This window comes from Ochrobactrum sp. P6BSIII (genome assembly GCF_014138065.1).
In the GTDB taxonomy this organism is placed as follows: domain Bacteria; phylum Pseudomonadota; class Alphaproteobacteria; order Rhizobiales; family Rhizobiaceae; genus Brucella.
This window is the reverse complement of record NZ_JACGXB010000016.1, coordinates 57,672-114,921: the sequence shown is the minus strand read 5'-3', so window position 1 is coordinate 114,921 and position 57,250 is coordinate 57,672. Positions and strand designations below refer to the sequence as shown.

Below are 57,250 nucleotides of genomic sequence, written 5' to 3'. Positions count from 1 at the left end.
AGGGCGACGGCAATGGGCATATTCGGCACTTTGGCGCGAACGGCATCGATGATGAAGCGCTCGACATCTTCATATCCGGGTGCCCAGCAGGCACCGTGGAGGAACAGAATGATGCCGTCGATATCGCCGGATCGATCCAGCCCAGCCAGAATCTCGTTCTTATAGAATTCAATCGCCTCATCGGCAGCCGGTCCCAATGCGCCAAGCAATGTGTGGAACAACGGTATCAGTTCGACACCGTTATTCTCACAAATCTTGATGACGCCACCGGGAACGGTATTCGTGCCGCGAAACTGCTCGATCAGAGCTGACCCGCGAACGCATACGCGTTCGAAATCCTGCATTCCGACGATCTGCGGTACGGCCGTGACGGACTCAAGATTGAAACCGGCAAAGGCGATGCGGTGAGACATCCTTTAGCTCCGGAGCGCAGCGTCGATTGCCGCCGATACCCGGTCGACGATCAGGTCCACCTCTTCAGGCTGAACGATATAGGGTGGCGCCAGCAGAACATGGTCGCCGCGAATACCGTCAATCGTGCCGCCCATCGGGTAGCATAGCAGCCCACGCTCCATGGCCTCGCGCTTGATCTTCGCGTGCAACTTCCTGGCGGGGTCGAAAGGCTCCTTGGTTTCCCTGTCAGCCACAATCTCGATCCCGCGGAACAGCCCTCGTCCCCGAATGTCGCCTACATGAGCGTTCTGCCCAAGTGCGGCCTCAAGACCGGCCTGCAACCGGTCGCCCATACGGACGACATTGTCGATGATGTCGGTCTGCGACAGGATTTCGACGACCTTGTCAGCGGCAGCGACCGCGACAGGATGGCCGATATAGGTATGGCCGTGCTGGAACATGCCGGACCCGTCGGCAAAAGCGCGATAGATCCGCTCGGACAGAAGAACCGCGCCTATCGGCTGATAGCCGCCTCCCAGGCCTTTCGCGATCGTGACAAGATCGGGAACAATGCCTTCCTGCTCAAACGCGAAAAGCGTACCCGTGCGCCCCATGCCGCACATGACTTCGTCAAGGATAAGCAAGACACCGTATTTGTCGCAAACGGCGCGGATTTTCTTGAAATAATCGGCGACCGGGCCAACCGCACCCAGCGTTGCGCCCACAACCGGCTCGGCAACGAAAGCAATGACTTCATCTACGCCGAGTTCAATGATTTTGGCTTCGAGTTCCGCTGCCAGACGCGTCGCATAATCCGCCCCATCTTCCTGCGCGCCCTGATCGCGATAGGAATAACAGGGAGATACGTGGTGGGTCTCGGGCAGGATGGGCTGGAACTGCGCGCGACGCCACGCATTGCCGCCCGTCGCGAGCGCACCGATCGTGTTGCCGTGATAGCTCTGGCGCCGCGCGATGATATGGCGACGCTGGGGCTGTCCGGTTTCGACGAAAAACTGGCGGGCCATTTTCAAAGCAGCCTCGACCGCTTCGGACCCACCCGAGACAAAATAAACACGATCCAGCCCGCCCGGCGTTGCAGCGACAAGACGATCAGCAAGAGATTCAGCCGCATCGGTCGTGAAGAACGATGTATGCGCATAGCTGATGCGATCGATCTGCGCCTTCATGGCAGCAGCGACTTCCGCATTGCCGTGACCGAGACAACTGACGGCAGCTCCGCCCGACCCGTCGATGTAGCTGCGCCCTTCACTGTCCGTGATATAGATGCCCTGTCCGGCTACAGCCCTTGGCAAACTGGCGCTGATGGAACGGTGGAGAATTCTTGTCATGTATCGCTCGATTGTTCTTAAAAGACTTTCATCGGTCTGCGTTTCGACACATTTGTTGCAGGCTTTGCCCGGGATTGCAACAATTGTTTTATTGTCTGTTTTTTAGGCACAAACGTATTTTATATGCATTTATGAAACATTCAGTTCGTCCTGGCGGCCTCGAAAAAAGCGACATAACTTTCCGAAATTATTTGACTTTTTTCTCGACACCATTGAATTCTGTCGAACCCTATCGGACGAAAGACGATACAAATGTTGCAAGAAGACCCTCTGCGGGCACGCATCATTGCTCGCTTTGACGAAATGTCACATCAGCTCCAGCAGGCTGCACGATACATCCTGGAACATCCACAGGATGTTGCACTCGTGTCCATGCGAGAGCTGGCCCGCAATGCAGGCGTGCAGCCTTCGACGATCACGCGCCTGACCAAATTCCTAGGCCTGAACAGCTATGAGGAAATACGCTCCCACCATGCTCAAGTCATCCGCATCAGCGCAGACGGTTTCGCCGCCCGTGCGCTTCAAAACAACGTTGACGACTCAAGCGCGGGCACTAACGACCTTGCTCGCCGTATGCTTCATGGGCTGTCAGACCAGATCGCCCGGCTCTGTGAGCCGCAATCTCTCAGACAACTGAACGCCACAGCCGACTACCTTTTGAAGGCGCGTCGCGTCTATGTACTCGGACTGCGATCCTGCCATTCCGTCGCCTGGAACTTTCATTACGTGATGACATTGCTCGGCGACAAAACCATCCATCTGGACGGCCCCGCCGGAACTGGCGGCGACGCACTCATGCGCGCGACATCCGACGACGCCCTGTTTGTCATCTCGATCAATCCTTACGCCTTGCAGACCCTGGAACTTGCCGCAGTAGCCCGGCAAAAAGGCATGTCGATTGTGGCCATCACCGACAGCGAAGTTTCGCCGCTGGTCTCAATCGCGAATCAGAGCGTACTGATTTCCACCGAGAGCCAAACCTTCTTTCATACATTGACCCCTGCGCTGGCCGTTTCCGAAGTGCTATGTGGTCTTCTGGCCAACCGCAACCGCTCCCAATCTGTGGAAGCCCTGACAAATGCGGACCGCTATCTGCAGTCGTTGAACATCTATTCGAGCACGATTCCACGCCGAAAAATATAGAGCGTTTCCGGTTAAAACAGAAAGGTTGGAGCCGCTCTATCCCGTCGCCCAAACAGCAACATGTCGGATGACTAACCGGCAACTCGACAATCTGGTTAATAGCGCCTGATGGATCAAAACGGATGAGTTTCGGGGCACAATCCCGAGCTACTGGCCATTCTGACACCGGCATGATCCAGTGCGTTAAAGGAGATCGACGCGCAAAGCTCCTTGCCCGAACAGGTCAAGATCGTGCTCAAGCGTAGGCTGGCCAGCGGCAAGCCGGAACTGGCCGATGTGGCGGACGCGTTGGGGTTCAGCGAGCGAACTCTCCAAAGGCGTATTGCCGAGGCTGGCACCTCATTCCGGCACCTGCTGGAAGCCTCGCGGCAGGAACTGGGTCGTGACATGCTGGCCAGTGGTGTCAATGGTACTGAGGAAATCGCTTATCTGCTCGGTTATCAGGACACCAGCTCATTCTATCGCGCCTTCCGCGAATGGGAAGGCGTCACCCCAAGCCAATGGCGCGAGGACAATGTCGGTCGTGGAGATGGGTCATTTAAGTCACGAAGGTTATAGCATTTCGAGTGTCCGCTTACCCCTTCTCTGGCGTTAATCCAGGATAAGCGCTGCCTTAACCGAACGCCCCGCTTGATCGGCCCGGTTCGGCAGCGATGGACAATTAGAAAATCACGTTACAAAAGGCATGATATCAATGCCATCGCCTGGAAACACCGTAATATGCGGATGATCCTGAAATAGCATTGCCGCAGCGTCCGCAGTTTCAGCTTCCACCACCAGATAACCGCAAAAAGGATTTTTGGCTTCCGCTATCCCCTGCTTGGTCACACGCGTTGTCTTCCCCACCATGCCGCCGCGATCAAGGATAGCCGCAGCGTTGCGTTCTTCCCATGCCATCCATTGTGCTATTCCCTTCGCATCGACCGTATCCTGCTCTGCTTTTGACAGGCGTCGAAAGGATGCGAGGTCTTCAGAATTAATCGTATAAACAGCTAGAAATCTAGGCATCGACGTTTCTCCCTCAGCTTTTAAACACCGTCAGTTTAGCGTCACTGCGTCGAAAATCACATCTTATCGCTCGTCGAGACCATGCGGATGCGAGAGCGGCCCCGTCCCTCCTCCCAGCCATGGCGGTGCGATAATCTGTTCACAAGCAGACGTTGCCATTTCGCGCAATGACCGCCGTGATATTCTTTTTTTGGCAAGCGAGGACGCTCTGGTGCGGGAATTAAGACTTTGAGACCTTGTCAACGCAATTACGGCTCGGCAGAGCGCTTTTGGGGTTTATGACCCGATTTTCAGTAAACGGGGCAAATTCGGTGTCTGGGACCTTCTTTCTGATTCCAAGTCAAGAACACGCGCGTCCGGTTCCCAGCACATTTAACGGACTGCGATTGCAGATTGCCAGTCAAGAATCGTAACGCATTCTCCTGTTCGTTTAGCTGTGATGGGCGCGCAGTCATACTTCGACTGCAAAAATGTTACGATTCTCCAGCGACCGCCGATCGTCTAACAGCATGAGACGTCGCATTGCATTCTTCGCTTACAGACAGGTGTTGTGAGGCCGAAAATAGCCGCATCAGGAATTTGCTTTTCTTAAAGGAAAGCATTCGACCAATTGGCACGGATTTACCTTTTCATTCAACAAACTGACTAACAGCGCGAATGATGTCCGGCTTCCTGCCAATTTAAGAGACGGCTTGTTTGGCCTATCCCCGGATTGAAGGTGTTGGTGGGGTCTAGGTCCCGATAAAACTGCTTGAGGCATTCCTCAGCCTCATACATATGCCCCACATTATGTTCAGCGGGGTACTTCGCTCCGCGTTGCTCCAGCAGGGCAAGAATGTCCTTTTTCAAAGCCTGGCAATCCTGCCCCTTCTTGACCAGATATTCTTGATGCAGAACGTGGCAGAAGAAGTGGCCGCAGTACATGGTGACATCGATTTTCTTTTCGATTTCGGCAGGCAGACGTTCGAACCAGTCGAGCGCGTTGCGCGGCAAGGCAATGTCGAGGGCTACGATATCTTCCACTGTCTTTGCATGAACAGCGCGATACCGAACTACCGACCCGCCGACAGCAAACCGATTGAGGAAAGCCGCCTTGCCTTCTTCGTCGGTGCACTCAAAGTAATTTCCATGTGAGGTTGGAAAGCGTTCGGCCAGATAGCGGCGCGCTTCATCGATACCCTCGTTTCCCATTTTCAAAAGCAGGTGATGTTCGTAACCATCTCGGAAACTGTTGAGCCTGGTTGGCAGATGATCGGGTAACAGACCGGTTACGAATTGCAAGATGCGATCGCTGATTGCGCTGCCGAGACGAAGCTTTTCTGTTATGCCGTCAAAACGACTTTTGATGCCGAAAGCCAAGGGTATCTTGTCTGTACCAAAAGCTTGAAGGAATAGGAATAGGTCCTTGCCGTAGCGTCGTGACAGATCATAAGCTGAGCGATGCATATATTCGCCCGCGACGGGGAGATTTTCAAAGGTTGAAAGCATATCGCGACGAATGCTTTCCAATTCTCCTGGATCGTTGGAACCGATGTAGAAAACCTGTGTCTTGTCGTCAGCTTGGAATGTGTCGATCCGCAATGCGAATACTGCAAGCTTGCCTGCCGATCCCGAGGCCTCATAGAGCCTACGTGGATCGGCGTTGTAACGCGCCGGCGTGGTGGCCGAAATATCGCGCACATGATTGCAATATTCGTGATCCGAGGCACAAAGATTCGAGGATTGGTCTACGTTGGCAGCAGGAATATCACCTTTATCCAGTCTGCTCAGTATTTCCTCAGCTGTTTTCCCCAGATCGATGCCCAGATGATTGACCAGTTTTAAATCGCCATTGGCATCAATTCGGGCGAACAGGGCAAGTTGCGTATAGGCTGGTCCACGTCTTATCAGTGACCCGCCAGAATTATTGCATATTCCACCAGTAACTGAAGCACCGATACAACTAGAGCCGATCACCGAATGCGGCTCTCTTCCGACGGGACGCAGTGACTTTTCAAGCTGATCAAGAGTGACGCCGGGTTGCGAAATGACTTGCGCGCCCTCGGCGATAAGATCAAGGCGGCGTAGGCGCATCGTATTGATGATGACAACTTGCCGATCGTAGCCTTTCGGTACCGGCGTGGAACCGCCGGTCAGTCCGGTATTTGCGGCCTGACAAATGATAATCGTTCCCGCCTTGTGGCATGCTTCAAGCACATGCCACATCTCCAGAAGCGTGCCCGGACGCACGACTGCAAGAGCCTTGCCTCCACCATACCGATATCCCTGGCGAAAGCGCCGGGTTTGCGTATCGCCGATCAAGACATGGTGACGACCGACGATATGGCGGAGTTTTGCGACGAGATCAGGCATGTTTGTTTAGTTCCTGCAGGCAGTATTGAGGCCGGTCAAGCGAAGTAGCGCACCCTGATTGCATCGATGGCAACAGCGATAAAGATCATGAAGCCGCCAATCATGCCGACATAAAAGGAGGGTATATTGATGATCGCCAGTCCGACCTGAATGACGGTAAGAAGCAGAACGCCTCCAAGAATCCCAACCACGTTTCCCCGTCCGCCGAAAACGCTGACGCCACCGATGATCGGTGCTGCGATTGCATAAAGAAGATAGCTGGAGCCCTGGTTCGAAGTGATCGCCATCTGCCACGAGGCAAGTAGGAATCCAGCCACACCTGCTAGGAAGCCGGAGATCGTATAGGCAATAATCTTGATACGGTCCACGCGAATACCTGCGGAATTGGATGCCTGCGGGTTACCGCCAACTGCGTAGATGGAACGTCCAAGAATGGTCATGCGTAGCAGGACGCCGATCGCGATCAGAGCGACAACGAAAATCAACGGCATAACGGGCCATCCGGCAACCGATGCCTGACCGATCCAGACATATCCGTCGGACAGATTTGTCAGGGTCTTGCCTTGCGTCAGCGCCAGGAGCGCGCCTTGCAGGATGATCATCATCGATAGCGTCTGGATGAGCGAGACCATTCGCAGCTTGGTGATACAAAGGCCATTGAAGAAGCCAATGAGCGTTGCAACCGCGACACCAACCAGCATAGCGGGAAACCAGGGCATTCCGAGATTGGAATAGGCCAGTGCTCCAATTGCAGACGAAAATCCGAGATTAGCTGGGATCGACAGGTCAATCTCCGCCACGAGCAGCGGGAGGGCTACGGCCAGTCCCAGCATTCCGAGAACCGTCGCCTGCACCGTGATGTTTTGCATGTTCATCACGGTCAGAAAGAACTCATTGAACAGCCCGAAACCGAGGACTAGCGCCACCAGCCAGATCCACACCACATTGTGCAGAACCCAGCCGACGATTTTATGTGTCGCTTTTTCGTTAGGTTTGACCTCTTTGGCCGCGGTGGCTGTCATGACAGTGCTCATTTCTCTTATTCCTTTACCGATGTTGCGCTCACGCCTGTGAAAGGCGGCGCAGATTGTCGGTGGTGATGTCGTCGCCGGTCACGATCTCCTCGATGGAGCCTTGGCGGAATACGCAGACACGGTCGACTGCGCGCACCAATTCGTCCGTATCGGTCGAGACAATGATAACGCTGACGCCCTTGTTGCTGAGTTCATCGATGATGCGCAAAACGTCCTGCTTGACGCCGACATCGATACCACGTGTCGGCTCGTCGAGGATAAGAAGCCTTGGTTGTGTCGCAAGAACACGACCGAGGCATACTTTCTGCTGGTTACCACCGCTCAACGTATCCACTGCTGCGGCAGCGCTTTGCGCCTTTATACCCATACTGGAGAAATATCCGTCGCAAAGACGCGCTTCCTGGTCGCGTTTGACAAAACCCAGGAACGCACGCCGATCGAGTGAGGACAGTGCGATGTTTTCAGCGATCGATAAATGGCCAACAACGCCATCCTTGCGCCGATCGTCGGACAGATAGGCGACACCCTTGCTGAAAGCTGCCTTTGGATGCTGCGGTAGACTTTCCTGTGGTCCACCGTCAAAACTGATCGTTCCAGCCTTCGCACGGTTGAGGCCGAATATCGCCCGCGCAAGTTCTTTTGCGCCGGCACCTGGCAAGCCGGTAAAACCGACGATCTCGCCTGGCCGGATATCAAGTTCATCGAGATCGACATGATGGGCGATAACACCGCGCAGACTGATTGCCGACGTTTGAGAACCGAAGATTTTGCGCTCGCGCTGAAACAGGTCGAGGCCGCGCCCGAGCACCAGTTCGGATAGTTGCTCGGACGTCATCGCCTGCACATCCTGGCTGCCACCGGCAAGAAAGCCGTCGCGCAGGACGGAAACCGCATCGCAGATTTCGAGAATCTCGTCATTATAATGCGAGATGAAAATGAAGGTGACGCCTTCGCTCTTCAACTGACGCATGAAATCGAACAGTTGCCTGCGGTCGGGAACGGTAAGGGCGGCAGTCGGTTCATCGAGGATGATGACTTTACCGCCTGAGAACATGGCGCGCAGGATATTGAGCTTGCGCCTTGCAACGGCGTTGAGCCTGCCGGCATTGACGGTTGGATCAATTCCCGAATCTTTCAACATTCGTGCGGCATCTGTCTTCAGCTTCTTCCAACGCACAAAGCCGCCTCGGGAAGGCCAAATGCCTAGCATCAGATTCTCGGCGGCAGAGATGTGATCGATAATCATAGGCTCTTGCGTGACCAGAAACACGCCGGCTTCTTCCATGGCCTTAACGTCTGCGCCATGCACCGGTTTATCATCGAGATAGATCGTTCCGCTGCTGGGTGCGCGCTGCCCAGAGATGATACCAACTAGCGTGCTTTTGCCGGCGCCGTTTTCGCCGAGCAGTCCGTGGATACTGCCGCGATTAATATCGAGGCTAACGGAGCGCAACGCCGTAAAGGTTCCATATCGTTTGGTAACGTTGTCGACACGCAAGGCAATGTTGCTTTTGCCAGCATCCTTTTCGCGCCCATTTGTCTGGATATTTGTCATGATACTCCTCCGCCGCCTGCGACCGCACGCCAATCAAATGCGAAACGACGCCCACCCTTGTTGCGCGGGCGTCGTATGTCACGATCAGGTATAAGGAACGCCCCATTCCTTTTCTGCGACGTAGCCCCAGTGGCGCTTGTCGGCAGCATTGTCGCCATTGATGACGAAAGGTGGAATGATGAGGGTTGGACCGGTATCACCCTTGACGATCTCGCCCTTCTCCCAAAAATATTTCTTATTTTCATACGCGCCAAGCGGCACTTCCTCGCCCTTCATTGCGTGCTTTTCCAAGAGTTCCACGGCAATCTCACCATAGGCAATAGGGTCTTGTGACACGCAGGCGTCCATGTAACCGTCCTGAATGCCTCTGACTGCAACCGGCTCGCCATCGATGGTGACGAAAATCACGTGGCCTTCCTCACCGACCTTTTTCCAGCGATTCTTTTGCTGCAGGGCAGTTGTGATGCCGCGTGCGGGCGAGTCGCTGGGAGCATGAACGGCATCAAGATCGGGATGTTCGGAAAGCGTCGACAACGTTACGGAAAGCATTTGATCAAGCTGACCTTCGGTGGGTCGGCTGATATAGGTTATGTCAGGATACTTGGCGAATTCGGCGTCCATTCCTTCCTTGCGTTGACGCCAGGCGACGCTCGCAAGTGCTCCATAGCAATTGAGGACCTTGCCGCGCGGGCTACCGTGCTTTTTGGTCAACCGATCGATGATCTCGCGTGCGGCCATGACACCGCCCTGATAGTTGTCGAAGCTGACGGTGATAGCGACATCCCCGCCATCTGCAGGCGTATCGATGATGGCGACGGGTATCTTTTTCTGATTGTAGCGGCGGATCGCGCTCACGATCGCCTGGCTATCAATCGGATCGGCAACCAGACCGACAGGCTGGGACAGCATCAGGCTCTGCCATTGTTCGAGCTGCTTTGTATTGTCGAAATTGGCATTGGTTGCCTGGAACGACCATTTGCGGCTTTCGACAGCACGCTTTACCGCCTCTTCCTCGATAACGAAAAAATAGTAGTCAAGACTTTTGTTGCTGAACGGCAGAAAGACGCGGTCTTGCGCGAATGCCTCGCGGCCGGCAAATGCCGCCGCTCCAAGTGCGAGCCCCCCTACCAGAACGTGGCGCCGGTTGAGTTTAAGATCGATACCCATATTCACCTCCCAAAGTGCATTTATATAGTTTCACTACATGTGCAGCAAGCTTGTCAAGCTGATTCAGAAAAATTCAGGTTAAACGGCACCTCCCAGACCGAAGAATCGTCATCTTATGCCAATTTTCGGCGCAAATTAGGATTATCTGGAGCCCAGACAGGATCCAGCCACATCAGTCCATTTGAAGTTTTACTAGATTATCGCAACTTGACGTAGGATGTGCCGTCGAAACAACCGACCACCATACCGGCGGATTCTCTTGTAAACAGGCCATTTTCGACGACGCCGGGTATGCGGTTGAGTTCAGTTTCGAGGGGAGCCGGTTTGGTGATCGCGCCACATTTGCAATCAAGGATGAAATTGCCGCTATCGGTTACCACAGGCTGACCGTCACTCATGCGGCGGGCGATCTCGGCAGTAATTCCATGTTCGTGCAAAATGCGATCCACCATCCGCTCAGTCTGTTTCCACGCAAACTGCACAACCTCCACGGGGAGAGGAAAGCCCCCGAGCGTGTCGACGATTTTTGTTTCATCGCAAACCGTAATCATCTGCTTTGATGCATGTGCGATGATCTTTTCCCACAAGAGGCACGCACCGCCGCCCTTGATCATGTTGAACTGGCGGTCGATCTCGTCCGGCCCATCGATGGTGAGATCGATCTCGCCAATTTCGTTTGGATCCGTAATGGCGATACCCACTTCCCGCGCGACATCGATTGTCGAACGTGACGTTGTGGTGCAGGTCAGCTTCATGCCATCGGCCACATATTTCCCCAGCTCACGCACAAAGAAATGCGAGGTGGTTCCCGATCCAAGGCCAAGCTTCATGCCGTCTCGCACAAATTCTTCAATGACCCGGCGGCCTGCGACTTTCTTGGCTTCATTCTGCTCTGCGGACATTTGTCTTTCCTGCCGATTGGCCGGAGCCGTGATGGACGACTGCGGCGGTTGTTTAGATCATTAGTCCCGTATCTTGTCTGTCAGCCAGGAATCGAGGGCTGGCAGTTGATCGGGAAATTCGCTGCCGCTTGACACTGCAATTGCCGTGACGAGCATATTGACGACGAGATGATGATTGAGGCGCGATGCGAGCGGTGTCATCAACTCGGTCTGATCGTAGGGACGAACGGCAATCAGCGCGTCCGTGACACGGGCGAGCGGACTTTCGGCTGCGGTGATCGACACGACACGCGCGCCCCCTGCTCTTGCTGCAATGGCCAGCTCCACCATCTGCTTGGTGTGACCAGACTGCGAAAAGATCAGCGCGACTTCGTGCGGTCGCGAACCTTCGACATGCATCCACTGCTTCTTGCGCCCCATGACCGCCGCACACCGCATGCCGAGGCGCTGGAACTTGTGTTCGGCATCAATCGCTGTGACTTCAGAAATACCGCTGGCGTAGATACCGGTCCATGCGGCATCGCGCAAAAGCAGGGCAGCCTGTTCAACCTGCTGGGGAATGAGATCCTCGAGAGCACGCTGGATGGCGTTGAGGGAATTGCGACAGGTCTTGCGGACAATATTCTCTATGCCGTCATTGGGGATGATCTGTTCATAGGCGAAGGGTGCAGAAGGAACGAGGCTTTGTGCCAGATGCAGCTTGAAATCCTGATAGCCATCGAAACCGAATCGGCGGCAAAAGCGCATGATGGTCGGATCACTGACCGAACAGCGCTCGGACAATTTGGCCATGCTCATATGAATGACCTCGCCTGGAGACGTGCTCACAAATTCGGCGATACGCCGTTCGGCGGCCCCCATGCCGTCTGTTTCATGGAATATGCGCTGTAACAGGCTAACCGTCATGAAATTGGTTCCTTCGTCGTCCCACTATTTAATGTGAACGATACTCCATGAGATCGGCGATACGCGCAAGCCGTTGATGCGGCTCGACATTTACATCCGCTCCACCGCCCCACGGCACGACGAAGAAAGTGGCCCCCGCGCCCTCCGCCGTCGCCTTGTCGACATTGGTGTCGCCGACATAGGCCCAGTTGGCACCGTTAAGATTCATGCGCTCGACAACGGCGCGCAGATGGCCAGGATCGGGCTTGCAGGCTGGCACCGCGTCTGCACCAAGCGCCACCTCGATGAGGCGATCGAGCTCGAGGATTTTCAAAATTTCCTGAGTCAAGGCGTGGGGCTTGTTGGTGCAGATGCCCAACCTAAAACCGGCAGCATGCAGGCTTTGCAGATCTTCGCGAACGTGGCTGAAGAAACGTGTCTTCTCGGCTGGGTTGCGATGATAGTTTTCAATATAGCTTTGAACCGCAGCATCCACGGTTGCATCGTCAAAGGGCAGGCCCTGATCAATGAATATGTCCTTCAACAAGCGGCGTGGACCATTGCCGATAAAGGTTTCGACATATTCGACGGATAGTGCTGGCCAGCCCTTGGACACCATATAGACATTCACCGCTGCGGTGATGTCCGGCGCACTATCGATCAGCGTTCCATCCAGATCGAAGATCAAAGCTGAATATTGTTTCATAACTCGAAAAATCCTTTGGTTGGACCTGTTCGACGGTCAGCCAGCAAAAACGGGATCGCCGAGAGCGTGGAAGCTCCGGGAGAGTGCAGGATAAAGCCCTCGATAGATTTCATGTGCCCTGTGATAGACGGCACTATCAGCACGATCAGCCTTCTGACACGTCAATACGCGCAAGATGCCAGCTGCCTCAGTCGTGTCCTTCCATACGCCCACTCCCACTCCCGCCACCAGTGCCGCGCCAAAAGCCCCGCCTTCCGCAGCACCTTCTGTCGTCACCACATCACAACCGAACATGTCGGCCTGAATTTGTCGCCACAATAGTGATCGGGCGCCGCCGCCAGATGCCTTGATCACCCGGCCCACGATCCCCATAGATTTCATCAGCGCATGCATGTCATAAAAGGCGTGAACAACGCCTTCCATGACACTACGCGAGACATCGCCAAGTGTGTGGCGTGCTGTGAGACCGATGAGGGCACCGCGTGCTGCGGGATCTGGATGCGGACAACGTTCACCGTTGAGATAAGGCAGGAATAATAGTCCGCGCGCACCTGGAGTGCTGGAGGCAGCAGCTTTTGCTACCGCATCGAAGGTAAGATCGTCACCATGCCCGGTATCGGCAAGGATTGACCGGAACCAACCCATTGCTCCGCCCGCACTCAGGGATACGCCCATGGCATGCCATTTTGCAGGGGCGACATTGCAGAACATCTGGATGCGACCGTCCGCGCTTGGAACGGGCTTATCCAGGGCCGCTGCCAGAATACCAGCAGTACCGATTGTTGTTTGCAACTGACCGGGTTCGATCACGCCTGAACCAATGGTCTGAATGACACTGTCGCCGCCGCCGCCCGCTACAGGTACCCCTACCGGAAGCCCGAAGAGTGCTGCGCCAGATGCGTTGATGCGACCGGAAATCTCATGAGATTCATGGCAGTCCGGTAAGAAAGAAGGGTCAATATCGAGCGTCTCGATCAGCCCCGATGCCCATTTGCGCTGTTGCACATCGAAAAGCCCGGTGCCAGACGCATCCGATACTTCCGTTGCGAGTTCTCCCGTCAAAACCAGGCGCAGATAATCTTTGGGGTTGAGCACATGATGCAGTTTTGCAAAGAGATCCGGCTCATGATTTTTCATCCAGACGATTTTGCCCCCGGTATAACCGACCAGCATGCGATTGCCAGTCTGGCCGATCAGAGCATCCAGCCCGCCAGCCTTTGCTGTGATTTCCTCCACTTCAGCAGCGTTGCGCTGATCGTTCCACAAAATTGCCGGACGCAGAATTTTTCTATTTTCGTCAAGCGGTGTAAGGCCATGCATTTGACCCGAAAGGCCGACACAGAGAAGTTCAATCTCCGGGCACTGCGCCATCACGCTTGCCACTGCCTTGCGCGCACCCTCAATCCAAAGGGCGGGATCTTGTTCGGTCCAACCGGCACGAGGCTGCGACAGCGCGTAGGTGGCGGTGCTGGAGGCCAGAATATCGCCTTCGACGGACACTAGCAGCGCTTTGCAGCCCGAAGTTCCGATGTCGATACCTAGAAGTGCGGACGTCATGAAGTCAGGCTCCGACGCCGTGATGCAGGCGGATATGCTTGAAATTGAAATATTCCAGCAAGCCTTCCCGGCCATGCTCATAGCCGATGCCGCTTTGCTTACGACCTCCATAAGGCGCGTTCATGATACCCGCGTCGACATTGTTGATGGCGACATTACCGTAATCAAGGTCGCTTGATAGCCGATAGATCTCCTGCAAGTCGCGCGCATAGACATAAGATGCAAGCCCATAAGGCGTATCATTTGCTAGGGCCGCAGCCTCTTCCAGCCCGTCGAAAGGCGCCACACCGACAAGCGGACCAAAGGTTTCCTCACTCATGACCTTCATTTCATGAGTACAGTCGGCGACAATGGTTGGGCAAAAGAAGAACCCCCTGGCAAATTTTTCACCTTCCGGCGCCTTGCCGCCGGCGAGGAGCCTTGCACCTTTTTGCAATGCATCAGCCAGGTGCTCGCGCGTTTTTTCAAGGGGCGCAAGCGAAGCCATGGACCCAATATCGGCAGCCGGTTCGAGCAGACCGTCGCCGATGGTCAATGCGTTGGCGGCAACCGCGAATTTTTCGAGAAAAGTCTCGTACAGCGGGCGCGCCACATAGATACGATTAATTGCAATGCAAATCTGCCCCATATTGCGGAAGGAACGGCGCACGGCCCCCTTCACTGCCGCATCAATGTCGGCGCTGGCGGCTATGATGAGCGGACAATTGCCACCAAGCTCCAATGAAAGGCGCTTTACGGTTGGACAGGACTTCTGGATATGAAGGCCAACCGCGCTTGAGCCGGTAAAGGCGATCTTGTCAACGTCAGGATGCTCGACGAGTGCCTGGCCAACGAGCGAGCCCTTGCCGGTTAAGACATTGACGACGCCTGCTGGCATCCTGGCCTCCGTCACCTTTTCAGCAATGGCCAGGGCGGTAAAGGGTGTGATTTCTGCCGGCTTGATGATGATCGTGCAACCAGCAGCAAGGCTTGCGCAAAGTTTCCACCCAACAAGCTCAGCAGGATAATTCCAGGGTGTAATTGCACCGACCACGCCGATCGGTTCGCGGATGACCTGGCTTTGATAACCGTTCTGATCGTTGGGTACGATTTCGCCCAGGACGCGCACCGCCTCCTCGCCATAAAAGTGGCAGGCTTCGGCCAGTTTGAGGATTTCGCCTTTGGCTTCATTGAGCGGTTTGCCCTGTTCCAGCGTCATGATCTGGGCCATGCGCGGGGCATCGGCGGATATCAGGTCGCCGAGCCTGTGGAGAGCTTGTGACCGCTCCCTGGCCGGAACCTTGGACCAAGAACGAAATGCAACCCGCGCGCTGGCGACTGCCTGCTCGATTTCTTCGGGCGTCGTTGCCGCAATCTGCCCAATGACTTCGCCACGCGCCGGATTCTCGACGTCGATACGCGCGCCGCGTCCTTCTATGAATTTTCCGTCGATGAACAGCTTGCCATCAAGCCGCGATAGGATCGCATCGGTCATGATTTTCTCCACCCAATTCCGAGCCGTCAACGTTCACAAGGATCGTTGATATAGCATAACTACATATCGCGTTGTGTCTGGTTTGCCAATCCGAAAAAAGAGACCGGCGGCAGGAAAACATTTTAGGTGACAAAAACAGTTAAATATAGTGACTTTCCAACGATATTCGCTGTGGATTCCGGTCGAAGTCGGCAAGGATGTCCGCAGCAAAGGCTGATTACACCTTGACGAAACAGTAACAAACTAAATAGTTTTACTACATATAAGGAGGAGAAGCATGCTTCCCGATTCTCATGAAAAGGCCCGCCTGGTCGGGCGTGTATGGCGCGCCGATCTGTCAGCGCCCAGTGTCGTCATCATTCGCGATGGTGAAGTGATTGATGTCACAAACTCGGTGATCTCAGTTAGCGACTTCCTCGACAATGATCCCGCAGTACGCTTTGATGGTCTACAGGGCGAAAAGCTCGGCAAGCCTGATGATTTCGTTCTTTCTCCGTACGAAACTGGTTACGGATCACCTCGCCATTCATGGCTTGCCCCTTGTGATTTCCAGGCGCTTAAGGCATGTGGGGTCACTTTTGCGCAAAGCATGATCGAGCGCGTCATCGATGAGCGGACGTCAGGCGACCCGGCAAAAGCCGACGCGATCCGCAAGCGCATCGGTGAACTGATCGGCGGAAGCCTGTCCAACATACGCGCTGGCTCTGAGCAGGCAGTTGAGGTAAAGACTGCCTTGGAGAAAGAAGGGCTTTGGTCGCAATATCTTGAAGTGGGTATTGGACCTGACGCTGAGGTCTTCACCAAATCGCAGCCCATGTCTGCCGTTGGCCATGGCGCGCAAGTCGGCGTCAACCGGATTTCGAAGTGGAACAACCCCGAACCCGAAATCGTGCTCGCGGTAGACAAAAACGGCAATATACGTGGCGCTACACTTGGAAATGACGTCAATCTGCGCGACGTTGAAGGTCGATCAGCGCTCCTCCTCGGCAAGGCCAAGGATAATAATGCTTCCTGCGCCATCGGCCCGTTCATTCGCCTGTTTGACGCTGGATTTACGCTCGGTGACATTGAGATTGCAACACTTGAACTGTCCGTCAAAGGAGAAGACGGCTTTGAAATGTCAGGGCGCTCCAATATGGCCGAGATCAGCCGGAGACCTGCCGATCTGGTCGCACAGACCATCAATGCCAGCCATCAATATCCTGATGGATTCCTGCTATTTTTGGGAACCATGTTTGCTCCCACGCAGGATCGTGCGGAAAAAGGCAGCGGCTTCACCCACAAGGAAGGTGACGTCGTCGAGATTTCGACGCCAACGCTTGGAACCCTGCGCAATGTGGTCACGACGTCGGACAAGGCGCGTCCATGGGCTTACGGTATGCGCTCGCTGATGCGGGACATGGCCAAACGCGGTTTGATTTAGGAACGGCAGAACAAAATGTCCTATCGTGCAAGAATGGATTTGAGCGGTCGGCTGGCACTGGTAACAGGATCCGGTCAGGGAATAGGTGCAGCATGTGCGCAGGCACTGGCGCAAACCGGGGCGACGGTGGTCTGCACGGATATTGATCTGTCACGCGCCGAAACCACCGCGGGAGAAATCGGTGGGTCTGCAACCGCCCGGCAGCTCGATGTTACTGACAGCGTTCAGTTGAACGCGCTGGCGAATGACTTACCGCCGCTTGACGTGCTCGTCTGCAATGCAGGTATCGTCAACAATGTCGCTGCTGAAGACATGACCGATGATCAATGGGATCGTGTCATTGAGGTCAATCTCAGTGGCGTATTCCGCACCTGTCGGGCCTTTGGACGTCGAATGCTGGAAAATGGCAAGGGTTCGATCATCAATATCGGTTCGATGTCGGCACATATCGTCAATGTACCGCAGCCACAGTGTCACTACAACGCCTCGAAAGCCGGGGTACACCACCTCACACGCTCGCTCGCAGTCGAATGGGCCAAACGAGGTGTCAGGGTAAATGCGGTTGCGCCAACCTATATCGAAACGCCATTGTTGCATGGACTTGAAAATCAGCCGGGGCTGGTTGAGCGCTGGCTCGACCTGACCCCCACTGGTCGCATGGGCAAACCGGAGGAGATCGCCTCCATCGTCCAGTTCCTTGCCTCAGACGCCTCAAGCCTGATGACTGGCTCGATTGTCACTGCAGACGCTGGCTATACAAGTATCTAGGATTAACATGGCTCTCGCACTTGTTCTGGAAAAGACACGCGAACTGGCTTTGCGCGATATCGATATCGATTTGACGCTTGGCGATTGCGATGTGCGCATCGCGATGGATGTCGTTGGCATATGTGGCAGCGATGTTCACTATTATCGGCATGGCAGCATCGGTCCATTCATCGTTAAGAAACCGATGATCCTCGGCCATGAGGGAGCTGGCACTGTCATTGCCTGTGGTGCAAATGTTCACAATCTTACGGTGGGCGACCGGGTCTGCGTTGAGCCGGGCGTCCCTGATTTTGCGAGCCGGCCGAGCCGCATCGGACTTTATAATCTTGATCCGTCCCTCACTTTCTGGGCCACTCCGCCGGTTCACGGATGTCTGACACCAGACGTCGTGCACCCGGCAAACTTGACTTATAAACTGCCCGACAATGTCTCTTTCGCCGAAGGCGCAATGATCGAACCTTTGGCGGTGGGCCTGCAGGCGGTTCATAAGACGGGCGTGGCGGCTGGCGATGTCGCTCTTGTCCTCGGAGCGGGCCCGATCGGCATTCTTGTGGCGCTCAGCGCATTGTCCGCCGGGTGTTCGCGCGTCCTGATCTTCGATCCTGCGTCACAAAAGCTCGATATTGCTGCTTGCTATACAGGCATCCAGCCACTTCATGCAGGTGATGGTTCCATGAGGGACCAGGTTCGATGTCTGACCGATGGCTGGGGCGTCGATATTGTCTATGAATGCTCAGGCGCTGCCAAAGCATTTGATGGCATTGCCGATTGCATTCGTCCAGGGGGTACATTGGCTTGTGTGGGCATGCCTGAAAAAGCGGTACCTATCGATATCGTCTCATTGCAGGTCAAGGAAATCCGACTCGTCACAGTCTTTCGCTACGCAAATGTCTATGAACGCGCCATTGCGTTGTTGGGTGAAGGCAAGATTGATGTGAAGCCAATGATCTCTGCGACATATGACTTCAAGGATAGCGTTGCAGCATTCAAGCGGGCGGATATGGCTCATCCGACGGATGTGAAAATACAGATCGCAATGCGGTGATTGCTACGGAAAGGAATTGAGATGAGCTGGAAACCCCATGGACAACACCTGATAGCTGGCAAGTGGGTTGCGGGGGAGACAACGTTCGCTTCAACACCGGCAACAGGCCCATCGCATGAATTCGCGGTTGGTACGCCCGCTCTGGTAGCGCGCGCCTGCGAAGCAGCGGAAGACGCCTTCTGGACCTATGGTTATACAAGCCGCGAAGAACGCGCCCTCTTCCTCGAAGCTATTGCCGACGAAATTGAAGCCCGTGCTGCGGCCATCACAGAAATCGGCACGCAGGAAACCGGCCTGCCGACCGGCCGTCTTGAAGGCGAGCGCGGACGCACCACCGGCCAGTTGCGCCTTTTTGCCAATCATATTCGCAAGGCCGATTATCTCGACCGTCGCGTCGATGAGGCCCTGCCCGACCGCAAGCCTGCAGCGCGTCCGGAAATCCGCCTGATGCAGCGCCCGATCGGCCCGGTCGCCGTTTTCGGCGCCTCCAACTTTCCGCTCGCTTTCTCGACTGCGGGCGGTGACACCGCAGCCGCCCTTGCCGCGGGCTGCCCGGTGGTTGTGAAGGGCCATTCCGCCCATCCTGGCACCGGCGAAATCGTCGCTGACGCCATTCAGGCCGCCATTGCCAAGACCGGCATGCCGAAGGGCGTGTTCAGCCTCATTCAGGGCGGTGACCGCAAGGTCGGCGAAGCACTCGTCACGCATCCGCTCATCAAGGCAGTCGGCTTTACCGGTTCGCTCGGCGGTGGTCGCGCTCTGTTCAATCTGTGCGCACAGCGTCCGGAACCGATTCCTTTCTTCGGCGAGCTTGGCTCGGTCAATCCGATGTTCCTGCTGCCGGAAGCCATGAAGGCACGCGCCTCGTCGCTCGGCGAAGGCTGGGCTGGATCGTTGACCATGGGTGCCGGTCAGTTCTGCACCAATCCGGGCATCGCCGTGGTTATCGATGGTTCGGAAGCCGACAGCTTTGTGCAGTCAACCCGCAACGCTCTGGAAAAGGTTGCGCCGCAGGTCATGCTGACCGATGGTATCGCCAAGGCCTATCAGAACGGTAAGGCGCATTTCGACAGCCGCAACTCCGTCAAGCCGGTGCTGACCACCGAAAGCAAGGGCCGTGAAGCCTCACCCAATCTCTATGAGACGACCGGGGAAGCTTTCCTTGGCGACCATACCATCGGTGAGGAAGTGTTCGGTCCGCTGGGCGTTGTCGTTCGCGTCAAGTCGGTCGATGACATGGTGCATCTGGCCAAGGGCTTTGAAGGCCAGCTGACCGCTACCCTGCATATGGACAAGGACGACGCCGCAGACGCGCGCAAGCTTTTGCCGGTTCTTGAGCGCAAGGCCGGACGCGTTCTGGCCAACGGTTTCCCGACCGGCGTGGAAGTGGTTGATTCGATGGTTCATGGCGGCCCCTACCCGGCCAGCACCAATTTCGGTGCAACCAGCGTCGGAACCATGTCCATCCGTCGCTTCCTGCGCCCCGTCAGCTACCAGAACATCCCTGCCGATGTGCTGCCTGCTGACCTTGCCTAGGTGTTTGGTCCCAGCCTCTGGTGGATGAATTCTTCGCCTGGCTCACGGCCCAGGCAATGCGCGTCTCGCGCAAATCCGACTTGGGCCAGGCATTGAACTACATGCTCCGACGTTAAGACGGCTTCCGGCTGTTCCTGGACGACGGCAATGTCGACATAGATTCCAACCTGGTCGAAATTGCCATCCGCAGCCCGGCCATGAACCGTCGTAATGCGCTTTTTGCGGGTCACGATGAAGGTGGCCGCAATTGGGCCCGGTTCGCCAATCTCATCGGCACTTGCAAGATGAACGACGTCGAGCCCTATGCCTATCTGCGCGATCTCTTCACCAGCTTCGCCAACGGTCACCCCGTCAGAAACATCGACGCCCTGATGCCGTGGGCATATGCACGCCGATTGAATGAGAGCAAAATTTGCTCATTTGTGAGTAACATATACGCTCATTCATCGAATGATCGAAACCTCAAAAGTTCAAGCGCAAACCCAAAATCAATGGGGCAGAGACGGCGCATACTGATTAACGTAGATTTGAACGCTTAATATATCTTGCCTAACAAAGATAATTTATTTATTCACAAGGACACAGCGGCATACACATCTTTGTCATTATAACGCTTTTCGATCGACAATCTCACGTTGTCACCCGGTTTTGTTTTATTTGCCCCAAAACAGATCACAATCGGCCCACAATCGAGCTTCACAAGACAAGTGGTTATGGGCATTTTTGCTCTGAAATACTGCTCCGTGCTTACGTGTATAGATGTTTGTGCCAGAATGGTGCCTCTGTCACTCGTCTCGGTCCATTTAAGACTACCCGACAGACAATTGACGCAAGCGTCCCGCGCCGGATACTGAAATTCATAACATTCCAAGCACCTTTGCAGTTGGAAGCTTTTCTGTCTAACGCCTGCATCCTGCATCTCGGTTGTACTGCATGTGGTGGATACCGGATGTGTCATTGCCCCATCCCTTCAAGGATTGCGGCTCCCGAGCATAGCCCGCGATCATAGTTGATCATTCCAAAGCCAGATATCAGCGCGCGGCGCGCGCCCTTCACCTGATTGGTGAGAGCTGTACCGGTAAGCTGACGAAGAGCTTCAACAATGCCCATATGTCCTCCCGCAGCCCCAGCCTGGCCCACCGATAACTGTCCGCCCGATGTGTTGTGTGGAAAATCACCGCCAACAGTCATTACGTGAGATCGCACAAATTCCTTGGCTTCACCTTTTTGGCAAAAACCCAGATCTTCAAGCTGCATCATTACAATAACTGGATAGTCGTCGTAGGTCTGAACCAGATCCATATCCGATGGACTACAGGACGCCATTGCCCACAGTTCTTCACGGTCAAGGGCCCATCCTCCCCGCTCCTGGATAGGGTCTTCAGAAAAGGCATTGTGCCGTTCGATTGCGGAGCGAAGATGGACATACTCCAATCCTTGAGCCAACGCCGCCTCTTCACGCATAACCAGAAAAGCCTCAGCACCCGCACAGGGCATAACACAGTCGAAAAGGCAGATAGGGTCAGCTATCATACGAGAATTCAGATAATCATCCAGGCTTAATGGCTTTTTCATCAGCGCATGCGGATAGCGAAGCGCATTTTCCCGTTGAGACACACTGATCTTGCCGAAGTCCTCACGAGTTGCCCCGAACTTGCGCATGTAGTGGTCTGTAAGAAAAGCAAAACTGCCATTCGGCCCCGCCGCACCATAGGGATAAACCGCGTCTTGCGAAAACCGCGAGAAGTTTCGCACCAAGTCACGAAAACCATCGCGTGGATTGGTGTCACCAGCGACACAAGCGACAATATCAGCGTCACCAGATTGAACAGCACGTGCAGCCCTTCGCAAACTCACAACACCGCTCGCGCCGCCCATCGGCACATGATCAAGCCATCGCGTACAAAAGCCGAAGTGCTGGGTCAGCGCGACAGCACTGTCCGGTCCAAGTGAAAAACTTGCAACGGACAATCCATCGACAGCAGCTTTTGCGAAACTAGACTGTTCCAGAAGAAGGCGAAGAGCCCGTCCAATCCAGTAATGAGCCGTCCGGTCCGAAAAGCGTTCGTAAGGCACACTTACCGGCGTAGCCAGCACTACACCTTTATAATCCAGACGCCGCGACATCAGCCCGTAGTCCTCTCAACTGAGGCATTCTGCACCTCTATGGACCCAGAAGATGTTTCCTTCGAAAAGACAACAGCGATAACGGATATAAGTCCGAGCCCGACCAGGAAAAGCGAGACGGGCCAAGAGGCCTGAAAACTCGCAAGCAACGCAGTCGCGATCAGTGGCGACATTCCACCGGCGAATACTGACGCAATTTCATGTCCTAGAGCAACGCCTGTGTAACGAACTTCTGGATCGAACAATTCGGAAAAGAAGGCCGGCATGGTGCCCACCATCGCCGCGTGACAAATAGCATTCCCGATCAGAAAGGCGAGGAGAATCATCGGAGTTGAAAGTGTGTCGATAAGCCAGAAGAATGGAAATGCAACACAGATAATACCAATGGCACCGAACATGAACACGGGACGTCTTCCGATCTTGTCCGATAGATGTCCAAAGAAAACCATCGCACCAAGAGCAACTGTCATGGACAAAATGACACCCAACAACATCGTGCCCTGGTCTGCACCCACAAACTTTCCATAAGCCAGCGCGAACGCCAAAAAAATATAGGAACCCCCATTTTCGGCCACGCGTAACCCCATGGCGAGTAGCACTTCGCGCGGATGCCGACATAAGACTTCCTTGATTGGCAAATGAGTTTCGGCCTCTGTTTTCCTTTCCGTCTGCGCCTGCTCAAATTCCGCACTATCCGGTAGATTGGAGCGAATATAGATCCCAAGAGCGAATATGATGATGCTGGCCAGAAATGGAACGCGCCAGCCCCAGCTGAGGAACGCCTCCTGGGGAAGCAGTTGCGCGAAATAAATCGCACCCGCGGAAAGGACAAATCCCGCGGCAACGCCGACCTGGCTCCAGGCCGAGTAGAGGCCTCGTTGCTCGGGAGGAGCATTCTCGCTGATAATTAATACGCCTCCGCCCCATTCACCGCCCGCAGCGATTCCCTGCAAAAGGCGGAGGAAAACAAGAAGTGCCGGGGCCCAAATGCCGATCTGGTCGTAAGTTGGCAGCAATCCAATGCAGAACGTTGCAGCACCCATAATGCAAAGAGTAAGCACAAGAGCAAATTTGCGCCCCAACCGGTCCCCGATATGTCCAAAGACAATCCCGCCAAACGGGCGCGCGGCAAAACCGACCGCAAAGCCGGCAAATGCTGCAAGCGTGCCGGTAAGCGGATCTGTGCCGGCCGGGAAAAACAGTTTGCTAAAAACAAGAGCTGCGGCTGTGCCGTACAGGAAAAAATCGTACCATTCCAGCGCGTTCCCCGCGACTGAAGCGGCCACAATTTTACGCATCTGTGACTTCGACGGCCTCTTGTGTTGAATATTTTTATGCGTAGAGACAGACATTGTTGTTCCCCTTGTTAGGTTTTCTGTCCTGTTGTGATATGCGCTTCAACGCTTCACGAAGTACCCCGCAGCTTCGCGGTCCCAAGTGGTTTCTCCCACTCCCAAAGTCCGCAGTTTGAATTTTTGTACCTTGCCGTTTTCCGTTGTCGGCAACTCGGCAACGAAATCCACAAATCGCGGCACGGCAAAATAGGGCATACGCGGCTGGCAATAATCCAGCAGTTGCTCAGGAGTTAACTGCGCTCCATCACACAGGACCACCGAGACCATGACTTCATCTTCGGCCAGATCCGAATTCACCGGGAAGACGGCCGCATTGGCGATAGCCGGATGGCTCGTAACCACCTGCTCGACCTCAAATGATGAAATGTTCTCTCCGCGGCGCCGGATGGCGTCCTTCATCCTGTCCAGAAAACGGAACCTTCCGCATGTCTCGCGGATAACCCTATCGCCAGAATGAAACCAAAGATTGCGCCAGGCTTCCACGGTCTTGTCAGACATCCCAAAATAGCCTGTAGCGAAAGCAAACGGTTCTGATGCGCGCAGCACAAGCTCGCCAGGCACACCATCCTCCACCTCATTGTCGAACTCGTCGACTACCCTTGCCTGAAATCCCGGTCTTACTCTCCCCATAAAACCGGGCTGCTGATCCGGGAGTTTATCACCGATAGCGAAATTGGTTTCGGTTGAGCCATATCCGTCAATCAGACCTATTCCAAACCGCTTTTCGAAAGCTGCGTGAAACTGCGCTGGAACGCCTGGCGCCAGCGCAATTCGGGTGTTATGGGCACGTTCGTCATCATTTGGATCACGCGACAGAAGCATCGGCACCATCGCGCCCAGGAGGTAGGTTATTGTCGCCCCGTGGCGCCGCAGCGCCTCAACATAGCCCGATACGGAAAAACGTCGGCCTACGACAAGCGTAGAGCCAGTGAGTAGGGCCTGGTAAAAGCTGTTAAGCGCATTTGTGTGGAACAGAGGCAAGCAACTGTAAAGAACATCGTCTTCCTGCATTTCTAGCAAGGAAGCGGTATGAACGCCCCACCAGAAATATTGCGCCTGTGGGCAGCAAACACCTTTGGAAGCACCAGTGGTTCCAGAGGTGTACAGGATTGCCACGGTATCACCTGGCCCGCTTGCATGGGCGATTTCCATATCGTCACCCAATTCGAAAGCTGTGACGGGAATATTTCCCTGAAATACTGCTTCCCTATCACCTATAGTCCATATCTTCGCGACGTCCAGGTTAGTCCAGTCAAGCGCATTTAACACATGCACGAGCGAGCTCTCCACCGCGATCAGTTTCGCGCCACAATTGCCCAGAATATGCTGGAGCTGCATACCTCGTGAAGCGATGTTAATCGGCACGGCAACAGCGCCCGACCAGGCGCAGCCGAGATAGAGCTGCATAAACTCGACGCGATTTGAACACAGAAGCGCGACACGGTCACCGGGGACAACGCCAGCCGCGCGAAGCGCCGCTGCAGACCGCGATGCAATTTTCAAGGCTTCGCCATAACTAATAGTATGGTCATCGAATATCAGCAGAGGCTTGTCTTTAAAGATCTGAGCGCCACGGCGAAGAATCTCGGGAAGGGTACGACGAGCCGGCGGGAATACCGAAACAACGGCCAGGTCGGCCAGTTCAACGTTATTCGGGGATAAAATATTCATACCAACGCCTCTCGGCGGCATTGATCATCAATCAAATTTTTGCAGGCCACGACATCTGACTGGACCATCAGGAACCCCTTATCGTTAGTGCTTTTAACGATAAAACCATTCAGAGAAGGACGCTAACAACTAAGGAGCCACTTGCCATAGCTTTTGGTTATATGCAGGATGGATAGCCATGACATTGGAAATCAGACAATTGAGACACTTTGCAACAGTGTCACGCCTCGCAAGTTTCAGTGCTGCTGCCAGGGAGTTAAACCTGACGCAGCCGGCTTTAAGCAAAAGCGTGCGCCTTCTGGAAGAAAGCATTGGCGTGCCGCTCTTCGAGCGCGGCCCCAATGGCGTTCAGTTGACGGTGTTCGGTGAACGTCTGAAAACTTACGCTGATCTTTTGCTGTCGCTTGCTAACGAGGCAATCGATGAAATCGACGCATTACGTGGTGTTAGAAAGGGTTCGCTACGGGTTGGCTGTGTAGCAGCGGTGTTGCGGGCCATCATGCCGAGCGCCGTGTTGAGCTTTCAGGAGCGTCATCCCGGAATAGACATTGTTGTAAGCGAAGGACTTAATGATACACTGATTGATTTGCTGCACGCCGGGCGTCTCGATCTCGCGGTAACGCTGAGACCGTCAGGTATTCTTAATCCTGACCTTGAATATGTAAATCTCCTTGAAGAGCCCCTGCTCCTGGTTTGCGGCAAGGGTCATCCTCTCGCTGGCCGTTCAACAGTTTCTTTATTAGATCTGAGTCCATTTGGTTGGGTCGTGCCACCCAGACCCGATCCCGACAGACTAAGACTGGACGCGCTTTTCGTTAACGCTGGCCTTCCTAAGCCGAAAATGGCAGTCGAAACAACGTCCGTGGTTTTTCAGTCAGCTATGCTTAACGCCACCGAAAACTTGAGCTATTTAACCGAATCCAGCTTACGCGCGCAAATGCACAGTGGCGCTGCGCTGGCCGCATTGCCTTTGGATGTGCCAACATGGAAGCGTACGACTTGCGCAACATATCGTCGTCAAAGCGTCGTGCGGCCAACCGTGAATGCGTTTCTTCGCCACTGCGCGGAAATCTGCGCGACGATGAGGTCAAAAGAGGCCCGTTAAAGAAGCTGTGATTTTACCCCATCCGTTCATTTGCAGCACAATGGGTTATTTAAAATGGACCTTCTGATTAGTTCAGATTGCCAATCAGAATCTGGTTATCGTCGCGGAACGTTGCTTTGCCCACAGGCGATTAAGGAGCCGTTAAATAATTGAATTTTCGTAGGTAAAGCTTACGCTGACTGCTCTTTAAGGTGACCTTCGCCCAAAGATCGGGGCGGCAAGACGACTAATCTTCCGCCCTCCGGTTCATCACTTGGTCTCGAAACCTTCGAGCACAAGCTTCCCCTTGGTCTTTCCACTTTCGATCGCGGCATGGGCCTTTTTCAAGTTCGCGGCGTTTATGGGAGAAATCGTCTCGGTCACGGTTGTGCGGATCTTCCCCTCATCGATCAGGCGAGATACCTCGTTCAGTAGTCTGCCCTGTTCGGCAATATCAGCTGTCTCGAAGATCGAACGCGTGAACATCAGCTCCCAATGGATCGATACGGCCTTTCGCTTGAAGCCAACGACATCGAGGCTGTCCGGGTCGTCGATCACTCCAAAGCGGCCCTGCGGCGCGATGAGCTCCATAACCTCCTTCAAATGACGATGAGTTTCGGTTGTGGAGAAGACGAAGGCCGGCGCGCCAATGCGGAGGGCGGCAACCTGTTCAGCAAGCGGCTTGGAATGGTCGATGACGTGGTGGGCGCCGAGACTTTTCACCCATTCTTGCGTTTCCGGGCGCGACGCCGTGGCAATGACTGTTACACTGGTAAGCGCTCGTACGAGCTGAATCGCGATCGAGCCGACGCCACCCGCACCGCCGATAATGACGATCGCGTTTGCCGCACCCGGTACCGGCTTGCGAATATCCAGCCGGTCAAACAGCATTTCCCATGCAGTGATGGCGGTCAGCGGCAAGGCCGCAGCTTCGGCATTAGATAGTGTCTTTGGCTTAGCCCCAACGATACGCTCATCGACGAGATGATACTGGCTGTTAGCGCCGGGACGGATCAGGGAGCCGGCATAAAAGACTTCGTCCCCGATCTTGAAGCCTTTTACGTCAGTCCCGGCTTCGACCACCTTCCCAACCGCGTCCCAGCCGAGGACCTTCCATTGACCCGCTTCCGGATTGGCGTTTTTGCGAACCTTTGTATCGACCGGATTGACCGAAATCGCTTCGACCTCGACGAGAATGTCGCGGCCTGCCGGCACGGGACGAGGAAGTTCGATATCTTGCAAGGCGTCGTCGCGTTCAATGGCGCCAGCTGTTTTATAACCGATTGCTTTCATGTCCTGCTCCTTTGATGAAAGGTGATTGCTGATTGATATGGTTCCAAAATGGTCTATATTCGCAGGAGCGCAATACGCACAAGGAACGCACGTAGTATCAAAAAGGATACCGTAATGGCAAAAGCCAGACACTCTCGTTTCGATTGTTCTCCCGGTTGCTCGGTCGAGGCGGCGATCGGCCTCATCGATGGAAAATGGAAGTCAGTGGTCCTTTTCCATCTCCTGTCGGGCACGTTGAGGTTCAACGAGATCCGCAAGCATATCGTCAATGTGACGCCACGCATGCTGACCAATCAGTTGCGCGAGCTCGAGGATGATGGCCTGATCGAGCGGAAGGTCTATGCGCAGGTTCCGCCGAAGGTCGAATACAGCCTTTCGGAACTTGGTCGCAGCATGGAGCCGATCCTGCTTGCACTCAAATGCTGGGGTGATGCCAACATAAGTCTTTATGGCAAGCCGCGTGGTCTTGATCCACGAGAGGCGAAATTTGCGGAGCGTGGTGAAACCCACGCCTGAATACCTCACATTTCTATCTTTCCGAAGCGGAGGAAAGCAAACCCCAATCTAGCCTGTCCGCCAATAACGGACTTGAGGCGGGAGGCGATATGCGGCGCGTAGGTTTCATTATGGAAGATGGCTTCCAGGTCATGGGCATGGCCGCTCTGACCGCGTTCGAACTCGCCAATGATGCACTTGGTGAGGAGAATTACCGCCTGACGGTCATGTCTGAAAAGGGTGGCACGATCCGCTCGTCACTCGGCATTCGTATCGAGACTGAACCGCTCAGCGATTTTCCCCATACATTGATGGTGGTCGGAGAACTCGTCCCGAAACCTGCCTCCGCGAAACTGCTTGCCTATATCCGCGGTGCCGCGACCCAGTCGCGTCGCGTCGCTGGTGTCTGTACCGGCGCGTTCCTTTTGGCCCAAGCGGGCTTACTGGATGGTCGCGCCGCGACCACACATTGGGCCCATGCGAGGACGCTGCGAGAGCACTACCCGGCAATCTCAGTCGACGACGACAAGATCTTCGTCCGTGACGACAACATCTGGACTTCCGCCGGCATGAGTGCTGCCATTGACCTGACGCTCGCCATGATCGAGGACGATCACGGCGCCGAACTCTCGCGCCTTATCGCCCGCAAGATGGTCGTCTACCACCGCCGTCCCGGGGGGCAATCACAGTTTTCCGCCTTGCTGGAACTTGAGCCCCGTTCGGATCGGGTCCGCAGGGCTCTTGTCTATGCCAAGGAGCACCTTCGCAATCCTCTCACCGTAGAGGAACTCGCTGACGCCGCAACCCTCAGCCCACGCCAGTTCAGTCGTCTGTTTCGTGACGAGACCGGGCTATCACCGGCGAAGGCAGTTGAGCGCCTGCGACTGGAGGCAGCCAAGGCCATGCTCGAAGACAGCCGCCACCCGATCGATATCGTGGCAAGGGATACCGGCTTTGTCGACCGGGATCGCATGCGCCGCGCGTTCTTGCGCAATTTCGGCCAGCCGCCGCAAAGCCTTCGCCGCAGCTTGCGGCTGATCGAAGGCAAACGTTCCGAGGAATTCGCCGCCTGAAGTTCCTCGAATTGTTCAATTCGATCATGCTATCGGGCCCGCCTGCCAATAGCGATTTTTCGTGACCATCGATAGCACGAAGTTACAAGCTTGACACTCTCCTGTCGCGCATCATCACGGCGCTTGAAGGAGAGCAAACATGTCAGCGATTTCAACCTTTCAGGCAGCGAAGTAACACCCCATGTGGCAGGCGTCTTTGCCTCGGCAAAGGCAACGCTGGGCAAAGCTCCAACCCTCTACCGGGTCCTTGCCATGCACCAGCGGCACTCGACGTCTATACCAGGAGCAAGGGATTTCTCCGTGATGGCGTGCTTTCCGCCGTGGCGCAGGAGCAAATCGCTATCGCAGCCGCAAACGGCTGTGATTATTGCCTCGTCGCACATACCGGCGGAGCGCGCGCGGCTGGGATGAGCGCCGAGGATCGACCCAACGGCCAAAAGGGACAAACGTCCGATCCGAAGATCCCGGCCATTCTCGAGCTCGCGCTGGCAATCAATGCCACGCACGGGCAGGGAGCGGTTCCAGCACTTGAGGCAGCCAGGGCCTACCGTCTGACCGATGCGGAAATCCTCGAGACGGTTGTTCACGTACGGTCAACATCCTCACCAACAGCGTCAACAACACCGTCGGCACGGTCCTCGATTTCCCGAAGGTCGAGCGCGTAGCTTGACACCGATCCCTCCCTATCATGCGATAGTTTGTGTCCTAAAATGACGTTTAGTTGTCATTTCAGACATTGAGGCGCTGAGGCATGATCATCCCATTGAAGCACCGCTTCCACCGAAACCCAGATCTAAGGAGAGCTTTCATGCAACTTGAGAACAATACGATCTTTATTACGGGCGGCACATCCGGCATTGGCCGTGCATTGGCGGAATCTTTTCACCGCCTCGGTAACAAGGTCATCATTGCCGGCCGTCGCAAGGCGCTGCTCGACGAGGTCACCGGCGCCAACCCTGGCATGGAAGGAATTGAGCTCGACATCGCCGATCCCGCAGATATCGAGCGCGTGGCGGCAAAACTGATCCGCGACTATCCCGCTCTCAATATCCTCGTCAACAATGCCGGCATCATGCCATTCGACGATGCGGGCGGAAAGATCGATGACGCGCAAGCGCGGCGGATCATCGACACCAACCTGCTCGGCCCGATCCGTCTCACTTCTGCGCTGATCGATCACCTCAAGACTCAGCCGAAAGCGACGATCATCCACAACACGTCGGTTTTGGCCTATCTGCCGCTCGCTTCCACCGCGGTCTATTCCGCCACAAAGGCGGCGCTGCATTCCTATGCTTTGTCGCAGCGTTTTCAGCTGCGAGGCACCAATGTCAGCGTCCAGGAAATCGCGCCGCCATGGGTCGACACCGATCTGATCAAGAAGAGCGGCGATCCGCGCGCAATGCCGCTCGACATCTTTATCGAGAAGACGATGAAGGGTCTCGGTACCGAAGCCGAGGAGATCTATGTCGAGGAGATCAAGGAGATCCGCGACAATCCCGGCAGCGGCGAGCACGCGCTTTTCAACGCCTTCAACGAATCTCTGGTTACCAACCCCATCCCCGTCTGACGCGACAGCCTGAGACCCGGTTGCCCGAACGGCAGCCGGGCCATTCGGCTGGAGGTTACCATGTTACAGAAACATGATCTGAAGTTCGGCAAACCCGTAAGCGGCCCGGAGATGCACCGGTGTGAGCCATCCATGCTGCCAGCTTGGTTCCTGGCACTCGGGACTTTCGCAATCGGCACCGAAGGGTTCATGATCGCACCATTGTTGCCGGCCATCTCAGCCGATCTTGGCATGAGCCTGTCGGCAACCGCCATGCTGGTTGTTGTCTTTACCTTGGTGCTGGCGCTCAGTTCGCCGATTGCAACGGTCATCACCGGTGGCTTGCGTCGGCGGGACACATTGTTGCTTGCCATGATGCTCTTCACGGGCGGCAATTTGATTGCGGCCTTCGCGCCCGGGTTCGGCACGCTGATAGTTGCACGCATCCTGATGGCGGTCGCCGCCGGTCTCTATGCGCCGAACGCCAACGCGTTTGCCGGAATGATCGTGCCGTCAGAGAAGCGGGGACGCGCACTTGCCATCGTTAGCGGTGGAATGACGATCGCGATCGCACTCGGCCTGCCGCTTGGCTCGATCATCGGCCATGCGTTTGGCTGGCGGTCGACATTTCTCATGGTTGCCGCCATGGGAGCTGCCGCGATTATCGGCATCCTGGCAGGTGTCGGCCGCAACGCCGGTGCTTCCACGACTATCGCAAGCCTCGGCGAGCGTATTGGCGTGATCCGTCAGACACCCGTGTTGAAACTGCTGTCGGTGACGCTGTTCTGGTCGATGGGTGCTTATACGGCCTATCCCTATATCGCCCCTTATCTCTCGCAGACGTTCACGTTTGCCGACAGGGGCATTGCGGCAACCGTGACGCTATGGGGCGTATTCGCAGCGCTCGGCGTCTTCACCGGCGGCGCACTGAATGATCGGTTCGGGTCGCTGAAGGTCGCGAAGCTTTCGCTTATTGCGCTCGCGCTGTCTTTCGCCGCTTTGGCTATGGCCACAATATTTCCGGGCATGGGTGCCGTTTTGCTGGCACTTCTCGCCGTCGCCGGATGGGGGTTCAGTGTCTGGTCATTCTTTCCCGCGCAGATGGCTCGACTGATCGTTGCCGGAGGACACAGCCAGCCCTCCGTCGCACTCTCTCTCAACACATCCACCATGTATCTCGGCTTTTCCATCGGCAGCGCGATCGGCGCCGGGATCATTGCAATTGGCAATGTCTGGATGATCGGTGCTGTGGCTGCCGTGATGGAACTAGTTGCCGTGGCTCTGGACGAAATCTGGAGACGCAGACAATCCTGACGGCAACAACGCGGAACTAGAGATGCGCCACCGCAAATGTCTGTGGTGGCGCCATCAGTAGGGAGATCGCAAAGGCTCGCATATCCGATTATATGAAATCTGTCCACGGTGCCGAGAGCCGTTGGTCCTCGACTTGGTTCAACCTCTGGAACAGCGCGGTCGTTATATTGGTATAAACATCGCTACCTAGAACCAGCCGTAGAGCGTCCGTGGGATTGTTGATCGCTTCGATGATAGCTACGGCCATCTTTGAAGGGTTGCTACGGGGTGGCGAGCAGAATCTCGCAGGACCGATCCGAGAGAGGCGAAGGGAGTTTGCTCGGCATTACCAAGTTGTTTGACCTTGGTGTGACAGATTTTGATGCGGCATGAAATTGCCGAGTTTTTTTCCCCGATTGAAGGGGTTTCGTTTTCCGCATGAGATTCTCACTTATGCAGTTTGGGTCTATCACCGGTTTGCGTTGAGCACAGCCGATGTGGAAGATCTGCTTGTTGAGCGTGGCGTTATTGTCAGCCGTGAAACAGTCCGTCTCCGGATCAATCGCTTTGGCTGCCATTTTGCTCATTGCATTCGAAAAGACAGGCCAAGGCCGAATGATAAATGGCATATGGATGAGCTCGTCATTACGATTGCCGGAAGGAAATTCTGGCTCTGGCGCGCAATCGATGCGGAAGGTGATGTTCTCGACATCTTGGTTCAAGCACGCCGTAATACCAAGGCCGCCAGACGTTTCTTTTTAAGGCTGGTCAGGCAATTCGGTCAGCCCCGTGTCATTGTAACGGACAAGCTGGGCAGCTATGTAAAACCGATACAGACCATCGCGCCCAATGCCGATCATAGGGCCCATAAAGGTCTCAACAACAGAATTGAAAATTCTCATTGCCTGAGCCGAAAACGGGAGAAAATCATGGGGTGGTTTAAATCGCCGCGTCAGGCACAACGATTCCTTTCGGCCCACGATCAAATCAACACGATCCTCCGTCTTCGCTGCTACAATCTCACCGCTCTCTCCTACCGCCATGCACGCACCGATGCATTTACCTCATGACGCGACTACTCTGCGGAAACGACCGCTTAAAAAACACAGGCCCAAGCTGCTCAAAGCCGTAATCAATCAACTTGGCAACGCCCCCATCACCCCTTCAAAGATTGCCAGTCAGAAATAGAATTAACCTTCGTCTTTGTAGCGGCCATCAGTTTCGAACATACTATTCTTTGTCCAACGGTTCAGTATATCGCGGCCGACTCAAAATCCTTCTAGATGGCGGTTTTTCGTGCCTCGGAAATATAAAGCGTGCGCAGGTCGCGTGTAATTTGGCCTGGCTTCCCGGTACCAATCGATTCACCATCGATTGCAATTACGGGCGTGACAAATGTCGAGGCGCCAGTGATGAACGCTTCGTCAGCCTCCATCACCTCCTTAATAGTAAAACTGCGTTCAACAATTTCCAGCGTCGTACCAGCCACATAGCGCAAAAGGGCGGTTCGCGTAATGCCATGCAGAATATCGTTAGACAGTGCACGGGTAATCACCTTGTTGTCCTTAACGATATACGCGTTATTGGCAGTGCCCTCGGTAACAAAACCATCTTGAACGAACCACGCATCATCTACGCCTGCTTGCTTTGCCAACATTTTTGCCATTGAGGGGTAAAGCAGCTGCACAGTCTTGATATCACGACGCGCCCACCGTAGATCGGGCACAGAAATCACCTTGACCCCTGTCTTTGACTTTGGCCCGTCAATCAGATTGGCCACCGCTTGTGTGAACATCACGACTGTAGGCTGAACTGCTTCGTCTGGAAACGCAAAATCCCGGTCGCCGGGGTTTCCTCTGGATATCTGTAGATAGACCAGTCCCTGATCGAGCTGATTTTCTCTGATCAGTTGCCGCAAAATATCAAGAAGCGTCTGGCGGTGAAGCGGCTGACGCATGCGCAGCTCGGAAAGTGAGCGATCCAATCGGGCTGCATGTCCGTCAAAATCCAGAATTTTGCCATCAATGACTGACACAACTTCATAGACAGCATCGGCAAACAGGAAGCCGCGGTCAAACACAGAAATATTCGCCTCGTCTTCGGGAACGAAGTTTCCATTGAGGTAAACTGTTCGCTTTTTGAGCATCGCAATATCCTGTTAAAAATTTTTCCGCTTGGTTGTCGAGGCTGTCAATCGTTGAGGAGGGTTTCGAAGAACAGCTTTCCAATCTCTGGAAATGCCTCCGGAAATTCTTCGCAGATTTCTTTACCCTGTGTCATCAGGCAGATGATGACAGGAGACTTTCCGGTGACGGCAATTCGGATCAGATCGTGCTTATAATAGGATGCTTTGGAATCACCGGTCCAGGTATTTTTCCCCGCTTTGCTCCATATCTGCGCATCAGCAGGAATACCGCCACCAAGAAATTCGGTAACCTGAAAATGCGGCTGTCTGGCTTCGGCACTATTGCGGTCGCGTAGCAATGTCTGTTTTGCCCTGTTTTCAGAAGCGGCTGAGAGCGGAAGCTGACTGGAGAAAAGTGCGCTGAACAGACGTGCTGCGGCCAGCGGCGTCAGCGCGTTCAGATTTTCTCCCGCAGGCCCTGCATATTGAGCCTCGCGCCCATAGCGCACATCGTCCATCAGCTTCTGCGTGATATTACAACCCTCAAACTCTGGCCAGTTGAGTCCGGAAAAGAAGCTGTTGAGTTGCTCGCGCTTTTCCCGCCATTCGCTGAACTGGGAGCCTTCCAGCATGGTATCGCCGGTCGTACCGGTGATAATGTCGATGACATAATTGGTTCCGGTGTTGGATGACCAAAGGATCATGTCACGCATGGCGCGAGACAGTTCTTCATGATCGGCGACATTGCCATGGTCAATAGCGTTGAGCACATGGACCAGATGAAACGCTTTGACAAGACTGCACGGATAGCAGCGCCAGTCACCACGATACGAAAAACCGTCCGGCTTTTCACCGGCACCTTTCTGACGCAATGCAACGAAACCAAAATTGTCGGGCCGCAGGCCGCGGTCGGTGAATGTGTCGGTCAAACGGCTGGTAATGATTTCACAGCGACGGGACCAGTCAGACTTATCTTCAAAGAACACTGGATGATCTTTCTATCGAGACGTTCACGATTTAGGCGCGCTCAGCTTTCCAGCAGCGGACCAGCCCGCCGTTGACAAGATGCTGCATGGGCTGGCTTTGGTGGCAGATGTCTTCGGCAATCGGGCAACGAGGCACAAAACGGCAACCGGGCTGGACGGCAAAGGGGTCGGGTATCTCACCACTGATCGGCTCGCCTGTTGCCTGCGGACGGCGAACATCGGGCACAGCTGCAATCAAAGCCTTTGTATAAGGATGACGGGGAGAAGCAAACAGGGCGGCACTGTCCTGCAATTCAACGATCTCACCCAGATACATGACTGCAACGCGATCACACAGATAGCGGATTACATTCATGTCATGGGAAATGAAGACTATGGTCAAACCCTTATCTTTGTTGAGCCGTTTCATGAGATTGATGATCTGCGCCTGAACAGAGGCATCAAGGGCCGAGACCGGTTCATCGGCAAACAGAACCTGCGGATTGGCGCAGAGTGCCCGCGCCACCGAGACGCGTTGTCTTTGTCCGCCGGACAAAGCATGCGGAAATTTCAACGCCGTTTCGGCTACCAGATTGACTTCCCCGAGTACGTCAAGCGCCCGCTGCCTACGCTCGCCGGCAGGAATATTGCGGTGATAATGGGAGATCACTTCTTCCAGCTGCGCGCCAATTGTCATGCGTGGATTGAGCGAGGAATAGGGATCCTGAAAGACCATCTGAAGACGGCCATCACGGTCCGGCCCGTCAAGCCGACGGCCATTGAACACCACCTCCCCTGCGCTGCCGGGCTGCAGTCCGACGCCTATGCGCGCGAGCGTGCTCTTGCCACATCCGGATTCTCCGACGATGCCGAGTATTTCTCCCTGCTCGATACCAAGGTCGACGCCACGCACCGCATGCAGACTGACAGGCGGACGGTTGGCAATAACATCTCGAAGGCTGCGCCTGACGGGATACTTCTTTTCGATCTTCCGGAAATCAAGCACTGACATTGGCAACCTCATTCAGAATGCACGCATCGAGATGACCGAAGGATGAGCCGCCACGTAACTCCAGCGCCGGCGGGCGTCCGATCGCGCACCGAGGTTGGGCACGGAAACAGCGTGGCGCAAAGCGGCAACCATCAGGCGGATTGACGAGCCCTGGGGGAGCTCCCTGAATGGGAACAAGTTCCTGGTCGCGAGCGGCTTGACCCGGAAGCGCGGCGAGCAGCGCTTTCGTATAGGGGTGAGAAGGCTTGTCCAGGACGTCGCGCACCGTGCCCGTTTCCACCATACGCCCGGCATACATCACCGCCATACGATCGCAGATCTGGGAGACGACCCCAAGATCGTGGGTGACCAAGATGATTGAGGCACCAAGGCTGTCTCGACGTTCTTTGAGGAGCCGCAATATCTGATCCTGTACGGTAACATCGAGCGCAGTGGTAGGCTCATCGGCTATGATCAGACGCGGGCGCAACGCGAGAGCCATCGCGATAACCACCCGCTGACGCAAGCCTCCTGAAAGTTCGTGCGGATAGGCGTCAAGTCGGCGCTCCGGCGACGTTACATGGACATCCCGCAACAGTTGCAGCGCCGCCTCGCGGGCTGCCTTTTTGCTGACATTTCTGTGGCGGCGTATGACTTCACTGATCTGCTTGCCGACACGCATGGTCGGATTGAGCGCCGTCAGCGGATCCTGGAAAATGAAGGCGACATCGCTTCCGCGGATCTTTGACAGTGCTCTTTCCTTCATCGGAACGAGGTCGCCGACGCCCTCGAGCAGTATCTGACCGCCGCTGACCCGCGCGGCGGCACCACCAAAAAGGCGCAGGATCGAGCGACAGGTGGCTGACTTGCCACAGCCGGATTCGCCCACAATTCCAAAAATTTCACCGGGATTGACATCGAAGCTGACGCCATCGACGGCACGAACGACACCCGACGGGCTGCCAAACTCGGTCATGAGGTCGCGGACAGAAAGAAGGCTCATGACTTACCCCTTCGGTTTCAGCGTGGTGGACAGACCTTCGCCAAGCAGCGAAAATGCAATGCCGATCCAGACGATGGCGAGACCCGGAAAAATGGTCATCCAGGGCGCCTCGCGCATATAATTGATGCTTTCGACGATCAGCAGGCCCCATTCCGGCGCGGGAGGCTGCACACCGAGGCCGAAAAAGGACATGGCGGCCACGGCCTGAACGGTGAGCACGACATCGGACATTGAATAGACAATCGCCGGCGTGACGACATTGGGCATGATGTGGCGCAGCATCACACGCAGCTTGCCAAATCGCAAAACGCGTGTGGCGTCGATATATTCCAGCCGCGACACAAGCAGTGTTTCGCCGCGCACAATGCGCGCATAGCCGATCCAGTTAACGATGAAGAAGGCGATATAAAGATTGGTTTCACTGGGCCCAAGCACCCCGACTATAGCCAGGATGAGGACATAGAATGGAAAAGCCCAGACGATATCGGTGATACGCATCAGCACCGCATCGACAATCCCGCCGAAGTAACCTGCGATCAGACCGATCATCACACCCATGATCATGGGACCGAAGACACAGATCAGCGCCAGACGCAGATCGTATACGGCGCCCGCCAGAATGCGGGTAAAAATATCGCGCCCGAAATTATCGGTGCCGAACCAGTGCAGCGCAGACGGCGGTTGCATCGCGCCCGCAAAATCGAGCGCGAAGGGATCGTAAGGTGACAATATCGGTGTCAGGACAGTAGCGGCCAGTGTGATCAGCAGCATGAGCAGGCCAATTGCACCGGACCAGGTGTGCAGAAGTTTGCCGGGAATGGACATGGTCTACTCCATCCTGACGCGTGGATCGGCCAGCGCGTAGCAGATGTCGGTAATCAGATTTACAATCACAACCATGATTGCGAAGAAGACGGTCAGGCCGCGGATGACGGGCAGATCGCGCGAAACGATGGCATCAATCAACAGGCTTCCAAGACCGGGTACAGAGAAGATCTTCTCGACCACGACGGTGCCGCCGACTATCCAGCTTACCCGCACGCCGATGATGGATATTGTTGAGATAAGGCTGTTTGGCAGCACATGGCGCAGAAAGATTTCCGGACGGCGAAGACCTTTTGCGCGGGCCGTGTCGATATAATCAGCCTTCATCGTGTCTATGAGCGCGGCGCGCAGACTCTGCTGTATGAGGGCTGCGGTTGAAAGACCGACAACCAGAGAGGGCAGGAAAAGCCGGTTTATGTTGGTCCAGAAGCCAGTGCCGACACCACCGGTAGCGAACCAGCCCATGCCAAGTGCTAGCCAGATAATCAGCATATAGCAAAGCCAAAACGGCGGCATGGCAATGAGCGCCACAAACACCTGACGGATGACGTTGTCGATGAACCGGCCGCGATAAATGGCGGCGACAATGGCGAACGGGAGGGCGATCAGAAGGGCTATAATGGTTGAATAAGCCACGATTGCTAATGTGAAGGGCAATCGTTCCATCACCAGAGCGATGATTGGCTGCTTGTGGAAGATCGAAACCCCGAAACTCCCCGTCAGGCAATCACGCAGAAAATAGATATACTGGACCCATAACGGCTTATCGAGTCCCCAGAGTTCACGCATGGCCTGCAATTCTTCAGGGCTGGCGCGGGTTCCCATCGCATGGGACGCCGGATCGCCCGGCACTATCTGCAGAAGCAGAAAACTGATCAGTGTAATCCCCAACAGAACCGGGATCAGCATCAGCAGACGTTTGAGAATGGAAAAAATCATTGCGTTCGCTGGGGTTCGATTTTGGCGTACCGCCCGGACTTCGAAAGTATCTTTCGAAAAGGCGATGGCTCACTTCATTAAGAATGCCGTACCTTGCGGAATTGACCGGCCGCATGGCTCTGGGAAATGCCGTAACCGTGATAGGCGGCGGGATTCGCGCCTGCTATCCTTAATCGACCCGCAGGCGCTGAATCGCGAGGCGATGGCTCACCTCATTTTTCGAGTTTCACATCCTCAAGTCGGAAGTTTGAAGTGGGAAGCACTTCAAAGCCCTTCACGTTGCTGCGCACCGCCCAGGCTGTCGCGGGATGATAGAGGAAAATATACGGTGCGCCGTCATGCAGGATACCGATCATTTCCTTAAACATCGCACCACGCTTTTCCCCATCAACGGTCTTTCGCTCTTCCGCGTAAAGCTCGTTGAGACGATCATTCTTCCACTGGGTGTGGTAGGCATTCGCGCGTTCCGGATTAACGGCGACAAAACCGATGATCTGATCGGGGTCAATTGTGTCGGAGGTGGTGTAGGACACCGACATATCGTAATTGCCCGCTTTGGTCGTTTCCCACTGGGTACCGCCTTCCAGCATCTGTACCTTGAGCTTGACACCAATTTGTTGCAGCATCGCCTGAAGTGCAATAGCTGCATTGCGGCTGGTTGCGGCGCCTGAGTCGACCACAAGCTGGGCCTCAAAGCCGCCGGCGTAACCCGCATCAGTCAAAAGCGCCTTTGCCTTGGCCAGGTCATAAGGATAAGGCGTTAGATTCGCATCGGCATAGGCCATGACAGGCATGGCTGATGCAGCTGGCTTGCCAGCGCCATAAAGCACGCCCTGTACCAGTGCATTCTTGTCAATCGCATAATTCAGTGCCTGACGCACACGTTCATCATCAAAGGGTTTGCGTGTGGTGTTGAGCTGCACGAAGTCGGCGCGATAAGGGATGGTCTGGCCAACACTGATACCTTCCTTATTGCCAAGCTCCTTTAGTTGATTGACGGGCGGATCGAGCGCCACATCGACTTCGCCCGCCTCAAGCTTGATGGCGCGTGCAGATGGTTCGGTGACGACATCGAGACGCGCCTCGTCAACGAAAGGCTTGCCCTGCTGCCAGTAATGCGGATTCTTAGCCAGCTCCACCTTCGAGCCCCGCACCCAGGACTTCAGCATGAAAGGACCTGATCCAACGGGCGCATCAAAGAACGCCGCTCCCTTGGCTCCCACCTGCGCCTTGGGTAGAATCGCAGCGGCAAAAAGCCCCAGATTGTTGAAGGCCGGCGTAAAAGGTTCGGCGAGCTTCATCGTGATTTCATGCGGACTGACGATCTCAAAGCCTGTGATCGGACGATAGAACCGACCCCATCCGGATTCCTTGGAAGCAGCACGTTCAATAGAGAATTTCACGTCTTCGGCCGTCACCGGCGTGCCGTCAGAAAACTTGGCATCCCGCAACTTGAACTTCAGCGTCAGCCCATCCGGAGAAACGGTCCAGCTTTCTGCAAGGCCCGGCTCAAGCTTTTCGCCGGTTTTGTCCGGGCGAACGAGCGTGTCGAAAATGAGCAGCTGGGTCCAGATCGAACCATTGTCACTGGTTGCAATCGGATCAAGTGTGATGGGATCAAAACCGATAGCGACACGCAGTGGATCAGCTTGCGCCGTGAGAGCGGAAAGCGAAAAGACAGAGGCGAGAAAAAGGCCTTTTAGGCCGAGCCTGGAAAGCATGAAAGTGCTCCTACACCATTTGCTGTGATTGAAGCGGCATCCCCTTATTTTTTATAGCCACCGCTTCTTCAACAAAGAAATTAGACAACAACCACCCGTATGGATAATAATAAATCTGCTATCTCTTATTAATAGGCTGATAATGGATTTGCGTGAACTGGAACTGTTCGGGACGCTCATGCGCGTTGGAACGACAATTGAAACCGCGCGCTTGCTGGGAATATCTCAACCCAGTGTGAGCGGACAATTGAAGCGCCTGGAGAGCAGGCTCGGCTTCTCGCTTTTTCATCGTACCGGCAATCGTCTTGAACCGACACGCGAGGCAAATGAGCTTTTTGCGCTCTCGATGCCAATTTTCACGACGCACACCCTTGTGCGCTCTGAATTATCCACCTTGCGTCATCGCGCGTCCCGCCCTGTGGCGATTTCTGCAACGCCAGCACTCGTTGAAAGTTTTATCGGACCGGTGCTTCTTAATGCAGGTTACCGTGACTGGAGACAGCGCCTACTTTTGAAGGTTCACACACCCGAAGAGGACCTGCGCAAAGAGGAGGCTGACATCGGTTTACAAATGGCTTTACCGCCAAAGGCCGAATTTCACTCCTATATTGTCGGACAGACCCCTTTGGTTGCAGTCATTCAATCGGATCATCCACTGGCTAGATTGAAGTCACTTACCTGCGCGATTATCGCCAAACACCCGCTGGTTTGTTACAATGCAGACTGGTCGCCCATGGGCGGCACCATTCGCACAGCCTTTGCCGCTCAAGGACTAAACTATGATCCTGTATGCGTTGTGCCGTTTTGCGGAACTGTTTGCAGTCTGGTTCGTGCATGCGGTGGAGTCGGCGTCGTGGATGCGATGACTGCGCAGGATTACGCCATGCAGGGACTGGTTTCACTGCCGATCAACGATATGCCGGAGGTTTCTATCGTCGCCTTTCATCGGCGAAACGAACCGTTGCGCGCTTCGGTTCAGGATTTCCTGACGGCCCTTCGCAACCATCCATGATATCTCCCAGCTGTGAAATCGAGACTTGATTAGAATTTAACGCACGAACATTCAAATCAGCCTCAATTCCGAAGCTAAATCGATCTCAAGAACGTGACCCCCGTCGATATCATATTCAAGTGATCCCAATCAGGACAAAAATGCCGTCACTCTGATTGGATATAAAGCTAAGGAAAAGCGTTAAATGACCGGAATGGAAACAGACAATTTGGACTAGTCGTAATTTAGAGAAGCAGGCGTTTTCCCCAGACACCCCCACCTGATTGCCAGTCAATATCCCACGCGGTCGAACATAGCCAACTTCGCGGCTTGTCTGTTCTAAAACAGTGATGGCTGACGCGAATAACACTCGTCATTTCGGTGCTCGAACCTCTGAACGAGTGGTCTACTTCACAATCCCACCACAAATCCTATTCCAATTATTACAAGGACCATGCCGGAAATCGCGGCATAGACGACGTCGCGCACTTGTGCAAATTGGATAAGCATAAGAGCGACGCGGGCGACGGGAAGCAGAATGAACATTACGACGCCGGCCTTTATCAAGTCGCCTCCATTGAGGACAGCTATAAACATACCCAATGGGCTCAGCCATGGGGAGATCAACCCGATCGCAATGATGAATGAAGCGAGCATCGTTCCATAATGTAGCAATCCTGCAATCGCATTTTCCATGCTCTCGGTTGAATTTCTGCGTTCTCTCATACTGTTAGTTCCGATCACATTCTGAGGAAGAGGTCGAAACCGGTCGTCGCCATTACAACAGCAAGCAGCACAAGCACCATTATGAAGAAGATGCGGAGTTTTTCGCTGGGCAAACACAACAGCATCCGAGCACCCGCAATCGACCCAATGACTGAACCAAGCGCGACTGGACCAGCGATGGTTGTATCGATGTCGCCGCGCATGAAGTAAGCACCGGCGCTTGCGGCGGCAGTTACGCCGATCATAAAATTTGACGTCGCAGAGGACACCTTGAGCGGAAGCCGAAGTGCGGTATCCATTGCCGGAATTTTTAGAACACCACTGCCAATCCCCAGTAGCGCCGAAACCAGACCCGCCCCATACATCAGTGACAAGCCGAGCGGTACCGAACCGACATGATACGGCCTGAACGCGCCGCTTGCCTCATCCAAACCAGTCGAGTGTAAACGCAGCGCCGTCGCCCAGCTTTGAGAGGCAGGTGTGCTCATTTGAGGTGCTTCGCTTCGGCGCGCCAGCATTTGCTGCGCAGACACCGCGAGAATTGCTGCAAATAGCAAGTAGAGATAAGCGGTTGCAACAATCCCAATAAGGAAAACGCCGGTCAGAGCGCCCAGCGTTGTTGCTGTCTCAAGAACGATGGCCAAACGAATATTGGTCAGCCGCTTTTTCAGGAGCGGCGCCGCACTGCCGCAGGAACATGCGATCACCGACACGAGACTCGCAGCGATCGCCGCATGAATATCGATACCGAAAGCAAATGTAAGAACCGGCACAATAAAAATGCCGCTCGCCATACCCAGAACGCAACCAAGTGCGCTCGCACCGAAGGCCGCAACAAACAGCCAGAAAGCGCTGATCGCCCCAACATCGAATGTGCTTGTCACCGAGTCTGCCCCTGACGGCGCAACAAGCGCGTGCTGAATTTGATCAGATCTCCCCGATAATAGAGCTTCTCATAATCAATTGGCCTCGGCCCTTCACAATAAGACGTTCGCTCAATGAGGAATATCGGACTGGTGGGTGCAATCCCCAAGGCTTGAGCCACGCGATCATCGGCTATTGCGGCCTCAAGCTGATATTCCGCTTCAAAGAGCGGGAGGCCATACTTGTTTTCGAGCAAAGAGAAAATTGGCTCAGCCTCCAGATCGTTACTCACGATCTTCTCGCCAATATCCATGGGCAGATACGTTTCATCAAAAGACATGGCGATGCCATCAGCCAAACGCACGCGCTCGATGCGGTAGACCTGCGCGCCCTGCGGAAGATTCAAGTGTTTAGCGACCACGCCACTGGCGGGCACAAGCCGTTTATCCAGAAGCTTCGCAGTTGGATTGCGACCCAACGCAATCATGTCTTCCACAAAGCCGCTCAACTCGGCCAATTCCTGCCTGATTTTGGGCTCGGTAACGAAAGTGCCCTTTCCCCGTCTAATCTCAAGCAGTCCGCGCGCGACCAAATTTTCAACGGCTTTGCGAACGGTCGTCCGGCTGACACCGAACCTCTCCGTCAAATCATCTTCCGGCGGAAGTTGCGACCCAAAAGGCAATAGGGCTGACGCAATTTCCGAAGCCAACGTGGCCTCGACCTTAGCGTAAAGGGGAGCGGCACTGGTCTCTATCTTCATAAAGACATCATGATGTCATGATATCATATTGTCAATCTGATACCGACTGCGGGCGGATAACCGGAACGAGATGGGTACCCTCGAGTTTGGCCATCGCGATCATCCACACGATACGAGTGACCCATTGGCCGCGAACCTTGAGATAGGTGTAGTCAACACGCCCGGAGCTAGCCGTATGTCGTTTTCGCAATTGTGCCTATGCGTCAATCTAAGGAGAGTAGCCAATAACCCATTGGTATAAGCCGAGCGATCAACGACTATGCCGCGCTCAGTCAGGATCTTCTGAAGCTCACGACAAGAGACGGATAGCGAATATAAAAGAGGGCTGCAGCAGGGATGACACCTTGGGAAAATGTGCGCCCTTGAATTCGACTGCCATCCGCTTCACGCCTTCCTCGACTATACAAAGCAAAGACGCATGCTTGGAAGAGGTGAAAAATTTGCAACAAATCCTGCATAGGTGCTTTCGAAAACACCTTCTAGTGTCCTGCTCGTCCGGCCATTGCCGTGCCCCGTGCGAATTGAACTTTTCATCCGTGAGCAGCTTTCCCGAGAAAGGTTGACGTGCGTTCCACGCGCGTCAAAGGGCTTTTATCTGAAGCTGCGTATTATGCGTGGATTTTCAACATTCGATAGAGCGTATGTTCCAATCAGCACGCTCTGACGACAAGCCTATCTCATCTTGGACACATGATGTACACCGCCTTATTGTTACATGAGCTATTGACCTATATCTTTGACGCCTAAATGAATTTTCGAGTATCAATCCGGAGAAATCACTATGGCAGACGAAACCATTGCAGCAGGAAACGAGACGCCAGTCGAGGTGCGAGCCGCCGAGCCTGTGGACATCAAGAAGAAAGCCCGTGCACCACGCAAGAAAGCTGAGCCTAAGCCCTTAAAGGCGGCTTCACCTGCAGCTAAAGCGACCAAAGCCGCAGCAAAAACAGCCCCCGTTGCAGCAGAGCCAGCCACCCGCACGGTCAAGAAGTATACTCCCGCGCAACGCGCTTCAATTCTTGCTTCCGTTGAAAAGACGACCAAAAGCGGCAAGACCACATTGAAAGCCGCGCTGCAGCAGTTGGAAGTCAGCGAACAGACTTATTACAACTGGAAGAATGCCGCTGGCAAAACAGCGCCGGTAGCAGCAAAGGCAAAAACGACAGTCGGGGCGAGCGACGATCTAAAAACTCTGATTACACTGGAAGCGGAAAACCTGAAGCTGCGCAAGGAACTCGCCACAAAACTACGCGCAGAAAATGCAGAATTGCGCAGATGTCTCAGCCAAGCTTGAGTCTAGTTGCAATCATAGTATCTGCAAAGCGCCATCAGAACAGGTGACTTCCTACACGCCGGTCACCTGTTCGTCTTTCATTGGAAGACTTCTCAAAAGAGAACGCAACGGAGCTCGAATTCTTTCAACACGGCCGTGAGCTATGATTAAATTCACATTTGACCTAGATTGACGGAGCCGCCCATGCTTTTAAACGACGCTCAAGCCCAAGCGCTTTACAAAGCGATACAAGCCCTGAATGAAGGTGGCGGCCAGCTACTTAACGCTTCCTTTGACGCATTTGCCCTCGGTGAGGCAATCATTGATGTTTGCACCCACACTGATGATCGCATCGAACTGCGATCTGCCGGCAATGTAACTGAAGTACACAACGACCTGTCCGCTTTCGCAGCTGCCTATCGTTTGCAAGCGCTGTGATTGCTAAAGCGAAGAATGACATTGTTTTTGATTTCAGTTTTCTATCTATGAAATTTCCTCCGAAACGCTGGGCTGAAACTTAACAGAAGACAATTGAATAAAGCGCTTAACCCATAGACCGGGTCATCGCCCAATGATGGACTTCTTTGCGATTTCCAAGGCCTTCCGTGCATTGTTCTCAGCGGTCTCTTCGGTCGGCGCAGCCGACTGGATTGTGAGCCTGTCTCCGGCTTCTACGACAAAAATATTCACCCCCTTGAGGCCACCTACATTCGGAAGGCGGATAAGTCGTCCAATTGCAGGGGACACATCGATCTTCTCAATCTTGAAACCGATTTTTTCGGAACTGACGTCCAACTCTTTGAGATAACCTTCGTCGGTTCTGTTTTCCTGTCCCTGCTCATCGACATGACGATCGATAGCGATCATCAAATGCTGGTCATCATCTGTTCCGCAGCAGGACATCCGAAAGTTGGTCGGTTCTTCTGCATGATGCGCGAAGGCATCGAAAATTGACCAGAACTCTTGCTTGATGGGCGTGAGCTCGTGGATTTTGAAACCGTCGGCCCGCACAGGGACATTAATTCCGACAAGTGCAATCGCGATGACGACCGCTATAAACGTTCTATTTTTCATTCAGGGCACCATTACATCAACTTAAGCGCGACCAGGTTGAATCTGGATCGCTGAGATGGAAAATTAGTCAAAACTTGCGTCATGATAGCGTTCGTGCAGCAAAATCAATTCAGTCACAGTGGCCCGGCGCAGGACAGTTCGACACGGACATCTTTACCGGCAATCAAATTCTGATCCGATGCGAGGATCAGTGTTCTATCGCCTTCTCGTGCAAGTGAAATGATGCCTTGCTGCAGTTTCTGGCGTATGCCATTGACGTCCACGCTGGCGGTGAAATTTACCAATGCAGACATGCATCCACACATTCCGATCGACCGGTGCAAATTAAACCTCGCGTCGAAGGAAACAATGTTCGCCTGCCTCTTCACCTGCCCGGGCTTCAGATCGACGCAGGCCGATAGTCCGTTTTGCAAGTCAATTTCGACGACACCGCCGGAAGCTGCGGGTCCCGCGGAGATGGCGCAAAAGAGCGCAGCCGCGAATGATCTGATTAGCGGCCTTCTTCTCCCTGCAGAAATCCTGATGACTTCGTCTGTTTCAGGAAGCTTTTGACCCGAACCACTAATCATTTTTCTTGTTGATCCGTTCGTCGTTAGCCTCATCTGTCTTTAACGGAGCGGTCTGCTGTTTCACGGTGCCGATCAAACGAGTTTCCCGCCCCGCATCTTTTTCTGATTTCGGTCCGTCGCCATCTGACAACGCACTTAAGAGTGCTCTGGTCTCATAATATCCACCATGTGCATCTCCTGTAACCAACACTGTTTTTCCTCCGTGGGACGCAGCATCCCTCAGCGCCTCAAGCCGATTGATTTCCATCATAAATGCCATGGCATCGGCATCTGTCAGTGTCGTATCCGCTCGAAAGGCCGCAAGGGCTCTCGCATTGCCTTCTGCGATAATGCTGCGACTGGCTGCGATTCCCCGCGCCGTAATTGACATCGCAGCAGCAGAAGCTTCCGCACTCTTTGTCCGCTTTATTTTCTCAGCCTCTCCATCATTGTGCGCCGCTTCCAATCTGCGTTGAGAAGCAAGCACTTCGTTGAAGGCTGAAATCATCTCCGGCGTTGGCCGCGGGTCATCAATCAACACGGCACGGATCTCATAACCATATGCATTGATAGCTTCGTCTAGAGATTCACGGACAGTGCGCGTGAATTCGTCGCGATCAGTATAAAGTTGGTCGAATGTTCTCGCCGCAGCGACCGCGCGCGCATCTGTTGCGACGTAGGATTCGATCTGCTCTTCGGGATTATGTAACTCGTAAAAGGCCGCCTCTACCGCGGAGGGAATAACCCGATATTGCAGGCTGATCGGCATGGTGACAAAGGCATTGTCTTTGGATTTGACGCCAAGCTGAAGAGATATCTGTTTCGTCTGCAAGGAAAACGGCGAGCGAGCGCGCTGAAATGGCCAAGGAAATTTGATCGACAAACCCGCTTTACGATAGCCAGTGTAACGGCCGAACGTTTCAAGAATTCTCACGTGCTGCTGCGGCGTCATGACAAAGAAACTCTTAAGCCAACGCAGTCCCAGATATATCGCCAGAATGGCAATAATAACTGAAACAAGCGTGGAAATAATGGAACTGGAAAATTCGAACCCAAGCAAATTAAGTATTCCAACCCTTCTTAATTTCGACTCTCACTATCTTCAGTTTGCTCACTGAAAGGCACAGTTCCTCATCGTTCAACACAGAACAACATAATTGGCAGCAATTGCTATTTTAGCCAAAGCTCTTTGACTGGCAAGTCGTTATGGTATGTGTGTCATCGACACCTGCTTAATGCGATAAATGACTTTAATGACTGCAGAAAGCTGATCATTCCTACAGAAATGGACGCCACAGGCTGCGACATATATTGGATTTGGACAATTATGCTGGCGGCACGGATAACAATATGGGCACGTCAAACTCTGTTCACATTCCCTCAATAGGACAGCAAACCACCAGAGCGCGGGGAATAGGAAGCATGAACGAAAAGTCGCAAATCAGATCGAACCCTGTCATTGCCACGGATAAGGATATTCGCAGAGCAACGGCAATCACCGATTTGCTCGTGCAGCCGCTCGGCGTTCTACCCGTCGCCGTTGGCGATCCCATTCGCCCGGTCGCAATCGGCTTTTTCCAGCGGGTTTCGCCTTTCCTCAGTCCAGGCGTAAGTGTAACTGCACTTCGTCGCGCTATCGGCGCTTATGTTCACTCGAAGCGCTATTATCTGGCGTGTAGCCGGCCAGATGCGATGCGTCATGACATTAACGGCGAGCCCATTGAGCCTGTGTCAGAGTCAGACCAGCTGAATGCTCAAAAATGCCTGCAAATCTTCCGAGAGCAAAAGGGCCAAACGCCAGCGCCCGCCATAGTCGCCTCCCCTGTTGCAGCTGCAGAAAATAAGCGAGATTTGATCCGAGCCTCCCTCCTCGGGAGATCGCGAAGCTGATTTCAGTTCGCAGCGCTTGAAAGTCAGCTGAAGCCATCAAAAGCGTCAGCCCTCTTCGAAAGACGGTCGCCCATGGCGATGTAGAGAGCGCTCATGCTTTTTCAGCCGCTACCGCACAGTTAAATTTTGTAAGCACGGCTTTCAATCAGAGTGTTGTTTACATTTTTATGCGCAGTATCGACGTATGAACGACAACTACCCTTCGTCAACGATCGATTGGACTGGCCAATCATCGTTCAAACGCCGACAACGCGTCCGGCTATTCGTCGCAGTTGTTGTCATGTTAATAGCTTTTGTCGGGGTCACGATGCTCGTGTACAGCCTCCTCGCATCAAGCACATCGGACCGCGCCATCCTTCCGATAGACGCGTCTTCGAATAAAATGTTTGACTGATCCTAAAAAGGCCACTTCGCTCAGCCTGCTACAAGACACTGAATGACATGCCGCCCTGCCGATCAGTCTCCTCGACATCCAGGGATAAAAGATCATGAGCATCGGAAGGCTTCAGTTCCACCTTCCGGGCATCCATCGCCACAGCAATAGCCTGGCTATTCCCCCAGAGTTTTCCACGCCTAGTCGTATCCGGACCGTCGGCAGGCGCCGCAATACTAAATTCAATCTGGCCGGCATCAACGCCGTCACATATCAAACTGCCCGATCCATTCAGGAATATGACACTCAAGGATGCTCCTCCTCACAAGAACTCATACTGGTCATATGGCCAGCGGGGGCTTGGTTCAATGATCAATCGATCGGGTTGCCGCCATACGAGGCAGTTGCGCGTCCCCTGCGCATTCAATAGTCTCCATCGGCAAAGCAAACGTCGCTCCATTTAAGAGGATCCATATGGCAACGGGCACGGTAAAATTTTTCAACCAGGACAAAGGCTTTGGTTTCATCACGCCAGATAGTGGCGGCAGTGATGTTTTTGTGCATGTCTCCGGCTTAGCCCAGGCGGGAGGATCGCTTGGAGAGGGCCAGAAAGTCAGCTACGAAATCGGCCAGGATCGTAAGACCGGCAAAGCCAAGGCAGAAAACGTTCGACCGATCTGAATCGGCATCCCGCAGACTTGTCGCCAGGTCCATCGCTGCAATCTGGCGGCGATGGTCTTCGTACGAGCGGCCTACGCTTATATTTCCGATCTCCTTTAATCAGCGGTATTCCGTGCGCGCTTTGCTGAGAACCGAATCTGAGACGCCCGTCTTCTTTGGTTGCCGTCCGCGATACCGGTTACCTTTACGAAAAGCCCCTCGCCTAACGGTTCGAACGGCGGAAGAGCAAAAACCAATGCGACAAGCAAATCAACGCAAGACCGGCCATGAGAATTAACCCAAGCGTGAAAAATCCGCTGAGAGTCCAAAATATGATGGGGTTATCGCTCATATAAACGTCCGGCCCTCGTCGATTGACGATCCTACCCTTTTGTATGACGCCAACGAGACCCTGTGCACCAGCCCAGACCAGCCAACAAAGCAATCCCACGACCAAGCTCGAGCCCAGAATTTGGCTTATTCGCGATAGTCGTTTCCAAGTCATGGCTGTGCCTTAAGAGCCGGGGTAAAAAAATGTCACATCAAGACGGAACACCCACTTGCCTTCATTCCCGAAAACAAGAGCTGGCGGATTGAAAAGGTCCCTCCCCTCGCCTTCTGTGTCAGAGATCGGAGATATCCGCCAGGCGAGGTAATCGACGCTAGTTTCTGCAGAATCCAGGCAATAGCGGTTGAAGTGGTTTCTGGACCCATAAAACGGATCGCTTCCTGATAGGCTGACTGACTGATCCCGAGAAAGCCTGAGACGATACGCGAGGCATCGAGAAGCTCACGCCATGTGCCAATTCCGTTCGCACCATATTCGCAGATATCTGGACACGAACGAAGCACCTGGTCGAGAGAAATGGATGGCGTTAACTCACCAGAAGTTTTCCCTTCAGGCTTCATAGGAACTGGTGTTTCCGCAGAAGGCGCGATCAAAACAATCTTTTTGCTATTTTGAGATTCAAAAAGGGATTCTGGCAGGGATTCATTATGCTGCCGCTCATACTGGGCGTCGCTGCCGCTCATTTCCGGAACAATCTCTATTGTTTTCAGAGCGATAGCCAATTCACCACGAATGGCTTCAAAATTGGCCCTGATCGCGGACAGTTCCTCAACAGATGCACGACGAGGGATAGCGTCGACAATGGCGCGGAAGCGAATGAACAACGCTTCGATACGTTCACCACGCTCACCTATTTCTTCGGCACTATCCGCAAAAGCCGCTGCAATGTCTCGGCGCATGACCGACACTTCGTCGCGAAGACGCTTCAGTGCCTTCTGATCGGCGAGAATTTTATCCGCGATAGCAGCAATTTCAGAGGCGCGATCAAGCAAGGACGCAAAGGAAAAGCCGAAAGCAAGCTCGACGCCGCCTTCCCTGTCCTTATGAGCATAGCGCTTGCGGGTCGGGCTATCTTTGCGCGCAATGATCCCGGCTTCGATCAGGGACGCCAAATGTCGGCGCAGTGTAGACTCCGGCATGCCATGGGCGCGCAGCGACAGCTGTCGATTGGATGGGAATACGACGAGGCCGCTTTTCTCATGCAATTCATCATCAGGCAGAAATGACAGAAGGGAACTCAGCACAGCAAGGCAGCGATCGTTCAGACCGAAGTCAGCCTTAGCGACGCAGAGTTGTTTGTAGAGCGCCCATCTGTTTACGCCCCTTCCCTGCTTCGGCTGTTCTTGTCGGTCGGAATTTTGGGCAAACGCCTTCATTCGCCCACGAAATGCGGACGTGTCAGTCTTCAGAATCTGCATTCCCTCTCACCTTTCAAAAGGCAAAAGAAATCCACCCGCCAAAAAGACGCTTACGACTCTTGACACCGATTCATGGAAATGCGATTCTCAGACTTGCTACAGATTGAGAGAGGCTTCCACGCGGTGACGTTTTGGGGGCCTTTTTCTTTTGCGGTTCGTTCTCCTGGTTAATTTATCCGTCGTGATGGCTCTGAAGCGAAGCTTCAGCAGCTATTTGGATGTCTCGCTGGCCTTATATTCTGCATAGAGCTCTTCAAGACGCGACTGAATAAAGTCGGCAAATTGCGGAGCCGCTTTGTCATTGAAGGTGAACTGTACATTCTTACCAGCTCGTTTGATTGCGACAGGCTGAATACCCTCACCAAGAACAGGTGAGTGAACGGCATCCCTTCGGGGCTTATTTTTCGATGTTGATGATTTGAGCTTATCGAATACAAACTGAAATCGATCATCTGAAGACAAGGCGGCAAAGTCGACACTGTGGATGGCGTCATTTGCAATAGCTTCGCCGACAGCTGTCAAAAGGCTAACGAAATCTTCCCAGCGTGTGCGCCCGATGGACGGCGCACGGCCAATCTTGCGGATGATCTCTTCGGGTATCGACTTGATGATCGTAATCATCTTCGAAAGGACGGCTTTATCAATGCCAGTCGACTGATAAAGCGTTTCACGAGAATAGCCCTGCCCTTCCAAAATGTAGGCAAAGAAAGCCTTTTCGATGAAAGAGAGGTTGGATCGCGTGTTGTTTTCCTGGCCCTGGTGAATGACCAGCTCTTCATCCGTGAGCTGCTTGACGACCGCTCTGACCTTGATACCTAGAGCTTTGACGGCCGCAACACGTCTGTGGCCGTAGGCTATCTGAAACCGATCTGAATCGTCTGGATGAGGACGTACGAGAATTGGCACAAGTTGTCCGCTTTCGCGGATTTGCTCGACGAGTTTTGTCTGGTCTTCATCGTCAAATCCCAGTCGGTCAGAGACGAATGAGCTATCGATCAGATTGGGATCAAGCTCGATAATCGTCTGACCATTGGAAAGCTGACGCTCGATTTCATCAGCGCGAGCAGAGCGTTCATTGATCTTTTCGAGAGATTGCGAAATTGCGCCAAGGGCTGCCGGGCGATTTGCACGGTCTCGTTCCATGCCGGCAAGCGGTCGTGCCTGTTCGAAGGACGAGCTTACAGAATGGTCCTCTGCTTTTTGCGACGGCTCTGATTGATCGGAAAAGTCGAAAATGTTCTTTCGTGCCATGATTAGCTACGCCCCCAAGTCTGCCGAATGAGGTCTTCAATCTCAGCGTTGACAGATGTCAACGATTCCAATGCGCGGTCATAAGTGCCACGCGAGAAGGCAGAACGATCAACCTCGTAAAGTGTCTGTTTTGTCAGGCCCGCATCTGAAATGGCGGTCGACTTCAGCATTGGTGTTTCCAGCACGCGATTGCCAAATATTGAGCGCATGAAACCAGCCATCTGGTTTTGCGGCGCATCGTTTGGTTCATAGCGTGTGATCAGGTAACGCATCCAGTCGTATTGGGTATTGCCACCAGCCCGCTCAACCACAGCCAGTAGGTCAGATGTCATGTGCAGGAACTGGTTCATGGACATGACATCGAGCATTTGCGGGTGGACCGTAATCAACACGGATGTGGCGGCGCACAAAGCAGACAGTGTCAGAAAGCCCATCTGCGGTGGGCAGTCGATCACAACCACATCATAGAGATCTTCGACGACCGCTAGGCAGCTGCCGATGCGCGAGAAGAACATGGCTTCGTTCTTTTGCTCTGCCAGAACCTTTGGCGTTTCATGTTCAAACTCCATCAGCTCGAGATTGCCCGGAATGACATGCAGGCCGGGCGTGTAAGTCGACCTGACAATATCGGTAATCTCGCGCCGTTCCGCATCATAGCGAATGGCACCATAGAGCGTATCATTGACCCGCACGTCGAGTTCAGGCTGATGGCCGAACATTGCAGACAGCGAGGCCTGTGGGTCGAGATCAATCGCCAGAACGCGATAGCCACGCAGCGCGAGATACTGGGCGAGGTGGGCCGAGGTGGTGGTTTTCGCTGAGCCGCCTTTAAAGTTCATGACCGAAAGGATCTGCAACTTCTCGCCATTTCGGCGATGACGGATATATTTACCGTGAGTCTTGGGCGAGTTGTCGTCCAGCAATTGCCGAATGGCATGAATGTCTTGAATGGAGTACATCCGCCGGCCGTTGCTCTGCGGAGCAGGTCCGTGGCCTTCCGAAACGATCTGACGGAGATATCCTTCCGCGACGCCGATGAAGGATGCTGCTTCAGCAGGTGTAAAGGAGCGGATCGACTTCTGCGCTGTTGGTGGGAAAATGCGCATTTGATGCGCCTGAAGTCGCTTCGACAGCTCTTCAGCGTCGGCTTCAATCAAGGACTGAAGGCTGCTATGAGGTTGTGGAGATGCTGTCGAGTTTTGATGCATTGGTTCGTCCTTATCAGCGCATATTCAGTAAAACATAACAAATATGCGCTGACGAAGATGCCCCGATTCTGTCTTCGCTGCAATTTGTTTTTAGTTAATGAATAGTTAACGCGAAGCAAAGCAAAGAACGAGCCAGGCAGAAATTATAGCGTTTCAGAATTAGCAGCTTCCGAGATACTCTTGGACGGCATTTCTGTTTATTGACATCTGTCAACATTGCGCGAATGCGCTGACCAGTTTGTATTACGCAGATCATAACCGACTGACATGCGATTGGCTGGTCGGGTCAGGCTGCGCTCGGTCAGGAAATGGCCAGAACCTCGATCTCCTGACCGCCGAGCGAAGCTATATCACCAATGGATTTACCCATAAGCAATCGTGCCAGCGGCGAAACGAATGATATGGTGCCACATTTTGGGTCTGCTTCATCCTCGCCGACAATGCGATAGGATTGCGCAGGACGACCGTCTCTACTGAAAGATATAACGCAGCCGAAACCAACACTGGTTGGAGATAGAGGCGCGGGCGTTAGCTGGGCTGAATGAAGGCGCGCAGCATAGTAACGAAGATCGCGTAGAGGGTGTGCTGTCTGACGCCGCCGCTCCGAAATATCCTCATTGGCATTTGCCGCTTCAAATGCTGCGCGTGCTTTCTCAAGTTCCTGCTGTAAAAGTCGCAACCCCTCCTCTGTTACCAGATTGGGATGGGGAGAGATCTCGCGATCGGGCAGGATCGTTTCCGAAGCTGCTTCTGCGCTCTCTTCCTTGGCGAACGCAACACTCATGGACAACTCCTTTTTGGCTCGCGCAATCTTATCCGATTCTCGAGGGGGATGGGTTGTGTTGTGAAAGGATGCTCAGACAATATACAATGACTTGGAAGGGCGCTTTTTCTGGCGCCGTTAAACGACTTGCAGAGCGTTTGCTGAACGATGAATACGGTCGGGGATGGCATGCTGGATCTTCACTTATCTAATACAGTCGACACATTGAACAAATTGAATGTTACGCGTTTTGCAAGCGCGAAGACTGAGGCGGGGCGGGGCGCGCAACGAATGATGCTAACCGTCTCGCAAACGCGCCCTCGTTGGATTGGTAAGTTCGTTGACAGCTGTCAATTTCGAAGGAAGCCAAAACGGCGCGCGTCTTCCAAAAGATTTCTAACCGAAGAGGCCTGCCATTTACCGCCGCCTCGCGGGGGCTTTGCGTCCATAGCATCAAGTTTTGCAGCAATGGCTCGCAAGGAGAGGGTTGGATCAGCTATGGCAATGGCCGCAACACGTTTGATAAGATAGTCGTTCGGAATCCGGCGCTTCGCCTGAATGAGTAGTTTTGGCTCAGCGAGGCCTTCTTGCACAAGTTTACGGATGGCTCGTCTCAGTCTTTCAATCGTCCAGCTTTGTCCCTTTAGATTAAGCGTCCATACGATGTTCTCCCAGCTGTGCTGCGGACGAAGCTGCGAGACGGTGGGCAGCCATGAGGGTGCCGTGGCAACAAGCTGTTCCAGATAGGCGCGGTTACGCGCTGCTGCGATATCGCTGATGGCTTCTGGACGGCGCTCACGCAATCCCGGATTGCCAGCGAGCTTGCCATGGGCTTTTGCCAGCTTCATGCCAGCCCGTGTTCGTTCTACCTTTAGGGCATGTTCGAGGTTAACGACCGCATCGAGAATTTGCAGTGTAGATATGGCTTCCTGTCCGGAGGTGTCGATGGGGTCATCAAGGGAAAGCAGGTGAATGCCACGATCCGTGAGGTGTCTGTAGAGCTCGGCCAAGTGGCTGACAGACCGAGCCACCCGGTCGAGTTTCACGACGACGAGTGTGTCCCCGGCCACAAGGTGGCTCAGAAGTTTTTCGAGTGCCGGCCGCGATTGAAATTTTTCAGCAGCGTGTTCCTGGTAAATTCTGATGCAGCCCGCGTTCTGTAGTCGGGATAGTTGGGTCGCGTTGAATGGGTCGTCCATTGATGGCCGTGCATAGCCGATCCGCGCTTTGGGGAGGGGAGGGAGATCAAGCTCATCAGCAAATTTGGTCATCGCTACTATCCGGTTCCGCACAGTCTGTACCAATTGAGACTACGTCATAAAAGGTTACTTTGTATACGGTTTTCAACAATGGCGTTGGAGCTCCACAGTGCGGATATGATGAGCTTTATGTCGCCTGTTCTTGGTTGTGCTGCCGCTTATCCTGAGCCAATCTGAGGAGAAAGGACAGTTGCGCGGTCAATAAGACTTTCAACCAGGTGTCAACAGGGCGCCATTAAGGTGCTGCTGAAAGCAGGGGAGCGAAAATCGTAGATGGGCCCTCATCCGGGCCTCTTTGAGCTTCTAGCCCGGTGAATTTAATTTATTGAAAATATGAACTAAATTTTCCGAAATGAAAGCTAAGGCGAGCTTTAGTTTAGCTCGAGCGATTGCTTTTCTTTCGGTGTTCTGGGGGAGGAAACCTAATTCGAATTGGCCGAGCGAAGAGGCTCCAAGACCGTTTTAGACAAACAGAATCATATTTGATTTGCAGTCAAAAATCTACAGTCGGACTTGCATGATGGTTCTTAGCGTTACGAGGCTGCACCTCTGGTGCGGGACATCTTCGAACAGAGGGCTTCAATAGTATAATGATCCCGGTTTGGTATGCACGTCGTATTCCGCTACCAAGAAAGGCGTACCGCTGACATTGAGAGTCTTCGATTAGGTTAGCCAACATTGCATATTGAACATGTTTCTCTCCCTGTATGCGTAACTTACAAAATTGATATTGAACGCAGAATTTTCCGAGCCCCAGCTTCTCCTATTCCAGAAGATGTATCGGCTCGGGAACTCAAGTCGGGCTGAACATACATCGTCCTGCATTCTTGGGCGCGTTCGCTGGCGTGTTGGTAGGGGGAACGTGTGTTGGTTGCGTATCTCATCAGATCGAATAGCGAGTTGGGGCCCTTGAACGGCGAGCAAAGACACAGGTCTGTCTTCACGGGTCCATTCTTCAACCGGTCTATAGTGCGCCTCCTGTCCGTTGGGGCTGGCATCATCGTGATGATACCAGCCAACGCACAGACCGTATGTACAGC

Annotated in this window: 54 protein-coding genes and 2 pseudogenes (2 of these 56 only partly in view); 20 read left to right on the top strand and 36 right to left on the bottom strand. The window is 54.0% G+C overall.

Annotated elements, in window-relative coordinates; genetic code table 11:
• Together FHW00_RS20115 and FHW00_RS20110 are read right to left on the bottom strand one after the other, a co-directional pair.
• Positions 1–413, bottom strand: the beginning of a protein-coding gene (locus tag FHW00_RS20115; RefSeq protein WP_078341193.1) for a M81 family metallopeptidase. The gene continues 1,090 nt to the left of window position 1, outside the view; only the first 413 of its 1,503 coding nucleotides appear in the window; it begins with the start codon at positions 411–413; its stop codon lies off the left edge, out of view.
• A 3-nt stretch (positions 414–416) separates the two neighbouring features.
• The gene (locus FHW00_RS20110; protein WP_078341192.1) at positions 417–1,742 is read right to left on the bottom strand and encodes an aspartate aminotransferase family protein; all 1,326 of its coding nucleotides are present in this window, start codon (positions 1,740–1,742) and stop codon (positions 417–419) included.
• A 252-nt stretch (positions 1,743–1,994) separates the two neighbouring features.
• On the opposite strand from FHW00_RS20110, the gene FHW00_RS20105 reads away from it, so the two are divergent.
• Both FHW00_RS20105 and FHW00_RS20100 read left to right on the top strand, forming a co-directional pair.
• Entirely contained in the window at positions 1,995–2,885 is an 891-nt protein-coding gene (locus tag FHW00_RS20105; protein WP_078341191.1) for a MurR/RpiR family transcriptional regulator, read from the top strand.
• Between the two features lie 231 nt (positions 2,886–3,116).
• Complete coding sequence (locus FHW00_RS20100) at positions 3,117–3,443, top strand: helix-turn-helix transcriptional regulator (RefSeq protein ID WP_445558024.1); 327 nt, start codon at positions 3,117–3,119, stop codon at positions 3,441–3,443.
• Between the two features lie 111 nt (positions 3,444–3,554).
• Here the strand turns inward: FHW00_RS20100 and FHW00_RS20095 are convergent, their stop codons facing one another.
• The 10 genes from FHW00_RS20095 to FHW00_RS20050 form a co-directional block, all read right to left on the bottom strand.
• Entirely contained in the window at positions 3,555–3,893 is a 339-nt protein-coding gene (locus FHW00_RS20095) for a hypothetical protein (RefSeq protein ID WP_078341190.1), read from the bottom strand.
• A gap of 645 nt (positions 3,894–4,538) precedes the next feature.
• Entirely contained in the window at positions 4,539–6,245 is a 1,707-nt protein-coding gene (gene dld / locus FHW00_RS20090) for a D-lactate dehydrogenase (protein ID WP_078341189.1), read from the bottom strand.
• 35 nt (positions 6,246–6,280) lie between these two features.
• Positions 6,281–7,267, bottom strand: a complete 987-nt coding sequence (locus tag FHW00_RS20085; protein WP_445558023.1) for an ABC transporter permease — start codon at positions 7,265–7,267, stop codon at positions 6,281–6,283.
• A gap of 40 nt (positions 7,268–7,307) precedes the next feature.
• A complete protein-coding gene (locus FHW00_RS20080) occupies positions 7,308–8,834 on the bottom strand; it encodes a sugar ABC transporter ATP-binding protein (protein ID WP_078341187.1) in 1,527 nt (508 codons plus the stop codon).
• A gap of 84 nt (positions 8,835–8,918) precedes the next feature.
• Positions 8,919–10,001, bottom strand: coding sequence for a sugar ABC transporter substrate-binding protein (locus FHW00_RS20075; RefSeq protein ID WP_078341186.1), 1,083 nt, complete (start codon positions 9,999–10,001; stop codon positions 8,919–8,921).
• Between the two features lie 197 nt (positions 10,002–10,198).
• Positions 10,199–10,903, bottom strand: coding sequence for a ribose 5-phosphate isomerase A (gene rpiA, locus FHW00_RS20070; protein ID WP_078341185.1), 705 nt, complete (start codon positions 10,901–10,903; stop codon positions 10,199–10,201).
• A 60-nt stretch (positions 10,904–10,963) separates the two neighbouring features.
• Positions 10,964–11,809: a MurR/RpiR family transcriptional regulator gene (locus FHW00_RS20065; protein ID WP_078341184.1), complete on the bottom strand. Its 846-nt coding sequence runs from the start codon at positions 11,807–11,809 to the stop codon at positions 10,964–10,966.
• Positions 11,810–11,837: 28 nt separating this feature from the next.
• Positions 11,838–12,494 carry an HAD-IA family hydrolase gene (locus tag FHW00_RS20060; protein ID WP_078341183.1) on the bottom strand — a complete coding sequence of 219 codons (657 nt, stop codon included), beginning with the start codon at positions 12,492–12,494 and terminating at the stop codon, positions 11,838–11,840.
• A gap of 36 nt (positions 12,495–12,530) precedes the next feature.
• Positions 12,531–14,051: a xylulokinase gene (gene xylB, locus FHW00_RS20055; RefSeq protein ID WP_078341182.1), complete on the bottom strand. Its 1,521-nt coding sequence runs from the start codon at positions 14,049–14,051 to the stop codon at positions 12,531–12,533.
• A gap of 4 nt (positions 14,052–14,055) precedes the next feature.
• Complete coding sequence (locus FHW00_RS20050) at positions 14,056–15,525, bottom strand: aldehyde dehydrogenase family protein (RefSeq protein ID WP_078341181.1); 1,470 nt, start codon at positions 15,523–15,525, stop codon at positions 14,056–14,058.
• Positions 15,526–15,802: 277 nt separating this feature from the next.
• Here FHW00_RS20050 and FHW00_RS20045 point away from each other — a divergent pair, with 277 nt between their 5' ends.
• From FHW00_RS20045 to FHW00_RS20025, 5 genes and pseudogenes are all read left to right on the top strand, one after another.
• Positions 15,803–16,948: a fumarylacetoacetate hydrolase family protein gene (locus FHW00_RS20045; protein ID WP_078341180.1), complete on the top strand. Its 1,146-nt coding sequence runs from the start codon at positions 15,803–15,805 to the stop codon at positions 16,946–16,948.
• Between the two features lie 15 nt (positions 16,949–16,963).
• Positions 16,964–17,716, top strand: a complete 753-nt coding sequence (locus FHW00_RS20040; RefSeq protein ID WP_078341179.1) for an SDR family NAD(P)-dependent oxidoreductase — start codon at positions 16,964–16,966, stop codon at positions 17,714–17,716.
• 7 nt (positions 17,717–17,723) lie between these two features.
• Positions 17,724–18,761: an NAD(P)-dependent alcohol dehydrogenase gene (locus FHW00_RS20035; RefSeq protein WP_078341178.1), complete on the top strand. Its 1,038-nt coding sequence runs from the start codon at positions 17,724–17,726 to the stop codon at positions 18,759–18,761.
• 21 nt (positions 18,762–18,782) lie between these two features.
• Positions 18,783–20,297, top strand: a complete 1,515-nt coding sequence (locus FHW00_RS20030) for an aldehyde dehydrogenase (NADP(+)) (RefSeq protein WP_182514687.1) — start codon at positions 18,783–18,785, stop codon at positions 20,295–20,297.
• An 8-nt stretch (positions 20,298–20,305) separates the two neighbouring features.
• A pseudogene (locus FHW00_RS20025) lies at positions 20,306–20,707 on the top strand (IS66 family transposase); the annotation flags it as partial.
• Between the two features lie 161 nt (positions 20,708–20,868).
• Here FHW00_RS20025 and FHW00_RS20020 read toward each other — a convergent pair.
• From FHW00_RS20020 to FHW00_RS20005, 4 genes are read right to left on the bottom strand one after another with little or no spacing between them, the layout of a single operon-like run.
• Positions 20,869–21,216, bottom strand: a complete 348-nt coding sequence (locus FHW00_RS20020) for a Zn-ribbon domain-containing OB-fold protein (protein WP_445557984.1) — start codon at positions 21,214–21,216, stop codon at positions 20,869–20,871.
• A gap of 35 nt (positions 21,217–21,251) precedes the next feature.
• Positions 21,252–22,424: a thiolase family protein gene (locus FHW00_RS20015; protein WP_078340294.1), complete on the bottom strand. Its 1,173-nt coding sequence runs from the start codon at positions 22,422–22,424 to the stop codon at positions 21,252–21,254.
• On the bottom strand, positions 22,424–23,776 hold the full coding sequence (locus FHW00_RS20010) for an MFS transporter (RefSeq protein ID WP_078340293.1): 1,353 nt from the start codon (positions 23,774–23,776) through the stop codon (positions 22,424–22,426). The genes FHW00_RS20015 and FHW00_RS20010 overlap by 1 nt, the downstream gene beginning before the upstream one ends.
• Before the next feature lie 45 nt (positions 23,777–23,821).
• A complete protein-coding gene (locus tag FHW00_RS20005) occupies positions 23,822–25,450 on the bottom strand; it encodes an ATP-dependent acyl-CoA ligase (RefSeq protein WP_078340300.1) in 1,629 nt (542 codons plus the stop codon).
• A 178-nt stretch (positions 25,451–25,628) separates the two neighbouring features.
• On the opposite strand from FHW00_RS20005, the gene FHW00_RS20000 reads away from it, so the two are divergent.
• The gene (locus tag FHW00_RS20000) at positions 25,629–26,555 is read left to right on the top strand and encodes a LysR family transcriptional regulator (protein ID WP_078340292.1); all 927 of its coding nucleotides are present in this window, start codon (positions 25,629–25,631) and stop codon (positions 26,553–26,555) included.
• Positions 26,556–26,804: 249 nt separating this feature from the next.
• Here the strand turns inward: FHW00_RS20000 and FHW00_RS19995 are convergent, their stop codons facing one another.
• Complete coding sequence (locus tag FHW00_RS19995; protein ID WP_078340291.1) at positions 26,805–27,827, bottom strand: zinc-binding alcohol dehydrogenase family protein; 1,023 nt, start codon at positions 27,825–27,827, stop codon at positions 26,805–26,807.
• A 114-nt stretch (positions 27,828–27,941) separates the two neighbouring features.
• Between FHW00_RS19995 and FHW00_RS19990 the strand changes: the two genes are divergently transcribed.
• From FHW00_RS19990 to FHW00_RS19965, 6 genes and pseudogenes are all read left to right on the top strand, one after another.
• Positions 27,942–28,343: a winged helix-turn-helix transcriptional regulator gene (locus FHW00_RS19990; protein WP_078340290.1), complete on the top strand. Its 402-nt coding sequence runs from the start codon at positions 27,942–27,944 to the stop codon at positions 28,341–28,343.
• A gap of 89 nt (positions 28,344–28,432) precedes the next feature.
• The gene (locus FHW00_RS19985; RefSeq protein WP_078340289.1) at positions 28,433–29,395 is read left to right on the top strand and encodes a GlxA family transcriptional regulator; all 963 of its coding nucleotides are present in this window, start codon (positions 28,433–28,435) and stop codon (positions 29,393–29,395) included.
• A gap of 308 nt (positions 29,396–29,703) precedes the next feature.
• Positions 29,704–29,763, top strand: a pseudogene (locus FHW00_RS24610) (hypothetical protein); the annotation flags it as partial.
• Positions 29,764–30,203: 440 nt separating this feature from the next.
• Complete coding sequence (locus FHW00_RS19975; protein ID WP_078340288.1) at positions 30,204–30,962, top strand: SDR family oxidoreductase; 759 nt, start codon at positions 30,204–30,206, stop codon at positions 30,960–30,962.
• Between the two features lie 60 nt (positions 30,963–31,022).
• The gene (locus FHW00_RS19970; RefSeq protein WP_078340287.1) at positions 31,023–32,255 is read left to right on the top strand and encodes an MFS transporter; all 1,233 of its coding nucleotides are present in this window, start codon (positions 31,023–31,025) and stop codon (positions 32,253–32,255) included.
• A 368-nt stretch (positions 32,256–32,623) separates the two neighbouring features.
• Positions 32,624–33,304, top strand: coding sequence for an IS6 family transposase (locus FHW00_RS19965; RefSeq protein ID WP_078340286.1), 681 nt, complete (start codon positions 32,624–32,626; stop codon positions 33,302–33,304).
• A gap of 209 nt (positions 33,305–33,513) precedes the next feature.
• Here FHW00_RS19965 and FHW00_RS19960 read toward each other — a convergent pair whose 3' ends face one another.
• The 7 genes from FHW00_RS19960 to FHW00_RS19930 all read right to left on the bottom strand — a co-directional run bounded on the left by FHW00_RS19960 (position 33,514) and on the right by FHW00_RS19930 (position 40,803).
• Positions 33,514–34,380, bottom strand: coding sequence for a D-amino-acid transaminase (locus FHW00_RS19960; RefSeq protein WP_078340285.1), 867 nt, complete (start codon positions 34,378–34,380; stop codon positions 33,514–33,516).
• 44 nt (positions 34,381–34,424) lie between these two features.
• Positions 34,425–35,345 (bottom strand): serine hydrolase, encoded by a 921-nt coding sequence (locus tag FHW00_RS19955; protein ID WP_078340284.1) that lies wholly within the window; start codon positions 35,343–35,345, stop codon positions 34,425–34,427.
• A 31-nt stretch (positions 35,346–35,376) separates the two neighbouring features.
• A complete protein-coding gene (locus FHW00_RS19950) occupies positions 35,377–36,336 on the bottom strand; it encodes an ABC transporter ATP-binding protein (protein ID WP_078340283.1) in 960 nt (319 codons plus the stop codon).
• The gene (locus FHW00_RS19945; RefSeq protein WP_078340282.1) at positions 36,323–37,318 is read right to left on the bottom strand and encodes an ABC transporter ATP-binding protein; all 996 of its coding nucleotides are present in this window, start codon (positions 37,316–37,318) and stop codon (positions 36,323–36,325) included. The genes FHW00_RS19950 and FHW00_RS19945 overlap by 14 nt, the downstream gene beginning before the upstream one ends.
• A 3-nt stretch (positions 37,319–37,321) precedes the next feature.
• Entirely contained in the window at positions 37,322–38,143 is an 822-nt protein-coding gene (locus tag FHW00_RS19940; RefSeq protein WP_078340281.1) for an ABC transporter permease, read from the bottom strand.
• A gap of 3 nt (positions 38,144–38,146) precedes the next feature.
• Positions 38,147–39,082: an ABC transporter permease gene (locus FHW00_RS19935; RefSeq protein ID WP_078340280.1), complete on the bottom strand. Its 936-nt coding sequence runs from the start codon at positions 39,080–39,082 to the stop codon at positions 38,147–38,149.
• Positions 39,083–39,294: 212 nt separating this feature from the next.
• Complete coding sequence (locus FHW00_RS19930; RefSeq protein WP_078340279.1) at positions 39,295–40,803, bottom strand: ABC transporter substrate-binding protein; 1,509 nt, start codon at positions 40,801–40,803, stop codon at positions 39,295–39,297.
• A gap of 142 nt (positions 40,804–40,945) precedes the next feature.
• Here FHW00_RS19930 and FHW00_RS19925 point away from each other — a divergent pair, with 142 nt between their 5' ends.
• On the top strand, positions 40,946–41,815 hold the full coding sequence (locus FHW00_RS19925) for a LysR family transcriptional regulator (RefSeq protein ID WP_078340278.1): 870 nt from the start codon (positions 40,946–40,948) through the stop codon (positions 41,813–41,815).
• A 390-nt stretch (positions 41,816–42,205) separates the two neighbouring features.
• Here the strand turns inward: FHW00_RS19925 and FHW00_RS19920 are convergent, their stop codons facing one another.
• Genes FHW00_RS19920 through FHW00_RS19910 form a run of 3 tightly spaced genes read right to left on the bottom strand, consistent with a single transcriptional unit; the run spans position 42,206 to position 44,144 of the window.
• Positions 42,206–42,520, bottom strand: coding sequence for a DUF1634 domain-containing protein (locus tag FHW00_RS19920; RefSeq protein ID WP_078340277.1), 315 nt, complete (start codon positions 42,518–42,520; stop codon positions 42,206–42,208).
• Between the two features lie 14 nt (positions 42,521–42,534).
• Entirely contained in the window at positions 42,535–43,404 is an 870-nt protein-coding gene (locus FHW00_RS19915) for a sulfite exporter TauE/SafE family protein (protein WP_445557983.1), read from the bottom strand.
• Positions 43,401–44,144, bottom strand: coding sequence for a GntR family transcriptional regulator (locus tag FHW00_RS19910; RefSeq protein ID WP_078340276.1), 744 nt, complete (start codon positions 44,142–44,144; stop codon positions 43,401–43,403). The genes FHW00_RS19915 and FHW00_RS19910 overlap by 4 nt, the downstream gene beginning before the upstream one ends.
• 781 nt (positions 44,145–44,925) lie before the next feature.
• Between FHW00_RS19910 and FHW00_RS19905 the strand changes: the two genes are divergently transcribed.
• Positions 44,926–45,438, top strand: coding sequence for a transposase (locus FHW00_RS19905; protein WP_078340275.1), 513 nt, complete (start codon positions 44,926–44,928; stop codon positions 45,436–45,438).
• A gap of 183 nt (positions 45,439–45,621) precedes the next feature.
• Positions 45,622–45,855 carry a hypothetical protein gene (locus FHW00_RS19900; RefSeq protein ID WP_445557982.1) on the top strand — a complete coding sequence of 78 codons (234 nt, stop codon included), beginning with the start codon at positions 45,622–45,624 and terminating at the stop codon, positions 45,853–45,855.
• Positions 45,856–45,978: 123 nt separating this feature from the next.
• Here FHW00_RS19900 and FHW00_RS19895 read toward each other — a convergent pair whose 3' ends face one another.
• The 3 genes from FHW00_RS19895 to FHW00_RS19885 all read right to left on the bottom strand — a co-directional run bounded on the left by FHW00_RS19895 (position 45,979) and on the right by FHW00_RS19885 (position 48,099).
• A complete protein-coding gene (locus FHW00_RS19895) occupies positions 45,979–46,491 on the bottom strand; it encodes a hypothetical protein (RefSeq protein WP_078340274.1) in 513 nt (170 codons plus the stop codon).
• 113 nt (positions 46,492–46,604) lie between these two features.
• On the bottom strand, positions 46,605–47,060 hold the full coding sequence (locus FHW00_RS19890) for a DUF2195 family protein (RefSeq protein ID WP_162762584.1): 456 nt from the start codon (positions 47,058–47,060) through the stop codon (positions 46,605–46,607).
• Positions 47,053–48,099 (bottom strand): SPFH domain-containing protein, encoded by a 1,047-nt coding sequence (locus FHW00_RS19885; RefSeq protein WP_078340272.1) that lies wholly within the window; start codon positions 48,097–48,099, stop codon positions 47,053–47,055. The genes FHW00_RS19890 and FHW00_RS19885 overlap by 8 nt, the downstream gene beginning before the upstream one ends.
• Positions 48,100–48,461: 362 nt before the next feature.
• On the opposite strand from FHW00_RS19885, the gene FHW00_RS19880 reads away from it, so the two are divergent.
• A complete protein-coding gene (locus tag FHW00_RS19880; RefSeq protein ID WP_078340271.1) occupies positions 48,462–48,929 on the top strand; it encodes a ProQ/FINO family protein in 468 nt (155 codons plus the stop codon).
• A gap of 422 nt (positions 48,930–49,351) precedes the next feature.
• Here the strand turns inward: FHW00_RS19880 and FHW00_RS19875 are convergent, their stop codons facing one another.
• Complete coding sequence (locus tag FHW00_RS19875; RefSeq protein ID WP_078340270.1) at positions 49,352–49,612, bottom strand: hypothetical protein; 261 nt, start codon at positions 49,610–49,612, stop codon at positions 49,352–49,354.
• A gap of 164 nt (positions 49,613–49,776) precedes the next feature.
• On the opposite strand from FHW00_RS19875, the gene FHW00_RS19870 reads away from it, so the two are divergent.
• Complete coding sequence (locus FHW00_RS19870) at positions 49,777–49,983, top strand: cold-shock protein (protein ID WP_078340269.1); 207 nt, start codon at positions 49,777–49,779, stop codon at positions 49,981–49,983.
• Positions 49,984–50,499: 516 nt separating this feature from the next.
• Here the strand turns inward: FHW00_RS19870 and repC are convergent.
• The 5 genes from repC to FHW00_RS19845 form a co-directional block, all read right to left on the bottom strand.
• Positions 50,500–51,729 carry a plasmid replication protein RepC gene (repC, locus tag FHW00_RS19865; protein ID WP_078340268.1) on the bottom strand — a complete coding sequence of 410 codons (1,230 nt, stop codon included), beginning with the start codon at positions 51,727–51,729 and terminating at the stop codon, positions 50,500–50,502.
• A 210-nt stretch (positions 51,730–51,939) separates the two neighbouring features.
• The gene (gene repB, locus FHW00_RS19860) at positions 51,940–52,980 is read right to left on the bottom strand and encodes a plasmid partitioning protein RepB (RefSeq protein ID WP_078340267.1); all 1,041 of its coding nucleotides are present in this window, start codon (positions 52,978–52,980) and stop codon (positions 51,940–51,942) included.
• A 2-nt stretch (positions 52,981–52,982) separates the two neighbouring features.
• Positions 52,983–54,188 (bottom strand): plasmid partitioning protein RepA, encoded by a 1,206-nt coding sequence (gene repA, locus FHW00_RS19855; RefSeq protein ID WP_078340266.1) that lies wholly within the window; start codon positions 54,186–54,188, stop codon positions 52,983–52,985.
• A 301-nt stretch (positions 54,189–54,489) separates the two neighbouring features.
• On the bottom strand, positions 54,490–54,972 hold the full coding sequence (greA, locus tag FHW00_RS19850) for a transcription elongation factor GreA (RefSeq protein WP_078340265.1): 483 nt from the start codon (positions 54,970–54,972) through the stop codon (positions 54,490–54,492).
• A gap of 329 nt (positions 54,973–55,301) precedes the next feature.
• Positions 55,302–56,222: a recombinase family protein gene (locus tag FHW00_RS19845; protein WP_078340264.1), complete on the bottom strand. Its 921-nt coding sequence runs from the start codon at positions 56,220–56,222 to the stop codon at positions 55,302–55,304.
• A gap of 993 nt (positions 56,223–57,215) precedes the next feature.
• On the opposite strand from FHW00_RS19845, the gene FHW00_RS19840 reads away from it, so the two are divergent.
• Positions 57,216–57,250 carry the 5' end (the start) of an autotransporter domain-containing protein gene (locus FHW00_RS19840; RefSeq protein WP_182514686.1) on the top strand. Its footprint extends 3,550 nt past the window's final position, so only the first 35 of its 3,585 coding nucleotides appear in the window; it begins with the start codon at positions 57,216–57,218; its stop codon lies off the right edge, out of view.

Excerpts from the sequence above, each read along its gene's own strand:
- FHW00_RS20110 (WP_078341192.1), bottom strand. The coding sequence starts at position 1,742 with ATGACAAGAATTCTCCACCGTTCCATCAGCGCCAGTTTGCCAAGGGCT.
- FHW00_RS20105 (WP_078341191.1), top strand. The coding sequence starts at position 1,995 with ATGTTGCAAGAAGACCCTCTGCGGGCACGCATCATTGCTCGCTTTGAC.
- FHW00_RS20095 (WP_078341190.1), bottom strand. The coding sequence starts at position 3,893 with ATGCCTAGATTTCTAGCTGTTTATACGATTAATTCTGAAGACCTCGCA.
- dld (WP_078341189.1), bottom strand. The coding sequence starts at position 6,245 with ATGCCTGATCTCGTCGCAAAACTCCGCCATATCGTCGGTCGTCACCAT.
- FHW00_RS20085 (WP_445558023.1), bottom strand. The coding sequence starts at position 7,267 with ATGACAGCCACCGCGGCCAAAGAGGTCAAACCTAACGAAAAAGCGACA.
- FHW00_RS20080 (WP_078341187.1), bottom strand. The coding sequence starts at position 8,834 with ATGACAAATATCCAGACAAATGGGCGCGAAAAGGATGCTGGCAAAAGC.
- FHW00_RS20075 (WP_078341186.1), bottom strand. The coding sequence starts at position 10,001 with ATGGGTATCGATCTTAAACTCAACCGGCGCCACGTTCTGGTAGGGGGG.
- rpiA (WP_078341185.1), bottom strand. The coding sequence starts at position 10,903 with ATGTCCGCAGAGCAGAATGAAGCCAAGAAAGTCGCAGGCCGCCGGGTC.
- FHW00_RS20065 (WP_078341184.1), bottom strand. The coding sequence starts at position 11,809 with ATGACGGTTAGCCTGTTACAGCGCATATTCCATGAAACAGACGGCATG.
- FHW00_RS20060 (WP_078341183.1), bottom strand. The coding sequence starts at position 12,494 with ATGAAACAATATTCAGCTTTGATCTTCGATCTGGATGGAACGCTGATC.
- xylB (WP_078341182.1), bottom strand. The coding sequence starts at position 14,051 with ATGACGTCCGCACTTCTAGGTATCGACATCGGAACTTCGGGCTGCAAA.
- FHW00_RS20050 (WP_078341181.1), bottom strand. The coding sequence starts at position 15,525 with ATGACCGATGCGATCCTATCGCGGCTTGATGGCAAGCTGTTCATCGAC.
- FHW00_RS20045 (WP_078341180.1), top strand. The coding sequence starts at position 15,803 with ATGCTTCCCGATTCTCATGAAAAGGCCCGCCTGGTCGGGCGTGTATGG.
- FHW00_RS20040 (WP_078341179.1), top strand. The coding sequence starts at position 16,964 with ATGTCCTATCGTGCAAGAATGGATTTGAGCGGTCGGCTGGCACTGGTA.
- FHW00_RS20035 (WP_078341178.1), top strand. The coding sequence starts at position 17,724 with ATGGCTCTCGCACTTGTTCTGGAAAAGACACGCGAACTGGCTTTGCGC.
- FHW00_RS20030 (WP_182514687.1), top strand. The coding sequence starts at position 18,783 with ATGAGCTGGAAACCCCATGGACAACACCTGATAGCTGGCAAGTGGGTT.
- FHW00_RS20020 (WP_445557984.1), bottom strand. The coding sequence starts at position 21,216 with ATGCAGGATGCAGGCGTTAGACAGAAAAGCTTCCAACTGCAAAGGTGC.
- FHW00_RS20015 (WP_078340294.1), bottom strand. The coding sequence starts at position 22,424 with ATGTCGCGGCGTCTGGATTATAAAGGTGTAGTGCTGGCTACGCCGGTA.
- FHW00_RS20010 (WP_078340293.1), bottom strand. The coding sequence starts at position 23,776 with ATGTCTGTCTCTACGCATAAAAATATTCAACACAAGAGGCCGTCGAAG.
- FHW00_RS20005 (WP_078340300.1), bottom strand. The coding sequence starts at position 25,450 with ATGAATATTTTATCCCCGAATAACGTTGAACTGGCCGACCTGGCCGTT.
- FHW00_RS20000 (WP_078340292.1), top strand. The coding sequence starts at position 25,629 with ATGACATTGGAAATCAGACAATTGAGACACTTTGCAACAGTGTCACGC.
- FHW00_RS19995 (WP_078340291.1), bottom strand. The coding sequence starts at position 27,827 with ATGAAAGCAATCGGTTATAAAACAGCTGGCGCCATTGAACGCGACGAC.
- FHW00_RS19990 (WP_078340290.1), top strand. The coding sequence starts at position 27,942 with ATGGCAAAAGCCAGACACTCTCGTTTCGATTGTTCTCCCGGTTGCTCG.
- FHW00_RS19985 (WP_078340289.1), top strand. The coding sequence starts at position 28,433 with ATGCGGCGCGTAGGTTTCATTATGGAAGATGGCTTCCAGGTCATGGGC.
- FHW00_RS19975 (WP_078340288.1), top strand. The coding sequence starts at position 30,204 with ATGCAACTTGAGAACAATACGATCTTTATTACGGGCGGCACATCCGGC.
- FHW00_RS19970 (WP_078340287.1), top strand. The coding sequence starts at position 31,023 with ATGTTACAGAAACATGATCTGAAGTTCGGCAAACCCGTAAGCGGCCCG.
- FHW00_RS19965 (WP_078340286.1), top strand. The coding sequence starts at position 32,624 with ATGAAATTGCCGAGTTTTTTTCCCCGATTGAAGGGGTTTCGTTTTCCG.
- FHW00_RS19960 (WP_078340285.1), bottom strand. The coding sequence starts at position 34,380 with ATGCTCAAAAAGCGAACAGTTTACCTCAATGGAAACTTCGTTCCCGAA.
- FHW00_RS19950 (WP_078340283.1), bottom strand. The coding sequence starts at position 36,336 with ATGTCAGTGCTTGATTTCCGGAAGATCGAAAAGAAGTATCCCGTCAGG.
- FHW00_RS19945 (WP_078340282.1), bottom strand. The coding sequence starts at position 37,318 with ATGAGCCTTCTTTCTGTCCGCGACCTCATGACCGAGTTTGGCAGCCCG.
- FHW00_RS19940 (WP_078340281.1), bottom strand. The coding sequence starts at position 38,143 with ATGTCCATTCCCGGCAAACTTCTGCACACCTGGTCCGGTGCAATTGGC.
- FHW00_RS19935 (WP_078340280.1), bottom strand. The coding sequence starts at position 39,082 with ATGATTTTTTCCATTCTCAAACGTCTGCTGATGCTGATCCCGGTTCTG.
- FHW00_RS19930 (WP_078340279.1), bottom strand. The coding sequence starts at position 40,803 with ATGCTTTCCAGGCTCGGCCTAAAAGGCCTTTTTCTCGCCTCTGTCTTT.
- FHW00_RS19925 (WP_078340278.1), top strand. The coding sequence starts at position 40,946 with ATGGATTTGCGTGAACTGGAACTGTTCGGGACGCTCATGCGCGTTGGA.
- FHW00_RS19920 (WP_078340277.1), bottom strand. The coding sequence starts at position 42,520 with ATGAGAGAACGCAGAAATTCAACCGAGAGCATGGAAAATGCGATTGCA.
- FHW00_RS19910 (WP_078340276.1), bottom strand. The coding sequence starts at position 44,144 with ATGAAGATAGAGACCAGTGCCGCTCCCCTTTACGCTAAGGTCGAGGCC.
- FHW00_RS19905 (WP_078340275.1), top strand. The coding sequence starts at position 44,926 with ATGGCAGACGAAACCATTGCAGCAGGAAACGAGACGCCAGTCGAGGTG.
- FHW00_RS19900 (WP_445557982.1), top strand. The coding sequence starts at position 45,622 with ATGCTTTTAAACGACGCTCAAGCCCAAGCGCTTTACAAAGCGATACAA.
- FHW00_RS19895 (WP_078340274.1), bottom strand. The coding sequence starts at position 46,491 with ATGAAAAATAGAACGTTTATAGCGGTCGTCATCGCGATTGCACTTGTC.
- FHW00_RS19890 (WP_162762584.1), bottom strand. The coding sequence starts at position 47,060 with ATGATTAGTGGTTCGGGTCAAAAGCTTCCTGAAACAGACGAAGTCATC.
- FHW00_RS19880 (WP_078340271.1), top strand. The coding sequence starts at position 48,462 with ATGAACGAAAAGTCGCAAATCAGATCGAACCCTGTCATTGCCACGGAT.
- FHW00_RS19870 (WP_078340269.1), top strand. The coding sequence starts at position 49,777 with ATGGCAACGGGCACGGTAAAATTTTTCAACCAGGACAAAGGCTTTGGT.
- repC (WP_078340268.1), bottom strand. The coding sequence starts at position 51,729 with ATGCAGATTCTGAAGACTGACACGTCCGCATTTCGTGGGCGAATGAAG.
- repB (WP_078340267.1), bottom strand. The coding sequence starts at position 52,980 with ATGGCACGAAAGAACATTTTCGACTTTTCCGATCAATCAGAGCCGTCG.
- repA (WP_078340266.1), bottom strand. The coding sequence starts at position 54,188 with ATGCATCAAAACTCGACAGCATCTCCACAACCTCATAGCAGCCTTCAG.
- greA (WP_078340265.1), bottom strand. The coding sequence starts at position 54,972 with ATGAGTGTTGCGTTCGCCAAGGAAGAGAGCGCAGAAGCAGCTTCGGAA.
- FHW00_RS19845 (WP_078340264.1), bottom strand. The coding sequence starts at position 56,222 with ATGACCAAATTTGCTGATGAGCTTGATCTCCCTCCCCTCCCCAAAGCG.